This is a genomic window from Acinetobacter sp. ANC_7553, from assembly GCF_056779895.1.
Map to the genome: position 1 here is coordinate 115,343 of NZ_JBWYIV010000004.1, position 57,671 is coordinate 173,013.

The following is a 57,671-nucleotide window of genomic DNA, read 5'->3' on the forward strand; positions in this document are numbered from 1 at the left end:
ATCAATTCGGTTAATAAACTCTGGTCTAAAATGCTCAGAAACAGCAGCCATCACAACACTTCGTACATCTTGTTCCGTCGCCATGTCACCTAATTCGCGCACTTCATTTGAACCTAAGTTTGAAGTCATGACGATTACTGTATTTTTAAAATCCACCACACGCCCTTGCGAATCAGTCAAGCGACCATCGTCAAGTACCTGAAGCAGAATGTTAAATACATCTGGATGAGCCTTCTCTACTTCATCAAATAACACCACGCTATAAGGCTTACGGCGTACTGCTTCAGTTAGCACACCACCCTCTTCATAACCAACATAACCAGGAGGTGCTCCCACCAAACGACTAACAGAATGTTTCTCCATAAATTCAGACATATCGATACGGATCATGGCATCGTCACTGTCAAATAAGAAGTTTGCTAAAGCTTTAGTTAACTCAGTTTTCCCAACGCCAGTTGGACCTAAAAATAAGAATGAACCACTTGGGCGATTCGGATCTGAAAGTCCAGCACGTGAGCGTCGTACAGCATTAGAAACTGCAACTAACGCTTCATCTTGACCTACGACGCGGTTATGTAAAAATGTTTCCATACTGAGTAATTTTTCACGCTCACCCTGTAGCATTTTTGCTACAGGAATTCCTGTTGCTGCACTTACAACTTCGGCAATTTCATTGTCCGTCACTTTATTACGCAATAATTTAGGTTCAACTTTCTCTTCAGATGCTTCTTCACTGAGTCGTTTCTCCAAATCAGGAATAACACCGTATTGAAGCCGAGCCATTTCAGCTAGATCATTTTCACGTTGTGCCTTTTGCATCGCAATACGTGCTTGATCAAGCTCAGCCTGAGTTTGTTGATCGCCTTGGACCAAACGCTTTTCAGAAATCCACACTTCTTCAAGATCGCTGTATTCCTTCTCCACTTCAGCAATTTGTTTTTCTAAGTGTGAAACTTCAGCTTTACTTCCTGCATCTTCATCTTTTTTTACAGCCTCAAGCTGTAATTTCAGTTGAATAAGACGACGTTCTAATTTATCTAGAGACTCAGGTTTTGAATCAAGCTCCATCTTAATTCGAGATGCCGCTTCATCAATCAAATCAATCGCTTTATCTGGTAGTTGACGATCTGTAATGTATCGATGCGACATTTTAGCTGCAGCAATGATGGCAGAATCTAAGATTTTAACACCATGATGTACTTGATAGCGCTCTTTTAATCCACGTAAAATCGCAATCGTGTCTTCAACACTAGGCTCATCAACCAATACTTTTTGGAAACGACGTTCAAGTGCTGCATCTTTTTCAATGAATTGTCGATATTCATCTAATGTTGTAGCACCTACACAACGTAATTCTCCACGTGCTAAAGCAGGCTTCAACATGTTACCTGCATCCATTGCACCGTCGCCTTTACCTGCACCGACTAGAGTATGCAACTCATCGATAAAGAGGATAATTTCACCATCATGTTTAGCAAGATCTTTTAATACAGCTTTTAAGCGCTCTTCAAATTCACCACGATATTTTGCACCAGCTAAAAGCGATCCAAGATCAAGTGATAAGACACGTTTATTTTTTAAACTTTCAGGCACTTCTCCATTAACGATACGCTGTGCTAAACCCTCAACAATGGCAGTTTTACCGACACCCGGCTCACCAATCAAAACAGGATTATTTTTTGTACGGCGTGATAAAACTTGAACTGTTCGACGAATTTCATCATCTCGCCCAATCACTGGATCAAGCTTGCCAGAAAGTGCTCGCTCAGTGAGATCGATGGTGTATTTGTTTAATGAATCACGTTGATCTTCATGATTGTTACTCATGACTTTTTCATCACCTCGAACTTTAGTTATCGCCGCTTTTAAACCTGCGGATTGAACTCCAACCGCATTCAAAATAGTTTTGGTTGCACCCGTTTCCGCTAAACCAAGTAACACCCAATCTGTTGAAAGAAACTCATCACCCGATTTTTGTGCATAACTATCTGCCAAGTTAAGCGCTTTAACCACATCTGGACTGAGATTGATATCCCCAGTTGGATGGGCAAGTGTTGGTGCATCAGCAAGCGCCTGTTGCAACTTTGTGCTCAATTCTCGTAAATTCGCCCCTGCCTGCTGCAACAAACTCATATTTGATGGCTCTTCAAGCAGTGTCGATAGTATATGGATGCCTTCAATCGCTGTATGATCCTTGCCCATTGCTAAAGATTGCGCATCAGATAAGGCTTGCTGTAAGCGATTTGTAAATTTTTCAAAACGCATTATTATTTTCCTCACAACAAATTTGGTACTTGCTTAGTTAATGGGTGAGAAGCGTCATATTTCAAGTCGGTTTTTTAATTATTTTCTTAAATTTCAATTATTTAAAAAATAAAGATAGATTATAATTATAATATTTGTGCTGCTCATACATTTTTCAATACCACTTCACAATTTTTTCATGGTGATTATGATATTTATCTACTATTCACTAGATATGACAAAGAAAATATATTCCCCGTAAACGGTCATTATTGTTCTCAAATCATCACATAGGAGTACGCCGAACTTATATCGACCTAATCGGTACATGTTGTGCAAAATCATTCAATATGAATTTATAAGATAAACAATCAATTTTATATTTATTTAAAGAATATAGATAAAACTTATAATAATCACCGTTTTCCATAAACGGATGATTTAATCATTCAGGCATACTTACATGAATCATTTTATAAATCTCTCAGAAAATAAAGTCCATCAAGATAAAATTAAATTTATTTTATCTGAAGCAAAAAAAAATGTAGAAGATCATACACTCCTCTTTGCAGGCTCTTTAAAACCCCAAGATGCGTGGCTTTTGTTCCAATCCCAACAAGCGATCATTATTGATGTTAGAACACATGAAGAGCGAAAATTCGTAGGTTATGTCGAACATTCAGAACATATTCCTTGGCTGACAGGCATCTCACTTGAAAGAAACCCAGAATTTTTAGAAAAGTTACAATCTTTTGTTAATGCTTATGACATCATCTTACTCATGTGCCGTAGTGGTAAGCGCTCTGCAGCAGCGGCGAGTGTGGCGTACAATGCTGGTCTCACAAACGTATATAATATCGATCAAGGTTTTGAAGGTGATTTAGACCCCAACTCCCATCGTGGTACTTATAATGGCTGGCGATTTCACAATCTGCCATGGGTACAAGAGTAAAATTGATTTAATGACTTTACATAAAAAAAGCAACCTTAAGGTTGCTTTTTTCAACTCGATAAAATCAATCTTCAGCTTCAATGATTTCAAAATCATGTGTAATTTCAACACCGCCATCTGAAAGCATTTTACTTGCTGAACAATATTTTTCTGCAGATAATTCAACCGCTTTAGCGACTTGCTTTTCTTTGACTGCTTTTCCTGTAACCACAAAATGCAAATGTATCTTCGTGAAAACCGCAGGAACTGTGTCTGCCCTCTCGGCTTTCAACTGACATTGAACACCCATCACATCTTGTCTAGATTTCTTTAATATAGTCACAATATCAAACGAAGCACACCCACCAAGCCCCATTAATATAAGTTCCATCGGACGTGGACCACGGTTTTCACCACCGTAAGCTTCAGCACCATCCATGATAATTTGGTGACCGCTTTCAGATTTTGCTTCAAAAGCAACATTCTCTAACCAATGTACGCTAGTATGCATTGCAACTACCTAAAAAAAACTATAAATTTACTTAGGACTGTACACTAGCATATATTGAGCTGATAAGGAATTTCACCTCTTATGCTTCACGTGGCAAGTTTATTTAGGTCTAAAGATCTAGTTACTATCCAAATCGGAATTTAAAAAGCATGACTTCTAATTTTTCACAACTTAGTACAGATGCTTTGTCGCCAGGTCAATTACCTGAATCTGTCAAAGCTTTGCTCAAGCGTGCGCACATCAATAGATTTCCAAAACGAACTTCAATTATTGATGCGGGCTCAGAGTCGAAATCTCTGTATCTAATTTTAAAAGGGTCGGTTTCAATTATTTTACGTGAAGATGATGAACGTGAAATTGTTGTAGCCTATTTAAACCCAGGGGACTTTTTTGGAGAGATGGGATTATTTGAAAGTAATCCTCAGCGTACTGCAGAAGTACGTACACGTGATGTATGTGAGATTGCTGAAATTTCATATGCTAACTTCCATGAAGTAAGTAAGCAGTATCCAGATCTTAGCTATGCGGTGTTCGCACAGCTCGTTCGTCGCTTAAAAAATACAACTCGAAAAGTAACTGACCTAGCATTTATTGATGTATCGGGTCGTATTGCACGTTGTTTAATCGACTTGTCAGCTCAACCTGAAGCAATGATTCTTCCAAATGGACGCCAAATTCGTATTACTCGTCAAGAAATTGGTCGTATTGTAGGTTGTTCACGTGAAATGGTTGGTCGTGTTCTTAAAACACTTGAAGAACAAGGCATGATTGAAACTGATGGTAAAGCTATCTTAATTTTTGATTCATCATTAGAAGCAGTAAATTCTGTTGAAGAAGACTTTGACAGCAATGATGATGAATAAATTTTCATCTGATCTACATTCAAAAAAGCAAATCTGACGATTTGCTTTTTTATTGCCTTTTTTCTGAAAACTTTCGAATTTATTTTACATACGTTTTGAATCTTAGATTAGGTATGATTTCAATATATCAGCTTAAAAAATACAGCAAGGATGTTTAGCATGAAATTTAATCGACTTGGGCAAACAGATATACACGTTCCCGAAATTTGTTTAGGAACAATGACCTTTGGTGAGCAAAATAGCCAGTCCGAGGCTTTCCAACAACTGGAATATGCACTCGAGCGGGGGTTAAATTTTTGGGATACTGCAGAGATGTACCCAGTACCACCTAAAGTCAAAACTCAAGGCGCGACGGAAGAAATTATCGGCAATTGGATTCAACAGCGTGGCCAACGTGATCAACTTTTTCTTGCTTCAAAAATTGCAGGTCCAGGTCAAGGTGGTAGCAATATTAGAAGCGGTATAACTCGCTATAATGCCAGCGATATTAGCTCAGCCTTAGACTTAAATCTTAAACGCTTAAAAACTGACTATATTGATCTTTATCAGCTGCATTGGCCTCAACGCCCAACCAATATGTTTGGTCAATTGGGTTATACCAATCACCATGCTCACAGTACACTAGATATCACACCACTCGAGGAAACTTTAACTGCCCTTCAAGCGGAAATTAATAAAGGTAGAATTCGTTATATCGGACTCTCCAATGAGACACCATGGGGAACCATGAAATTTCTACACTTAGCTGAAAAGTTAGGGTTGTCTAAATTTGTTTCTGTACAAAATCCTTATAACTTATTAAATCGCACCTATGAAATCGGCATGTCGGAGATTGCTAAATTTGAAGGCATTGGTTTACTGGCCTATTCACCTCTTGCTTTTGGCTATTTAACAGGAAAATTTAGACATGGTGCGAGACCTGCACATGCCAGAGTCACCTTATACTCTAGATTTGTACGTTATAGTAATCCTGAAAGTGAATGGGCAACTGAACAATACGCCCTTTTAGCAGAAAAACATGGACTGACATTAACGCAATTGGCTTTAGCTTTCATTAAACAGCAGTTCTTCGTCACCAGCACAATCATTGGTGCAACTGATTTAAATCAACTTAAAGAAAATATTGATGCTTTTGATGTGTCATTGTCAGAAGAAATACTTCAGGAAATTGAGCTCATTCATAAACAACAGCCAAATCCAGCACCTTAAATGTCTAAGAAACCTGATTTAAATACATTTGAATCAAAGCCATACTGTGATAACAATTTTACTGAGTGGTGAATATAAAAAAGGATGCAAACGCATCCTTTTTTTGTTTTATTCTTTTAACGGCGACTTTGGTTATAAATCGCTTGAGCAGCAGGTAAATTTTTACGCATCGCTTCGATTCGTTGAGCATTTGAAGGATGTGTTGATAAGAAAGATGCATTACCACCATTACTTGCTTTCGCCATCTTTTCCCATAATGTAATCGCTGCTTGTGGGTTATAGCCAGCTCGAGCCATTAACATTAATCCACCCTGATCAGCACGGCTCTCCAAGTTACGTGAATAAGGCAAGCCTACACCCAATTGAGAACCAATTTGCGCAACTGCAGCGCCACCTTGACCCACACCAGCAGCACTTAAACCGACACCTAAAGCCAAGTCAGTTAAAGCTTGAGCACCCAATTTACTTTTCGCATGCTCTTCCAAAGCATGGATCATTTCATGTCCCATGATGGCCGCAATTTCAGCATCTGTTAAATTTAAACGTTCCACGATACCTGTATAAAAAACAACTTTACCACCTGGCATGACAGAAGCATTTAATTCACTTGATTTAATTACAGACACTTGCCATTGGAATGGCTGACCCGTTTGATTCATTTGATCAGCATATGGACGCAAACGATTGTAGACATTCGTAATACGCTTATAAGTATTTGAGCTTGTATCCAATAAGCCCTTACTGCGAGCTGTATCAATGGCTTGAGAGTAACTTTGTGCAGCAGCTGCATTTAATGTCGCTGAGTCCGCACCCGCCATATCCGCAAATGTTGTACACCCTGAAATCGAGATCACCGCAGACGCAGTAAGACCGAGCAATAATTTGTTCTTCATTATAATGTTCCAATCTACTTGAAAGTACTTGTTCTTAATTATAAACAAACTCAACTACGCTTAATATCTCATTTTTCTTCACTTTTTTATTTGTTATGTAATTTAGTAAACAAATTGATAGCTAATCCAAAAGACCAAACAAAAAATATTAAGCACGAGATAGGTTTGACTCCACGGTTTTAAACGAGTTTCGAGCTTCTTATCTTTACGCTTAAAAAATAAATAGGTGTTTTGAATTAAAATAATAGGGACCAATACGCAAGCGATCATAATCGACAGTCCAATAAAGACTTGGTATACCACATCTTCCGCTACAGTTTGAGATCGTATTATCATCATCGCAATCGTGGGTGCACCCCCCATTGCAAATAACAACGAATAAAACATTGTTCCAGAAATATTCTTATGCATCCTGCACACTCTATTATTTTATATATTCGATTTTAACAATCTCTAAGATTCAGCACAGCCAATTTTTATAAAACTTTGGTCGTTGTTTAGATCAAAAAAAGCCCTGTGATATCACAGGGCTTTTTTAAAACTTTTAATTAAGCTTCAAATGGGTGACGAAGAATAATCGTTTCATCACGGTCTGGACCAGTTGATACGATGTCGATTGGACATTCGATTAACTGTTCAAGTCGCTTAATATAGTTGATTGCTGCTTCTGGCAATTGGTCTAAAGATTTAGCACCAAAAGTAGACTCAGTCCAACCAGGCATTGTTTCGTAAATTGGTTTTAAAGTTTCAAATGCAAGTGCATCAGAAGAACCTACGCAGCCCGAATCTGCAGCTTCATAACCTACACAGATTTTGATTTCTTCTAAACCATCAAGAACGTCAAGTTTAGTCAAGCAAATCCCCGAAAGTGAGTTCACTTCTACTGAACGACGAAGGATTTCAGCATCGAACCAACCACAGCGACGTTGGCGACCAGTAGATGCGCCAAATTCTGAACCTACAGTACCAAGGTGCTTACCAATTGCATCACCAACATCGTTTGCAGCATCATAAACCAACTCAGTTGGGAATGGACCTGCACCTACGCGAGTTGTATAAGCTTTGGTAATACCCAATACATAGTCAAGGTGTAGTGGACCAAGACCAGAACCAGAACTCACACCACCAGCAGTCGTATTTGAAGATGTTACGTATGGATAAGTACCATGGTCAACATCAAGAAGTGAGCCTTGAGCACCTTCAAACATGATATTGTCACCGTTCTTACGATATTTATGCAATTCGCCAGTAACATCAACAACCAGTGGAGCAACAACTTCACGCCATTGATCACATAACGCAAGCACGTCTTCAAGCTTAACCGCTTCTACACCGTAGAACTGTGTTAATTGGAAGTTATGGTATTCAAGTAACTCTTCAAGCAATGCTTTAAGATGATCACCACCACGCACTAAATCAGCGACACGAACCGCACGACGTGCAACTTTATCCTCATACGCTGGACCAATACCACGACCTGTTGTACCAATCTTGGCATTCCCACGTTTTTTCTCACGTGCTTGGTCTAATGCAATATGGTTTGGCAAAATTAATGGACAGTTTGGAGAAATACGTAAACGTTCTTTAACTGGCACACCTTGCTCTTCAAGAATCGTCATCTCTTTGATTAACGCTTCAGGAGAAAGCACTACACCGTTACCAATTAAGCAAAGTACGTTTTCACGTAAAATACCAGATGGAATGAGGTGTAAAACAGTTTTCTTACCACCTACGACGAGAGTATGACCTGCATTGTGTCCACCTTGATAGCGAACAACTGCAGCCGCTTGATCTGTGAGCAGGTCAACGATTTTACCTTTACCTTCGTCGCCCCATTGGGTACCAAGTACCACAACATTCTTGCCCATAATAGCCTCATTGCATCATGCTGTTAAAATTGAAGAACATGATTTGAAATTTAGTATTCAAATCAGGTGATTAAATCTGTTCGAGTTTCCACTCACCCGCTTGATTCACCAACTGGTGAGTCGCGTTAGGTACTGAATTCAACTCATCTTGACCAAGCAACTGCACAACGCTTTTACCTTGATCACGTAATCCTTGAATTGCTTTGACTAGGTCAGCATTATTTCCCTTAGGTGCAACGATCACTTCCAATGCTTTAAATTGACCAGCGCTTAAAGCGTATAAGTCACATGAAAAGCCAGTTGCTGGACGTGCACGACCAAAATGCTCACCAATACCATCATAACGTCCACCTTGAGCTAATGGTGCAGCACGATTTGGTGCATACACTGCATACATTAAGCCAGTGTGATAGTGATATGAACGAAGCTCTACAACATCGATACCAATATGCAGATTTGGCCAACGTTGCTGAATCGCATCTTGTGTGCTTTGAACTGCATTAAATGCTTCTTGGAATGCCGAATCTTCTAAGATTTCTTGGCTTAAATGTGATTTTAAAGCGACTAAATCACTTGCATAACGACCAAGCACATAAAAATCAGAGCCGAATTTAAGTTGTTGCGTATATTCAGCAAGCTCTGGTAATGCTTTACGCTGATATAAATCAGATAGATGCGACTCTGTAGCTTTGTTCAATCCTGCATGTTTGACTAAGCTACGGAATAGACCAACGTGTCCAATATCTAAATGGATCGCCTCAGTTACACCTGTATTTTTTAATAATTCCAACATGACATCGATCATTTCGACGTCAGCATCGATACTGTCTGAACCAAACAACTCAGCACCGAGCTGTAAAGGCGCACGTGTGGTATTGAAACCTTGTGGTTTGGTATGAAGTACCGTTCCAGCGTAGCAATAGCGTGCAACACCTTCAACTGGATACACGTGTGCATCAATACGCGCCACCTGAGGCGTCATATCTGCACGCACACCAAGTAAACGACCAGAAAGTTGATCGATTACTTTAAATGTGGCTAAGTCTAAATCTTGATTCGATTCTGAAAGAGAAGATAGAGATTCGATGTATTCAATAAATGGCGTGTACACCAATTGATAACCTCGAGCTGCGAGGAAATCTAACGCGGTACGACGCAAAGTTTCAATAACTTGCGCTTGCTCTGGTAATACATCAGCTACACCATCAGGTAATAACCATGTCTCTGAAATGGGCATGTTGTAAACCTAAATTCTGTCAGCGCGGAACAAATCCGCATAAAAAAATCGGGAACACACCCGATTTCTCCTAGTCTATCACGATCAACCCCCATGTGCATCAGACTTTTAAATAATTAAATCGGAATTTTAGATTATTCATAAGCTTCTATTGGTAATTCTGAACGCACTAGCAGTTGATCTATGTTATAGACTTAAGCCTTTATAAAAGACACAGCATTTCAGTTTCATGACTGATCTGGAAATGAATGACATAAATCTAGTAAACGATTGGTATATCCCCATTCATTATCATACCAAGCATAGACTTTAGCTTGCTTCCCGACCACCATGGTTTGAGTTAAATCTACAATGAGTGAAAACGGAGAATGATTAAAGTCAGATGATACTAAAGGCTCATCTGTTACCGACATAATTTCCGAAAATCGCTCTCGTGCTGCTGAAATTAACGCTTCATTTAACTGATGGTCTGTAATTGGCTGTTGCGCTATAAATGTTAAATCAATAGCTGCCACATTAATGGTAGGAACACGAATTGAGTAACCGTCTATTCGCCCTTCCATTTTTGGCATGACACGTTTGATTGCACCAAGAGCAGATGAAGTCGTTGGAATAATGTTTTGCCCAGATGCCCTCGCACGACGTAAATCGCGGTGAACATGATCTAAAACGGATTGATCCGCTGTAACAGCATGAATTTCTGTCATTAACGCACTTTCTATACCAAAGGCATCGTCAATAATTTTGACCAGAGGAACCAATGCTTGTGTCGTACATGAAACACTCGAAATAATCTGATCCGTAGTTTTAACCTCTGTATGATTTACCCCGTAGACGATTGCAGCATCAACCGTATCAAAAGGTGCAGCCCCAATTATCACGCGTTGAGCGCCAGCATTGAGATGGCGTGTAGCTTCTGCTCGAGATCTAAATAAACCAGTACACTCTAAAACAACATCAACGTTTAAACGCTTCCATGGTAGTTGATCTGGTTCTGTTTGACAGTGGACTTCAATAGATAATTTTTTTTGATAGGCATAAATATTGAGAAATACCTGCTCTGCAACATAACTCAACTCCACTTCCCCATGAAATCTTCCATGTGTGGTGTCATATTTAAATAAATGAATTAAAGTTTCTACATCAGCCACATCATTAATCGCAACGATTTCAAAATTGAATTGTTTTGGATTTTCAAACCAAGCTCTTAAAACATTTCGCCCGATTCGTCCAAATCCGTTAATTGCGATACGTTGCATATGTAACCTTCAACTCTTTAATACAAGTTCTTGAAAGCTCTATGTTAAAGTATTTCTAAAATATACAGTAATAAATAATGGTCTTATGACTACTCAATATTTTTGATTGATCTTCGGGCGAGATACACAGCTTAAGCATTTAAGAATCGTCTCAACAACGTTAATGCTTAAAATTCCACCTAAAACCAGAATTAAAGAGAATTGTCATTAAAACACTTTAAAATCATTGGTACAGGTGGCAAATTCCGTTATAATTTGGCGTTTTTAAACTTTTAGCCCGGTATGCTGGGGTGAATTTTATTGTGAATTCGCACTTTATTTCCCAGACATATTATTTGCCAATACAGAATTAATGGAGTGACTTGGTTGTGAGTACTCGTTTTATGACATCAGCTGAAATTCGTGAAGCATTTTTGCGTTACTTTGAATCGCAAGGCCACACACGTGTCGCGTCGAGTTCTCTAGTTCCTGCCAACGACCCAACTTTGCTCTTTACAAATGCTGGTATGAACCAGTTCAAAGATTGCTTCTTAGGCCTAGAAAAACGAGATTATGTACGTGCAGTGTCATCACAAAAATGTGTTCGTGCTGGCGGTAAACATAACGACTTAGATAACGTGGGCTACACAGCTCGTCACCATACGTTTTTTGAAATGTTAGGTAACTTCTCTTTCGGAGATTACTTTAAACGTGACGCGATTAAATTCGCCTGGGATTTCTTAACCAATGAAAAATGGTTAGGCCTACCTAAAGACAAATTATATGCAACGGTTTATCACACTGATGATGAAGCATTCGACATCTGGAACAAAGAAATCGGTCTAGATGAGTCTCGCATTATTCGTATCGGCGACAACAAAGGCGGTCAATACGCTTCTGATAACTTCTGGGCAATGGGTGACACAGGTCCTTGTGGTCCATGCTCTGAAATCTTCTTTGACCATGGCGATCACATTTGGGGTGGTTTACCAGGTACACCAGAAGAAGATGGCGACCGTTTCATCGAAATTTGGAACAACGTATTCATGCAGTTTAACCGTACTGCTGATGGCGTACTTCACCCTCTTCCAGCACCTTCCGTTGATACAGGTATGGGCTTAGAGCGTATTTCTGCTGTTTTACAACACGTAAACTCAAACTACGAAATCGACCTATTCCAACATTTGCTTAAAGCTGCAGCTGAAATTATTGGTTTAGATACTGCTGAACTTGAAGCGAAAGCACAAGCTGAAGGCAAACCAGTTGAATACCCTGCGTCTTTAAAAGTAGTTGCAGATCATGCACGTTCATGTTCATTCTTGATTGCTGATGGTGTAAACCCTTCAAACGAAGGCCGTGGTTATGTACTACGTCGTATCATCCGTCGTGCAGTACGTCACGGTAACAAATTGGGTGCGACAGGTTCATTCTTCCACAAAATGTTGAAGCCTTTAATTGAGGTGATGGGCGCTGCCTATCCTGAACTTGAAGCACAACAAGCGCGTATTGAAGCTCAACTTTTAAAAGAAGAAGAGCAATTTGCTAAAACCTTAGAACAAGGTTTGAAATTGCTTGAAGGCGAACTTGCTAACTTAAAAGGTTCTGTAATTCCAGGCGAAGTGGTATTCAAACTTTACGACACGTACGGCTTCCCAACTGACTTAACGGCTGACATCGCACGTGAACGTGATTTAACGATTGACGAAGCTGGTTTTGAAAAAGAAATGGCTGCTCAACGTCAACGTGCACGTGATGCGGGTAAATTCGCAATCGACTACAACAGCGTTGTAAAAGTTGAAGGCGAAACTCAGTTTGACGGCTACGATGCAACTGCTGGTGAGGGTCAAATCATCGCAATCTATAAAGATGGCGAACAAGTTGATGAAGTCGTTGAAGGTGATGAAGCTTTAATCGTTCTAAACCAAACACCTTTCTATGCAGAAAGCGGTGGTCAAATCGGTGATACAGGTATCTTTAAAAACGATACAGGTATTTTCGAAGTTCAAGACACGAAAAAATCTGGTGGTGCGTTCGTTCACCAAGGTATCGTGACCATGGGTAACTTTAAAGTTACTCAAAATGTAGAAGCAACAGTTAAAGCAGACATCCGTGCAGCAACAGCACGTAACCACTCTGCGACTCACCTTCTACATGCTGCACTTCGTCAAATCTTGGGTTCACATGTTCAACAAAAAGGTTCATTGGTTGCTTCTGACGTGTTACGTTTCGACTTTGCCAATGATCAACCCGTGACATTTGAACAGATTCAAGAAATTGAACGTCTGGTAAATGCTGAAGTGATTGCCAATACGCCTGTAACAACCGAACTCCTTGACATCGAATCTGCAAAAGCTAAAGGCGCGATGATGTTGTTTGGTGAGAAATATGGCGAAGAAGTTCGCGTACTTTCTATGGGTTCAATCATTGAAGAGAAAAACTTCTCGATCGAACTTTGTGGTGGTATTCACGTTAAACGTACAGGTGACATTGGTCTGTTCAAAATCACTTCTGAAGGTGGTGTTGCTGCAGGTGTACGTCGTATTGAAGCAGTTACAGGTACGAAAGCAATTGAAGTGGCTCAGAAAGCTGATCGTGACATCAACACGATTAATGGCTTATTGAAAGCACAAAAAGATCAAACGATTGAGAAAGTTGAAGCCTTAGCGGACACAGCATCAAGCTTACAAAAGCAAATCGATCAATTGAATCAAAAACTTGCACATTTACAGGCGGGTGAGCTACTTAGCCAAGTTGAGGAAATTGCAGGTCGCAAAACGTTAATCACGACTGTTCAAGGTATGGATGCGAAATCACTTCGCAATCTACACGACGGCGTGAAATCAAAATTAGAAAATGCTGTGATTGTCCTTGCAGGTGTAGAGGGTGACAAAGTGAGCTTGATCGCATCTGTAGCTAAAGACTTCACAGCTTCTATAAAAGCAGGTGACATCATCAAACACTTAGCAACTGAGCTTGGTGGTAAAGGTGGTGGTAAGCCTGATTTGGCACAAGGTGGCGCGCCACTTAACGAGAAGTTTGCTTCCGTCATGGCAGAATTAACTGCTTGGCTAGCTGCAAAATAAAACTTCACCTTTTGTGTAACTGACCTTGAACAACTCTTCAAGGTCATGGTTTATATGGAACAACTATGGCATTAATCGTTCAAAAATATGGCGGTACTTCAATGGGTACTCCTGAGCGCATTTTAAATGTTGCTCGTCGTGTAAAGCGTTGGCATGATCACGGCCACAAGGTTGTGGTTGTTGTATCAGCAATGAGTGGTGAAACCAATCGCCTACTCGCTTTAGCGAAAGCCATTACCGACACCCCTGACCCACGAGAATTAGACCAAATGGTTTCTACGGGTGAACAGGTAACGATTTCAATGTTAGCAATGGCACTGAATTCTATCGGTGTGGAAGCTAAATCTTTGACTGGACGCCAAGTTGGTATTAAAACTGACAGCTCATTCACAAAAGCACGTATTGAATCAATTGATACAGATGTCATGACTGAACAATTAGATGCTGGTCGTGTCATCGTTGTTGCAGGTTTCCAAGGTTTTGATGCTAACGGCAACACAACAACTTTGGGTCGTGGTGGTTCTGATACCTCTGGCGTTGCATTAGCAGCTGCACTCAAAGCGGATGAATGCCAAATTTATACAGATGTGGATGGTGTATATACAACAGATCCACGTGTTGCACCAAAAGCGAAGAAAGTTGATCGTATTTCTTTTGAAGAAATGCTTGAAATGGCTTCTCTTGGTTCTAAAGTTTTACAGATCCGTTCTGTTGAGTTCGCGGGTAAATATCAAGTCCCTTTACGCGTACTCTCTAGCTTCGACAATGAAAATGATGGCGCATTTGACGAAGAATTTAAAAACAACGTCGGAACACTTATCACTACTGAATTGGAAGACAACATGGAACAGCCAATTATCTCTGGTATCGCATTTAACCGTGACGAAGCTAAATTAACTATCTTAGGTGTGCCTGATCTTCCTGGTATTGCATCTAAAATTTTAAAACCGATTGGTGATGCTAATATCGAAGTGGATATGATCATCCAAAACGTTGAAGAAGATGGTACAACTGACTTCACATTCACAGTCAATCGTGGCGAACTTGCTAAAGCAAAAAAAATTCTTGAAGAAACTGCTCAAGCAATCGGTGCCCGTGAAGTTGCAACACGTGATGATATTGTAAAAGTATCTATCGTAGGTGTTGGTATGCGCTCTCATGCTGGTGTTGCAAGCAAAATGTTTACAGCACTTGCTGATGAAGGCATCAATATCCTGATGATTTCAACTTCTGAAATCAAAATCTCTGTTATTATTGAAGAAAATTATTTAGAGCTTGCTGTTCGCTCACTTCACACTGCGTTTGGTCTTGACCGCGGACATGGCGAGTCTAGCGCACGTGCTTAATTTTCTGTCATGAGTTAGCAGAAACAATGCATACTTGATGAAGAAATATTCAGAGCCACTATAGTTTTTCCTATAGTGGCTCTGTTATATTAGGTCTAGAGGTTTATGGGATAATTTCAATAGTCCTGTGCGAATGGTTAAATTCGTCACATTTATCTATTAAAATATTTCGTGGTGCCGAGGTTGTTATTTTCACTTTTTGAAAAAACTATCGCAGGTTTAGCGTTTAAGCAAGGAGATAAACATGCTGATTCTCACCCGTCGTGTTGGTGAAACATTAATGATTGGGGATCAAGTCAGTGTCACTGTACTTGGTGTAAAAGGTAACCAAGTGCGAATTGGTGTGAATGCGCCTAAAGAAGTATCTGTACATCGTGAAGAAATCTATCAACGAATTCAGCATGAACGTGCGATGCATGAGCACTTGCAACATCTTGACCAAGATTACCAACCTTCTTACGAAGAAGAGAATTACACTCAAAATGATTTCAATCGTTGATTAGAAATGATTTTGTGACTAAAGCGGCTAAATTTAGCCGCTTTAAATTTTTGGTGTTTAAGCTGTTTAAAGTCCCAATGATTTGCGTACTGGACCAAAACTACGCCTGTGCTCTTCAACCACGCCAAACTGTGCAATAGCTTCAAAATGAGCTTTGGTCGGGTAGCCTTTATGTTTTGCAAAACCAAACTGAGGATATTTAGCATCAAGTTCTAACATTTGATGATCACGTGTCACCTTAGCCAGGATACTGGCAGCAGAAATTTCTGGATGTAATGCATCTCCTCCAACTACAGCATCACAACTCATACTCAATCCTTGGGGAATTTTATTACCATCAACCAATACATGTTGTGGTTGCACAGTCAATTGTTCAACGGCACGACGCATTGCCAACAACGAAGCATTCAATATATTGAGTTCATCAATTTCTTGATGACTCGCTTCAGCGATAGCCCAAGCTAGTGCTTTTTCTTTGATCTCTATAAATAATTTTTCACGTTTCTTTTCACTGAGTTTTTTAGAATCATTTAACCCAAGAATCGGATTGTTAGGATCCAAAATTACAGCAGCCGCAACGACCGATCCCACCAGTGGACCGCGCCCTGCTTCATCAGCACCAGCAATCAACATCATTTTCCTAATTTATCCTTAAAAAAATAGGCCGATCAAAATCAGCCCATTCATATATCTTTGAAATTAACGTACAGCTTCAGCTACACATTCATTGATGGTTTTAGTCACGATATTGCTAACGATTGTTGCTCGTGCAGCTGGATCAATCGCCGCTGTAGCCAAATCAACCGTAGTCACGCTTTGAGGAGCTTTTTCACTTACACATCCGCAGATTTCACCTTGGATATTTTCTTTTTGCTCTGCTGTCATTAATTTTGTAGCAGTTTTCCACGCAGAAATATTATTTAATTCAGTTGTACATTTTGCATTGATCGCAATTTTAAGCGCAGCCGAACCTAACTGTTGAGTTGTATTTGCTGTAGGTGATGATGTCCCTGTTGTACCAGTAGCACAAGCCCCAAGCACTAATGTCATTGGTGCGAGTAAAGCAATTAATTTTTTCACAGTGTTATCCTTATGATCTTACGAATTGAGCTATTTTGCCTAATGTCACCTCACGAAGAAATAGATTTTTTGAATTTCCCGACTATATGTTCAGTTATAAGTCGCATTTCGTTGCATATTTTCAACACTGTGTCTCATTTCAATACTTATAAATAACTTATCCCTAAATTATGATGTGAAAAATTCAATCATAAGTTTATATCATGAATAATAAATCCCAATATTACACACGCACAGCTCAAGTCTTGCATTGGGTTATGGCGATTATTTTTATTACGGCGTGGACGATCGGCTTTTATAGTGGCAATTTTTTAAGTTATGAGGTTGATGGTAGCTTCAAAGGTGACGTCATCACGCTTCACAAAAATATTGCAACCACCATTATTTTTCTGGTCGTGGTTCGTATCTTTTGGCGCTACACCCATCCTGCTCCCGAGCTACCAGAGACAATGTCTCCCCTCATGAAAAGACTCGCACATTTAGGTCATCTCGGGCTTTATTTTATGCTTCTGGCCTTACCAATTACGGGTTGCTTATGGAGCTGGAGTCTAGGCTACCCTGCACCAGTATTATTCTTATTTGATCTGCCTGCTTTAATTGGTGAGAATCCTCAAGTGACTGAAATTGTAAAACCACTACATATTTGGATTTCTTGGGCTGCAGGTTTACTTTTACTCGGACATATTGCTGCGGCATTAAAGCATCACTTTATAGATAAAGATCATGTCTTAGACAGCATGACCAAACAACCTAAAGATTGATTGAGTACCGCTCTAAATTTCTGAGTGAGATTTAGAGCTAATCACACATGCTTTTAGGCTATTCATCATGGCTTTTCGAACGACTTCTTGCTTCATATCTTCGTTAATTGTTGCTTTGGCAAGTTCCCGAGCAGGAATATCTTTTAAAGCATGATTTGATACACAATCACAGGTTTCTAATTTTAATTTCTTTTTGTTTTCTTCATTCATTAAATATGTCGTTATTTTCCATATTTTTGAATGATTGACTTCACGCTCACATTGATACTGGATGACAGGCTTTAATATACGCTGTGTCAATGTCGTATTTGCATTCGCGATAACTACGGGCAACATTAGCAGACTCAGGCAAAACAAAGACTTCAATTTCAACATCACATTCGGCTCTATTGTTTAAAGCATATTAAACCAAAGGTGGGATTTTGTCCCCACCTTCCAGTATTTTACATAAATAAGTTTAACTGTTTTAAATTGCGAGAATTTTATCTTTCCACTTTTGTTTTTGCACATCGGAAATAAACGATGCTTCAAATGAATTTATAGCGAGTTGCTTTAATTCATGATTTGTTAAATCTAAGGCCTCAGCAATCGCAATAAAATTATCATTCATATAACCACCGAAATAAGATGGATCATCTGAATTGACGGTTACATGCACACCCTGCTGTAACAAACGGCGAATATTATGATCTGCCATATCATCTACAACACAAAGCTTTAAATTTGATAATGGACAAACCGTTAAAGGCATTTTTTCAGCAATCAAACGCTCCAACAACTTTGGATCTTCTTCAGAGCGTACGCCGTGATCAATACGATTCACTTTAAGTACATCCAAAGCTTCCCAAACATATTCTGCTGGACCTTCTTCACCTGCATGAGCAACAACCAAAAATCCTTCATCACGTGCTTTTGCAAATACCCTTTCAAATTTAGAAGGTGGATGCCCAACTTCACTTGAATCTAACCCTACCCCAATAATTTGGTCTTTGTAAGGTAACGCTTGTTCAAGTGTTTCAAATGCGGCCTCTTCACTCAAATGGCGTAAGAAACACATAATCAAATGCGTTGTGATGCCTAATTTTTCCTCAGCATCGTGGCAAGCTCGTTTTAAGCCTTTAATTACCGTTTCAAATGACACACCACGATCCGTATGCGTTTGCGGATCAAAAAACATTTCAGTATGAACCACTCGATCTTCTGCACATTTTTCAAAATATGCCCATGCAAGATCATAAAAATCTTGCTCATTAATCAATACATTCGCACCTGCATAGTAAATATCTAGAAATGATTGCAGATTGTGAAAATTATAAGCCTGTTTGACTTCTTCAACTGATTGATATGGGATTGCAATTTCATTGCGCTGAGCAATGGCAAACATCAACTCAGGTTCAAATGTCCCTTCAATATGGACATGAAGCTCAGCTTTAGGTAAAGCTTTAATTAACTCAACACGGTTCATTGCTACTCCTCATGAAACCAAAAAATAAAAAGGGTGCAAACTGAGTTTACACCCTTTTAAAAACTGTTAAAAATTAGCCGCCAAACATTGCAAATTTTAGCGCCCATAATACTGCGATAATCCATACCATATATGGTACTGTAGATGCTTTACCTGTAAGTAACTTCACCAACGCATAACTGATAAAGCCCATGGCAATACCATCAGCGATTGAGTAAGTGAACGGCATAAACACGATCGTTAAGAAAGCAGGAACCGCTTCAGTAATATCATCCCAATCAATATGCGTAATACCCTGAATCATCAATACCCCTACAAAGAGTAAGGCTGGTGCAGTTGCAAACCCAGGAACAGATTGAGCCAACGGTGCTAAGAACAAACAAGCAATAAAAAGTAAACCAACTATTACCGCTGTAAGACCTGTACGCCCCCCTGCTGCTACACCCGCAGAAGACTCAATATATGGTGTCGTTGATGATGTACCTAATGCAGCACCAGCAACAATCGCGGAAGAGTCTGCAAACAGAGCTTTCTTCAAGCGTGGCAATTTACCATCTTTGAGTAAACCAGCACGATGTGAAACACCAACCAGCGTTCCTGTTGAATCAAAAAGATCAACTAAGAAGAACACAAAAATTACACCGATTAAACTTGCGGTAAATAAGCCTTCAAAATCCATTTGCATGAATGTTGGTGCAATTGAAGGAATTTGACCAACCACGCCTTTAAATTCACTTAATCCTAGGAATGTTGAGATTGCAGTCAGCACTAAAATACTAATGATAATCGCACCACGTATTTTGAAGTGATGCATAACAACAACCATCAAGAAACCCAATAAGGCTAAGAGAACGGTTGGTTGTTTTAAATCACCTAAACCCACTAGAGTCGCAGGATTATCCACAATGATGCCAGCATTTTTCAAAGCGATTAATGCTAGGAATAAACCAATACCACCACCAATAGCCAATTTTAAAGACATTGGAATGGCATTCACGATAGCTTCACGAATTTTAAACATACTGATCGCGATGAAGACCAGACCAGACACAAATACCGCAGCTAAAGCGGTTTGCCAAGGCACACCCATTCCTAAACATACCGAATAGGTAAAATATGCATTTAAGCCCATACCCGGAGCCAATGCGATTGGGTAATTGGCAATAATACCCATGACAAAACAACCGATTGCTGCTGCTAAACATGTCGCAACAAATACCGCACCATGATCCATTCCTGTTTCAGACAGAATCATTGGATTGACAATGATGATGTAGCACATTGTCAGGAATGTCGTCATACCTGCAATAATTTCAGTTCGAAAAGTTGTTTTGTTTTCGCTTAGTTTAAATAAGCGTTCAAGCAAACCCGCTGAAGAATTTGGATTTGTCATTGTCGAGCCCCTGCTTAAGATCGAGCGATTCGTAAAAATTATTTAGATCATTTATTCAATGATTCATTGGCAAATGTAGCTCAGATGACGCATTCAATAAACGTACCAAAATGACATTTCCGATAAATTGAAGCACAATTAAAAAAGCTGCAATAAAGCAGCTTTGATATGATGATCTATCAATTGAACAGTCGCTAGACAATTCGATCTATCGGGATATATTTTTAATTATAACATAGACTGAATTTGAAGGGCTGAATAAACAGTCATAGGTTATAAAACACTAAAATTTAATCTTTATTTAAATCACGTTAAAAAATATAAATTTAAATATACCCCTTAAAAAATCACTGATGATTTTTAGATCATTTAATTTTAAATGGTAGAGTAAATTAAGCTTGCTAACAGTGAATACTTTCTAAATTTGCAATCTTACCTATCAATATGAACATTATTTCATTTGGAGGTATTCCCAGATCAAGTAACCTAATCCAAACCCTAAACAGGAATACGCAGTAATAATAAAGAAAACGAAACTTGCTTTATTCTTTTTTTTCAAGAAATTCATAATGCTCGCCTTAAGTTAACTCGTCATGCACTATGATAATGCATTTAGCAAATAATACCAGTGAAATAGAATTATTTTCCTTAAATATCAACAAATTACTATTTTTAATAAATACAATCAGTACTTTTCATAACCACTTCATTTTATTATAAAAAATTGAGCACCCTAACTAGATGCATCGATTTGCTGATCTTTAAAATAAAAAGGCCACTATTCATAGTGGCCTTTCATTCGATCAGTTTTGTTGAGAAACAAAACGTGCTCTGGCAGCATGAAGCTTCTTATAGCTCTCAATAAGTTTTAAATGACGATCGAGACCTTCAAGTTGCATATTGGTTGGCGTCAATCCATAAAAACGCACATCACCTTCGATTGAGCCTATTGCAGCATCAACTCTCTCATCACCGAACATACGTCTAAAATTCGGTTCATAGTCTTCAATTTCCATTTCTTCATCTAACAACACTTCTAATACAACATCCATGCATTGATAGAATAAGCCTCGTTCTACAGTATTGGTGTTGTATTGTAAGAACTGTTCCACTTGGTCTTTCGCTTCTTCGAAATTTTCCAAAGCTAAGTTAATTAATAGTTTTAATTCAAGAATAGTTAACTGACCCCACACCGTATTATCGTCAAATTCAACACCAATCAAGGTAATAATATCGGTATAGTCATCCACTTCAACTTCTTCAAGTTTCTCTAGCAAAGCTTCGAGCTGTTCATTATCTAAACGATGTAAGTTAAGAATATCTTCTCTAAAGGCTAAAGCTTTATTGGTATTGTCCCAAACCAGATCTTCAACCAAATACACCTCAGAATATCCTGGCACCAGAATTCGGCATGCAGTTGCACCTAAATGTTGGTATACAGCCATGTAAACTTCTTTACCCATCTCTTTTAGGATATTGAACATCTTTTCAGCTTCTTCAGCGTTTGTATTTTCACCTTGACTGGTGAAATCCCACTCTACGAAATCATAATCAGATTTCGAACTGAAGAATCTCCAAGACACAACACCCGATGAATCAATAAAGTGTTCCACAAAGTTATTTGGTTCTGTCAGTGCATGGCTATTGAAAGTAGGACGTGGTAAGTCATTTAAACCTTCAAAACTACGACCTTGTAAAAGCTCTGTTAGGCTGCGTTCTAATGCAACTTCAAAGTTTGGATGAGCCCCGAATGATGCAAAAACGCCACCCGTTCTTGGATTCATTAATGTCACGCACATGACTGGGAATTTCCCACCTAATGAAGCATCTTTGACCAGCACTGGAAAACCTTGCTCCTCAAGCCCCTTAATACCCTCAACTATTTTTGGGTACTTTGCTAGAACATGTTCAGGTACATCTGGCAGGGTAATTTCACCCTCTAAAATTTCGCGCTTAACCGCACGCTCAAATATTTCAGATAAACATTGTACTTGTGCTTCAGCCAAGGTATTTCCTGCGCTCATACCATTTGACAGATACAAATTTTCAATCAAATTTGAAGGGAAATATACAATCTCACCGTCTGACTGGCGCACAAATGGTAACGAACAAATACCTCTCTCAGTATTGCCAGAATTTGTGTCGTACAGATGTGTGCCTAATAACTCATCTTCAGGATCGTAAATTTCAAGTGTATATTCATCTAAAATTTCTGATGGCAATTCACCATTTGGACCTGGTTGGAACCACTTTTCATCTGGGTAATGCACAAATTCAGCATTTGCGATTTCTTCACCCCAAAATTGGTCGTTATAGAAGAAATTACAATTCAAACGTTCAATAAACTCGCCTAATGCAGACGCTAAAGCACTCTCTTTCGTTGAACCTTTACCATTGGTAAAGCACATTGGCGCTTGTGCATCGCGAATATGTAAAGACCATACGTTTGGCACAATATTTCGCCAAGACGCAATTTCAATCTTCATTCCTAAGCCCGCCAAAATTGCAGACATATTGGCAATCGTTTCTTCAAGCGGTAAATCTTTACCCGGAATAACAGTCACATTTTCCTTGGCAATATTTGGCATAAGTAAAGCTTGAGCATCCGCATCAATGCTTTCAACTTCCTCAATAACAAATTCAGGACCTGTTTGAATGACTTTTTTTACAGTGCAACGGTCGATTGAACGTAAAATACCTTGTCGATCCTTCTCAGAGATATCTGAGGGTAATTCGACTTGAATTTTAAAAATTTGTTTATAACGGTTTTCTGGATCAACAATATTATTTTGGGATAATCGAATATTTTCTGTAGGAATATCTCGTGCAGCACAATACACCTTTACAAAATAAGCTGCACATAATGCTGAAGACGCAAGAAAATAGTCAAATGGGCCTGGTGCAGATCCATCACCTTTATAACGAATAGGTTGATCGGCAATAACCGTGAAATCGTCGAACTTTGCTTCCTGTCGAAGATTGTCGAGATAATTGACTTTGATTTCCATGCGGGCACCTACAGAACTTATCCAAACAGCTAGATAAGTTAAAAATAAATTAAAACGCATTGTAATCAGAAATGCATGCAAATTGAATGAAAGTTTTTTAAATCCTCCCCTTAAGCTCTCTCTAATTTGGCGTAATCAGTGTTTTATTTACAAAAATTTTAACAAAAAAAAGCTGGTACCGAAGTACCAGCTTTTTTAATCCGCCAAACTGAAATTCAGTTCAACTTAAGTGTTATTAGATGCTTGCAATAGCAGCATTTAAAGTTGCACTTGGACGCATAACTGCATTTACTTTCTCTTGATCGATTGCGTAGTAACCACCGATATCAACAGATTTACCTTGAACTTCTGCAAGTTCGGCAACGATCTTCTCTTCATTTTCAGCTAAAGTCTTCGCTAAAGTAGAGAATGTCGCTTTTAATTCAGCATCTTCGTCTTGAGCTGCTAATTCTTCAGCCCAGAACTTCGCTAAATAGAAATGGCTACCACGGTTGTCTAACTCACCTGTACGACGTGATGGAGATTTGTCGTTGTCAAGTAATTTACCAGTTGCAGCATCCAATGTTTTCGCAAGAAGTTTAGCTTTAGGGTTGTTTTCTTTAATACCAAGCTCTTCAAGTGAAACAGCGAGTGCAAGGAACTCACCTAAAGAATCCCAACGTAAGTGGTTTTCTTCAACAAGTTGTTGTACGTGTTTAGGTGCTGAACCACCTGCACCAGTTTCGTACATACCACCACCCGCCATTAAAGGCACGATAGACAGCATTTTCGCAGAAGTACCAAGCTCCATAATTGGGAACAAGTCAGTGAGGTAGTCACGTAGAATGTTACCCGTTACAGAGATTGTATCTAGACCACGAGCAACACGTTCAAGTGTGTAACGCATTGCACGTACTTGAGACATGATTTGGATGTCTAGACCATCTGTATCGTGATCTTTTAAGTATTTTTGAACTTTCTTGATCAATTCGTTTTCGTGTGGACGGTATGGGTCTAACCAGAAGATTGCTGGCATACCAGAGTTACGTGCACGTGTTACAGCTAGTTTTACCCAGTCGCGGATCGGTGCATCTTTCACCTGACACATACGCCAGATATCACCTTCTTCCACGTTTTGAGACATTAAAACTTCGCCAGTTTCGATATCTGTGATGTTAGCTACACCAGCTTGCGCGATTTCGAATGTTTTGTCGTGTGAACCGTATTCTTCAGCTTTTTGAGCCATTAGACCAACGTTAGGTACAGTACCCATTGTGCGTGGGTCGAAGTTACCATTCCACTTACAGAAGTTGATCATTTCTTGGTAAATACGCGCAAATGTAGATTCAGGCATTACTGCTTTACAGTCGTAAGGCTTACCGTCAGCACCCCACATTTTACCACCACCACGGATCATTGCAGGCATAGAAGCATCTACGATCACGTCGTTTGGAGAATGGAAATTAGTGATACCTTTTGCTGAATCCACCATTGCTAAAGCAGGACGGTGTTCTTGACATGCGTGTAGATCTTCGATGATCTCTTCACGTAAAGAAGTCGGTAAAGTTTCGATCTTCTCGTAAAGACCAGCCATACCGTTGTTTACGTTAATACCTAGTTCGTCGAACAGTTTACCGTGTTTTTCGAACGCTTCTTTGTAATAAATCTTCACACAGTGACCAAATACGATCGGGTGTGAAACTTTCATCATGGTTGCTTTAACGTGTAAAGAGAACAAGATGCCCGCTTCTTTACAATCATCTAATTCTTTTTCATAGAAGTCACAAAGCGCTTTCTTGCTCATGAACATTGAATCGATGATTTCGCCGTCTTGCAGTGCAACTTTGTCTTTAAGAACGATAGTTTCACCAGAATTCGTGATCAATTCCATTTTCACATTGCGAGGACGATCTAAAGTCATAGACTTTTCGCCGTGATAGAAGTCACCTTCATCCATGTGAGAAACGTGAGTTTGTGACCACTGTTTCCACTCACCCATAGAATGTGGGTGTTTTTTCGCATAGTTTTTAACAGCAGCAGGCGCACGACGGTCAGAGTTCCCTTCACGCAATACAGGGTTTACTGCTGAACCTAAGCATTTACCAAAACGTGCTTTGAGTGCTTTTTCTTCTTCAGTCGTAGGATTCTCAGGATAATCTGGAATTGCATAGCCTTTTGATTGAAGCTCTTTGATACATGCAGTCAACTGAGCTACAGATGCACTGATGTTTGGAAGTTTGATGATGTTTGTGTCTGGATCTTGTGTAAGACGACCTAATTCTGCAAGATTGTCTGATACTTTCTGCTCTTCGCTAAGGTATTCAGAGAATTCAGCGAGCACGCGTGCTGCAACTGAGATGTCAGTTTTTACAATCTCAACACCAGCAGGCTTAGTAAAGGTCTCAATGATCGGCAGTAGTGAGTAAGTCGCCAGTAATGGCGCCTCGTCGGTCAGTGTGTAGATGATAGTTGACTTTCCACCAGCCATATATAGCCCCTTGCTTTGGATTGAGTTACAGAGCACCGAACTTTTGGTCCAGTCTCTTAGAACCGATTTGCTTAAATTAAAACGTTGAGAGTATCGTTCTTCGTCGCATTTCAGTCAATGAAATAAGCTTTTAGTACGCTATTTTGATGAAATAACATACAAAATAGTATCCATCTTTAGTTTGATAATACTGTATGAATTTCATTACTTCTGAATGAAAAGTGAAGAACTGGTAATGAACGTTGATCTCAACTTCCCTGTAATATGAACATTATACGTGTCTCATATTTAAACAGGATGGCAAAAGCGTACATTTCGGGCGTTATTGTAAGTGTTAATGTACGGGTATATTAATAAATTACGGAAATACCCAATATTTAGATTAAAGCATTTTGGGTATTTATACTTAAAATATATAATTTAATATCAAATTTAGAGATTTTTTAAACGCAATTTTTCTTGATAGAGCAAGTGATAACGAATACTTTACTTTTAAAAAAAGAAGTAATGTCTTGATTACGAAAAAAGGGCTTAAGTAAAATACTTAAGCCCTTTTTTTTAAATCTTGGTAGGTATATCCAGACTCGAACTGGAGACCTCTACGATGTCAACGTAGCGCTCTAACCAACTGAGCTATACACCTAGAATGCTTCGCATCTTATGCAAAAATCACTTGGCTGACAAGCCTTTTTCATATTTAACCAAAAGATATGAACAAGTTTTAATCATTGACTTAAAATTTGCGAACTCTTGTTTAGAAATACTCGATTGTGAATAACTTAAGTGCTCGTACAGAATGATAATTTCGAGGAAAACAGCTCTATCATTTTGACTTAAAGGTGATGAAATTCTTTCTAACCATTGTCGAACCGTTTCGTAAGAATAACGGCGATTGTGAAGTCCTAATTTTCTATTAAAAACATGAAGTACCCAATCGATTTGTGAATAGTGTTTTCTTTTTTTCCTCAACATCCATAGTGCATAACATCCTAATATGCTCAGTGAGCCTACAAGGATAATCACAAACACTGAAGCAACTGAATGAATTCCAAATTTAGTCATCCAACTCTGTTGTTGATCAGCGTTATACCCAACAATTTTACTTTGCCATTGATAACTTGCGTAATCACTCCATACGCGAATTTTTGTCAAAAAAGGATATTTTGCAACTGACCAATTTGTATTCTCCGAATAGAGTGTTTGATTATTTTGAATTAAATTTTGCATTCCCTGATCAATACGTTCAGGAGCAATCATTGCAGTGGGATCAATCCTCTGCCATTGACCTCCAAAATATACTTCAGTCCAAGCATGTGCATCTAACTGCCTCACTTCCCAACTTTTTTGGTCTGGCGCAAATTGACCTCCTTGATAACCTGTCACGACTCGGGCTGGAATACCGACATAACGCATCATCATGACAAAACTAGAAGCAAAATGCTCACAAAATCCTTGTCGTGAATTAAACATAAATGCATCTATCCGATCACCACTCAAAACACCGGGAGATAAAGAATACTGAAAGCTATTTTGCTTAAACCAGTCTAAAACTTGCTGGATATAACGCTCTGGCTGCTCTCCACTTTTAATAAATAAGTCCCATGCTAAACTTTGACTTTTGATATCGCGCTGACGGAGATACTGGGTGTAATACTGAATTTGAAACTGACTAAGTTCATGATTTATTTTCGTCCCACGCCCCAACCAAACTAAGTTTATAGGTTGAGCCGTTTGAATAGGTCGTTGAGCTGAAATACCACCGTCATAACGGAGATAATAATTTCGTTGTTGAGGTACAGATTGCTCTAATCCCATGATCCATTCTACAGAAGGATCTTTAGCCAAATACTGATATTCAACTTTTTGATTTAAATTAGAAAGTTGATAAGAGTTTAACTCATTTAGCCCTCTATTAAATCCATGACTCGTCCATTTTTGACCATCATATTGATCTAAGACCAAAGCTCGCCAATACATTTCTGAACGCGTCGGTAATTTTGTGATATCACCAATAATACGAAATGCCAATTCATTTGACTGAGACAGCTCAGCAATGTCACCTGGGGACATAGAGTCACTGATTCCTGTCATCCCCTTATTTTGTTGAATGGGGATATGCCAGAGCGGAGGTAATCGCGGGAAAAAAATAAAGAACAATATAAAAAAAGGAATTGCCAATCCGATGAATTTACCGACATGAATGATATCGTGCTTTAAGCCATTTTTAGTTTCAGGAGTGGACAGAAACTCCGCGGTTTGAATTCTATAAAGTCCTACAAAACAGCTCACTAAGCACAGCACCACTCCCAAAGCAACATACAACGTTTGACTGTATAAAAACGTACTTGCCGCCACGAATAAGGCAAAATTAAAAACGATGATCAAATCACGTTTTTTTTGGGTTTCTAATGCTTTTGCAAATAGAAAAGTTGTCAGCGATGCTACCCCAGCCTCAACACCAACAAAGGTATGGTAATGCAGATAAATCGCGCCAAGTGCAATTGCTGTAAAACTAAATTTTATTGCTTTGGAGACATTTTTTTTACTTTTTTGAATATGCCATAAATACATGAGCTCAATACAGAGCACCAAAAATAAAGCATAAGGCAGATAAATAATCTGGATAAATAAAATGAGTGCCAAACTCACTAGCATGGATTGTGAAACTTTAGGATGTACCATATATCTAAACCTATTTTCTATTTCACACTTTATGCCTGAGCAAGCAGAATTTTAGCCTGCTTGATATGCTCAGTTCCAAACCCTTGATTCAGTTCGGCATGAGGTAACACCAGCTTAAAAGGGATTTGTAATTGCTCACACTGCTCCACCACACCCATCATATATTTGAGCTTTTCTTCATGCTCGATTGACGGCATATGATGATAATGAATATCAACACATCGATCCTGTTGATGCTCTTCAAAAACTTTAATATACAAACCTTGTCCACGAGCAGCCTGCTTCCAAGATACACTTTGTAATGAGTCGCCGACCTGAAAACTTCTTAATTCTTTAAACTCATCTTTTTCCTGATCCAATACAAATGCATTTGAAAAGCTTGTATTCGGATTTATTTTGGCTTGAGGCGCAATCCATGCATGTCGTCCATGAAAGATATAAGTCCAAGCTCGAACAAGACCAAATGGATACACTGAAGCAATGTGTATATCGGGATAGTTATACTGTCCTCGTTGATCAACCTGAATCTGAATAACACATTCAGACTGTTTTTGGTCAATGTGAATGTGCTGTGTCTCAGAATCGATGGAGATCGATAAATAACGTGAATATGAATAAGGTTGATTCAAGTAGATTTTAAATAAAATCGAGTGCCCTACCTGTCCGACTTCATCAGTAATGATGTCTATCTCAAGACCATGCAATTGTTTAAAGGTGATATAAAAACTAATGCATAAGATCGCACTAATTAAAAAGCAGAAACCTAATATCAAATTATTGGCATAGTTAATACCCGCAATAAATGTGATCAAAATCAACACAAGATATAAGAAACCTTGCTGATAAATAAAAATCAAAATATCGCGTTGACCAATTTTTTTACTCTGCTCAAACCGAAATCTTTTTTTTAACCATTGCTTCCAGATACTGGTCACCTGCATACCCTCAAATCAATTTAACCTGATTCATTAGGGAGACCGTCTCATCCTCACTCAAGTTTAATCGATGAGCGCATACTGCTGAAAATACAGCTTTTACATCATCAGGAATGACAAAAGCTCTGGCATGCACGATCGCTCTCGCTTGTGATGCTCGTTTTAAAGCCAATAATCCACGCGTCGATAAACCATGCGCACTTTTTCGTGTTACCGCAGCCAAATCCAATAAATAGTCTTGAATTGCATCACTTAAATGGACTTGATGAGTCAAGGATTGCAATCTTAGTATTTCAGTCTCATTAAATACATGGATCAACTGTGCGATTAATTTGGCACGTGATTCTTGTTGAAGAAGTATTTTTTCTGCATGGCGAGATGGATAACCAAGAGATAACCGCATGAGGAATCTGTCTAACTGAGACTCTGGTAGTGCATAAGTCCCGCTTTGAAAGAGTGGATTCTGAGTCGCTATCACCCAAAAAGGCTGAGGTAAAGCATATCGCTGTCCATCAATCGTGGCGTAGCCCTCTTCCATCGCTTCTAGCAATGCACTCTGTGTCTTTGGACTACAGCGATTAATTTCATCTGCCAAAAGCACTTGGGTAAAGATAGGTCCGTACTTAAATTCAAACTGATGCTCTTTTTGATTAAAAACATTCACGCCAATCACATCACTGGCGAGCATATCATTGGTAAATTGGATTCTTTGAAATGATAAACCTGATAAAGATGCCAAACTACTGGCCAATGTGGTCTTACCCAATCCAGGTAAGTCTTCAAATAGAATATGACCACCTGCAATTAAACTACATAAAGCCAATTCAGTTTGCGTATTTTTATCCAAAACAATTTGATTGATTTGTTCTAGAAATAATGAAATTTTGGGAATAAATGATTGAATCTGAGATTCTACCTCAGGCTGTATAATATCTTTTGATTGAACACTCTGCTTCATTCCCCAAATCATCATTTACACTTCCAAAACGGTATATTTCTACCATACAGGTTTTTTTTATTTTCTCAAATATTTCTAATAATCAGTGTATTAAAGAATGAGTTTTAAACTTAATGCTGAATAAGCTTCAACTGTTTGAGCATCTCTTCAGGTCCAATTTGAAGGCTTGAATTATTGTTTTCCGCCAGCTTGATCTGTTCAATAAAATAGCTGTTGATCGGTGCATTCACCCCGAGTGTATTGGCAAGTCTGACCACTTCACCATTAATCCAATCAACCTCCGTCGTGCGCCCTAAATTCAGATCATCCTGCATAGATGAACGAGCTAGTGGATCAATGGCTAACATTTTGCGACTAATCAACTTAAACAACCAGTTAGGAAGTTGAAGAATATGAGGAATGATGTTCGCTGGTACAGGCGTTAATTGTGCGGGTTGAATATTTGCCTGCTTTAAAATTCGAAGCGTCTCTAACTGTGCCTGAGCAAGGCACTTTCTATACATTCGATTAGTAAGTTGATTTCTTAAAGTTAGACCAGATAAAGCGTTAATCGAATTGTTCAAGTTGAATAAGACTTTAGCCCACTGTACCTCTAACATATCATCACGGAATTCAACTTGCAGTTTCGCCGCATCTAACACTATTTTTAGCTGATTACTTTCTACAAATTTTTTTATCATTAATGTTCCATCAGAACCTTGATGGAAATGAGACGGTTTGAGTTCTGCGACATTAAATGGAACCATTCCTTCCATAATCTCCCATTCTGGCAGCATTTTTTTTAACCGTGGAACATTACTCACCCCATTTTGAAAACTGATGAGACTCGGTTTATTGAGAGTGTCACAGCTTCGTATTTCAGATGCCACTTGCTCTGTCGCTGCTGATTTTACACAAATCATGACTAAGTCCGTGTCTAAGACTTCTGCTAGATTTGTTGTAAGTCTTAATTGATCTGGAGTGAGCTTATGATGGTAGCCGTTTAAATCACTGAGCTCCAATCCATTTTGGCTTAATTTTTGATAGCTTCTTTCCCTACAGTAAAATGTCACCTGATGGCCTGCTGCGACCATTCTTCCACCGATATAACAGCCAATCGATCCTGCACCATAAATTCCAATTTTCATGTTTTTATCCTTTGTTATTGATCAAGAGTATACGAGTTTCAGAACAATAAATTTGTCAGGTTTTATACAATTAAAACAAATAAAAAACGACACCTCAGTGCCGTTTTTTATTTAATATTAGAAAATTAACATGGACATTTTTTCATACCGCCTGCTGCACTTGGATAGCGTGCATCGACACAATAACGATGAAAAGTTTTTTCATCCATTGGCTCTAGGTCAGGGTGATGCTTTTTCATATGCTCTACATAGTTTTGGTAATCTGGGACACCCACCATTAAACGAAAACTTTGTTGTAGCCGCTGCCAAATCAGTTGAACTGTTTTGATTCCATTCAACATTAAAAACTTCTTCGGCTGAGCCAAAATCGTGAATTTAATGATTTTACCCAATGCCAGCTTTTGACGAATTTGTTCTTTCAAACTCATTTGGTCTCTCCTGCAGGGACTTGATCAGTATAAATTGCTTCAGCTTCCTGAGCCGTTGGCTGCGGATTTGCTAAAGCACGACGAATCACTTTAATGGCAGCAAACAACATCACCACAGCAACAATCATAAAGAATGCACATAACGCAGCATTAATCTGATTAGATAAAGCAACAGTTTGCATTTCCGCAATGGATTTCGCAGGCGCTAAAATTTCGTTTCGCTCAATAGCCGCATTGAAACGATCTGCTTGTGCCAAGAATCCAATTTTTGGATTTTCATGGAAGATTTTTTGCCAACCAGCAGTCATCGCTGTAATGAAGAGGAAAATCGTTGGAACAATGGTGACCCACACATATTTTTCTTTCTTCATTTTGAACAAAATGACAGTACCCAGCATCAGCGCCATCGCAGCTAAAATTTGGTTACCAATACCAAATAATGGCCACAAACTATTGATACCGCCCAGTGGATCAACTACACCTTGATATACAAAGAAACCCCAGCCTGCCACTGCAACGGCAGTACCAATCAAGTTGCCCACAAACGACTTAGAGTTTTTAACCGCAGGGACAACAATACCCACAGTATCTTGAACCATAAAACGGCAAGCACGTGTTCCTGCATCAACAGCAGTTAGAATAAATAGCGCTTCAAACAAGATCGCAAAGTGATACCAAAATGCCATCATTTCACGACTATTAAAAATTTCAGTGATGATGTGCGCCATACCAATCGCAAACGTCGGTGCACCACCAGTACGAGAAAGAATTGTGCTTTCACCAACCTCTTGAGCAAGTAGTGTTAAAGCTTCAGGTGTAACCACAAATCCTAAATTACGTACCGCCTCTGCGGCACTTTCAACCGTCGTTCCTATCACCGCAGCTGGAGAGTTAATGGCAAAATAAACGCCTGGATCCAAGATCGTTGCACAGATCATCGCCATGATTGCGACAAATGATTCCATCAACATACCGCCGTATCCGATCATCCGGATATCGCGTTCATTATTTACGAGCTTAGGTGTAGTTCCTGATGAAACCAATGCATGGAAACCTGAAATTGCACCACAGGCAATGGTAATAAATAAGAATGGGAAAAGTGATCCAGAGAATACAGGTCCCGTACCATCTACGAAGTGGGTAATTGCAGGCATTTTTAATTCAGGCATCGCAAATACGATACCCAATGCTAAACCTGCAATCACGCCAATTTTCAAGAAAGTCGATAAATAATCACGTGGAGCCAATAACAACCATACTGGTAATACAGAAGCGATGAAACCGTAGATAATCAATGCCCATGTTAACTCTGTACCAGATAAAGTGAATAATTGCCCCCAATAAGGATGTTGAGCAATATTTTCACCGTAGATGATACCTAGCATCATCAGTACAAAGCCAATGATTGAAACTTCGGCAATCTTTCCTGGACGGATATATCGCATATATACGCCCATAAATAATGCAATTGGAATGGTGGCAGCAATACTAAACACACCCCATGGACTATTGGTTAATGCTTTAACCACCACGAGTGCAAGCACAGCTAGGATAATGATCATTACCCCTAATGCGCCAAGCATCACAATAATTCCTGCAAATGAACCCAGTTCTTGTTTTGCCATTTCACCCAGTGAACGTCCGTCACGGCGTGTAGAAATAAATAAAACTAGAAAATCTTGGACTGCACCTGCCAGTACAACACCGACTAACAGCCAAATCGTTCCTGGTAAATAACCCATTTGCGCAGCAAGAATAGGCCCAACTAACGGACCAGCACCTGCAATCGCAGCAAAGTGATGACCAAACAGAACACTTTTATTTGTAGGCACATAATCTAGACCATCCGCTAGACGGTGCGCAGGTGTTAAACGCCGAGCATTTAACTCGAATACTTTATTAGCAATAAATAAACTATAAAAACGATATGCAATACTGTAAACACAGACTGCAGCGAGTACGAGCCAAACTGCGTTGACATGTTCTCCACGACTAACCGCTAATATTCCAAAGGACACTGCGCCAATTATGGCCACAATAATCCAAATCAATTTCGAAGCCATGGATGACTTCGGTTGTATTTGATCCATATCAAACCCTCATTATTTCGTATTTGCAATCAGCTCAATTTTATTATTCGTGTTACTGCTGTTTTCCCTTGCGACTATACTCCTCAATAATTCTTCTTTACCTTAGACCTTGGCATTAAAAAAGGGATGATTGTCATCATCCCTTTCGATAATAGTATAAATTTACACCATTATGCACGTTCTAAGTATTCACCAGTACGTGTGTCAACACGAACGCTTTCTTCTTGTTGAACGAATAATGGAACACGTACTACAGCACCTGTTTCAAGTTTCGCTGGTTTACCACCACCGCCAGAAGTATCACCACGTACACCTGGATCAGTTTCAACAATTTTTAATACCACGAAGTTAGGTGCATTCACTGTTAAAGGAACACCATTCCATAACATGATTGTGCATTTTTCGTTTGAATCGTCTTTCAACCATTTCGCAGCATCACCCATTGCAACTTTATCAGCCGCAATTTGCTCGAAAGTTACAGGATCCATGAAATTCCATAGTTCGCCGTCGTTGTATAAGTAGTCCATTTCTACTTCTACGATATCTGCAGCTTCTAAAGAATCACCAGATTTGAATGTTTTTTCTAATACTTTACCTGATTTAAGGTTACGTAATTTAACACGGTTGAACGCTTGGCCTTTACCTGGTTTAACGTATTCGTTTTCCATGATTGAGCATGGGTTACCATCAAGCATTACCTTAAGGCCAGACTTGAAATCGTTCGTAGAATAATAGGCCATGAGAGGCTCACTCCAAACTTACTAACTTTAATCTATTAATGCGATGGGCTGCTACACTGTCATTTAGCAAGTCTGACAGGTGCATGATATGCCACATGCACATGCATTTATGTTGCGTATTCTAAATGACCAACCTACTCTGCCGCAATGATAAATTCCGAAATACAATGTTTAAGCTGTCTAAGTTCCATGCAGAACTACTGTTGTAGACTTAATTTGATCATCTTTAGGCTTGAGTATTTTCATCCCGACATTCAATAAAGAAGGCTTAATCAGGACACAACTGAGTTTTTCAATGGGATTTGATTTAAAATGAAGCCTTTCATCTCCCTCTAAATTTAAACTGTATGACCCACTATTTGTATCAAGAGCAACATTGGCAAAATCAACTCAGCGATTTAATCACTGACCCACATGAGCTCATTGAACTCTTGGAATTGCAACCTGAAGATTTAATACATGGTGCAATTTTGGCATCAGCCCAATTTAAATTAAGAGTCCCTCGCGCCTTCGTCGCGAAGATGCAAAAATCTAATCCTGATGATCCACTGTTACTTCAAGTACTCCCTCATCATCTGGAGCTAAATGAACATCCTGATTTTGTAACAGACCCCCTTGATGAGGAGGCTGCCAATTTAATCCCAGGTGTATTGCATAAGTATCAGTCACGTTTTTTACTGACTTTAACGGGTGCCTGTGCTGTTCATTGTCGTTATTGTTTTAGACGTCATTTTCCATATCAAGAAAATTTACCTAAAAATGACGACTGGGAAAAAATACAAGACTACTTACTCGCTCATCCAGAAATCAATGAAGTGATCTTAAGCGGAGGTGATCCCCTAACACTTTCAAATCGTAAACTTGCCATTTGGATCGACAGATTAAGTTCAATTCCACATCTTAAAATTTTGCGTATTCACTCTCGAGTTCCAATCGTTCTTCCAAATCGGCTTGATGATGAACTTATTTCTCTCTTAAAAAACAGTAGGCTACGTATTATTCTGGTGGTACACTCAAACCATGCTGCTGAAATTGATAACTTTACCGCTTCGAAATTAATGCAAATTTCACAACAAAATATTTTGGTGTTGAATCAAGCTGTGTTATTAAAAGGTATTAATGATCATCCTGATATTTTGGTTGATCTAAGTCATCGATTATTTGATGCGCGTGTGATGCCTTATTATTTACATGTGTTGGATAAAGTAAAAGGTGCTCAGCATTTTGATTTACCAAGTGAATCTATTGATTCAATCTATAAAGAGGTTTTGGCAAGGTTGCCTGGATACTTGGTTCCAAAGCTGGTTAGAGAAATTGCGGGAGAACAGAATAAAACACCGCTTTATGGAGTTGCCACTTTTTAGAGACTCATTTACATGCTTCAGGCTCAGATTTCAGAAATTTTTCACTATCCTACTGCCTTGACTCGAGATCAACTGAGTTTTGCAAATGCAAATGTTCAGGACTTGGGTTTTTGGGCATCTCAACTTTCAATTATGCAATTAGGTGACACCTCTGAAGCGGTGTTGAAAGCCCTCTATGAAATCGCTGAACTCAAATGTTCGGAAACATTGCGCTTTGATCTTATTCAAGCACTACACCCTTTGATCGAAAATATTTTAGAGAGACTTGAAAAAAACTTTTTAAATCAAGGTCTTTTTCTATCTGACCGTAACAAAGATATTATAGAGTTAACCACCCGTCTAAGAACATTATTTGCTGATATCTATATAGATATTGCACAGCGCAGTGAAATGCAGCTAAAACAACAAAAGTTTTCTATTTTGAAGTTTGCTCAAAAGCGTAATGTGAAAACTGCACGACTCCTTTCCAGTTATTACGCTCTTCAACAATTGGGTTTATTGTTAGTACAACAACAGATGCTTTATCGTTCTGCCTTGTCTAAGCAATGGTTAATGACCCATTATCTGTATGATTTAGCATTAAAAAACCAAGAACACACGGTTAACATTAATTTATTACAAGGCACTCATCACGCTTTAAAAAATATTCAACAGTGCTATGCCCAAGTCTTATTATTAGAAATATTTAATACTCACCAAATTCGTCCTTCTGAGATCTACGCGCTCTATCAATGCACAGTGGATTGGGCGCAACTAGTGCAAGTTTTACCACGTGAAACCACTTTATCTCGTTACGTCATTGATACCACTAAAGATCATCCGCCAGTTTACAACCGTAAACACCATGAAAGTTTTAAACCAAACATTTTTGTGGCAACCCAATCGTTGCTTGAGCATGTCAACTTAACCATTCAAAAGGACAATGAATATTTATCTAAGAAAGAGAAAGCTTATTTAACTGCACCTCTTAAATTTCATGTTCAAAATGTTTTAGGCTCGACCATTGAACGTAGACATGAGCGTTATGAACATTCCGCTCAGTTACAACTCTGCTTCAGTTTACTTACAGCACATTATTATCTCTCTAAAACCAAAACTTTTAGCGAAACCTTGCGACTAACACCGCCTAAATCAAAATCAGAAGACGAGTTTGCGTTTACATATTTAAATGACTACCCAGATGCCTATACAGACAAATCAAACAAAGTTCTAGATAAACAGGCACGTCAAATCCATGCGGCTCAAGTTTTAGATATCAGTTTAAATGGCTATCGCGTACGTTGGTTAGAAGAAGAAGCACCACCAAATTTAAGAACAGGTGAATTTATCCTAATCAATGAGGGGGTGAACAGCAAATGGAAAGGTGGTGTAATTCGTTGGATCAAACAATCTGTTAAAAAAAGCTATGAACTTGGGCTTGAAGTGATTGGACCCGACATCCACCCTTGCGCCGCTAAAGTTTATACAGATCGAAGTTCTTTTAATTATCATCCATGTTTATTTGTACATACCTTGAAGATTGATGCTCCACAGCATTCTCTTATTTTGCCAAATTTACAGTTTTTCAAAGAACAACAATCTATTTATTTACGCTTAACTGATCAAGATATCAAAGTAGAATTGATAAAGACCATGCTCATCACACAAAGTTTTGTTCAATTTGAATTTGAATTATTTAATGATGAGCAGCAATTTCTGATTGATGAATTTTTACAACATCAAAACCTTGAATCAAATCGTTTTCAAGACGTATGGGAAGCATTGAAGTGAAAAACCTACTTCTATCAACACAATTAAAGCAATCTGGAATGCGCTTACTCATTGTCGATGATAATCAGATTCGTTATAACCATATTATCTCTTTACTCGAAAAACGCGAGTACAAGGTAGAAGCAGTGCTACTCGATGATCAAGTGAGTCTTGAAAAGCAACTTCATTTAGATTGGGATTTAATTCTGTTTGGTCGTGCCTATGAACTGACCTTAACTCATTTTCTTCGACTGCTTGCAGATTCTGATAAAGCTTTTACCCCAACACTTTATCTAGCTCCAGAAGCTCTAGAAATGTCTGAAGTAAAACTCATTTCGATGGGCATCTATGATGTTTTAAATATTGATCAACCTGAACAATGTTTACTTAAAATTATTCGAGCATTGGCTTTTAGTCGCTTACAAAAAAATCAGATGCAATTAACGGATGAACTGAAACACAATGTTCAAATTAAACAAAATTGGATCGAAGAGCATAAAAAAGCAGTTGCAATCATAGAAGAAGGAATTATCGTTGAATGCAACCATGAGTTTACGCATTTATTTGGCTTCAACACGTGTGATGACGTTATTGGATCCCCGCTCATTGATTTAATACAACCTGAGGATATTCAATCTTTTAAAGCACGATTTAAAAAATTAGCTTTCGGTAAATTTGAGTACGGTCCTTTTGAACTGATTTCTCTTAATCCACAGTTAACACTTCAAAATCCAGTCCAAATTGAATGTAATCCTACAGATCAAAATCAAATCATTGAAATTACGATTTCAACGCATTTTCAACAGGATGATCAACCATTTAGTCCTCAACTTGAGACTGCACCTCACCAAGACAGTAGAATTGCACCACACACAACATTGGCAAAAATTTTACAACATCTTGAAGAACACCCTGCTCAAGAAAATGCTTTGGTCATCTTCAGCCTAGCCAGTTGTCCAGACTATATCTTGAGTTCTGATTGGGATACTTTTAAAGGCTATTTCGGCAAACTTTCAGACTTTATTCTCGAACAGACCAATGGCGCTGTATTTAAAATTGAAACAGCCCTGTATGCCACTATCATTCAAGCTGAAACGATTGAAGTTCTAAAATCAAGACTCTCTGCGCTACATGCGCTTGAAAAACCTAGACTCGTCAATCTGGGAGATCAAACCTATCAACAGCATGTCAAAATTGGTTATAGCCTCTTCAAACTGTCAGATTTAAATGTAGATAATTTTGAACAGCTCATTGCAAATGCTTATAACACTGCCCTACCCAATTTATTGAGCAATGATGCTGCTTTAGAGACAACGCTTGAAGAAATTGAAGAGATTCATTTTGAAGTTACTCAAGCAGATGAGCCGACCGCTATTCAGTTGAATACACCTTCTTCTGAAGTAGAACCTGATCATTCAACAGAATTTGTATTTCAAGCAATTGAAGAATTTGTACAGTCAGACGAAGTTCACGGCGATATCCTAGTACATCTTCGTAAAGTTCTTGAACGTGATCAAATTACGCTAAAGTTCCAACAAATCTATGATAAAGAAGACACTAGTCTTAATACCTATGAAGTAAGCAGCGGGTTTATTTTTGAAAATCAATGGATTCAATTGGACGATATTGAAGAATTGGTGGATGACCCTGAGTTGTCTATTAAAATTGACCGATGGATTTTGGTTGAGGCAGCAAAGCAACTGCACAATTTTTTAACACAATATCCTGAAGCTAAACTGATTATTAATTTACGACACCATGTTCTTTTAAAGCATCATCAACTGGCAGAATTAATTTCAAAACTGCTCATGATTGTAGGAGCAAAAGCACCTCAACCACTGATTTTACAGTTTAAAGAAAAATACATTGCTCAACATTTAAATGAAATTCTGCCTGCGATTGAGGTATTGAGAGCGCAAGGCGCAGATATTGCCGTTTGTGAGTTTGGATTAAGTAAATGTAGCGATCTCATTCTCAAAGTTGCCAATATTCAGAATTTCACGCTGCATGAAGAATTCACAGATAATTTAAATACTGAAGAAGGTATTGAACGTTTTAAACAGGCGATTGAATACTTCAATAGTCATCGATCAGTCAATTTATTACTCAAAAATCTCAATGATATGAATAGCTTTGCCAACGCGTGGAATGTCGACGTGAGATTTTTACAAGGTGATTATTACCAGCGTAAATTGGATCAGCTCATGAATGTTCAAGATCAAAGTTAATTCCAAATTTTGGACATAAAAAAACAGGCTGAACGCCTGTTTTTTTTATTTTGGGTATTAACGTTTGATAGAACGTGACATACCAGCAAAACGTTGTTTGAACTTGTCGATACGACCGCCAGTGTCAACGTTCTTTTGCTTACCAGTATAGAATGGGTGGCAAGCTGAGCATACGTCTAGGTAAAGTGTTTCTTTACCAACAGCTGAACGAGTTTCGATTACGTTACCGCAAGAGCAAGTAGCAACTAATTTTTCGTATTTTGGGTGAATATCGGCGCGCATGGTCGATTCTCCATAGAGTTAAGAAGGCTTTAGCTGTCATCGCAATTGATCACTCTCTTCATCCATTACAACAGATGCAGAGGAAAGGCTGAAATACAGCAGATCAACACCATAACAGACCATTCTTTTGGCCCACCGAGACGGCTTCCGTCAGAGCTAAGCACAACAAGTGGACGACATTATACTCCACTTTATTTTAGATAGCGAATTTTTCCTTTAAGACTTTTCAATTTGCTTGGACCAATGATTCGCAATAATTCCGCACACCATTAATTGGATCTGATGGAAAATCATAATTGGCAATATGATCATCCCCATAGGTTGTCCAATGAAAAGAATTTGCGCCATAGGCACTCCACTTGCGAGTGTTTTCTTAGAACCACAAAAAAATACAGCGATTTGATCGGCACGATTAAATCCAAACCACTTTGGGGCGTGATAGGCTAAAAGCATAATCAAAGTCAGAAGCACAGAGCATGCAATAATTAACCACATTAAGGTCACCCCACTGACTTCATTCCATAGACCTGCTACGACTGCACTACTGAATGCGCCATACACCACCAAAAGAATTGAGCCTTGATCAAAAGTTTTGACAATACTCGGGGCTTTTTGAATCAGTGGAAAGACGATAGGACGCAATAATTGTCCCAAAATAAATGGAACCAATAACAGCAGAATAATTTTGACGATCGCACTGGTTGGATCAAACCCATGATCAGACTGGCCTAAAATAAATAAGGTCACTAATATAGGTGTGATAAACATACCAATAATATTAGAGAATGAAGCACTACACACAGCACTTGCGACATTACCACCTGCTACAGAAGTAAATGCAATAGAAGACTGAACTGTTGAGGGTAAGAAGCACATAAACAAGAAGCCCCAATACAGTTCTTGTCCAAGTAGCGGTAGCAATACAGGTTCAGCCATTAATCCTAGAATTGGGAAAACTGCAAACGTCAGTGCAAAGACCAAACTGTGTAATTGCCAATGTTTAATGCCTTGAATCACCGCTTCACGTGATAACTTTGCACCATGTAAAAAAAATAGGATTGCAATTGCAATCGTGGTGAAATAAGAAAAATAGTGAGCAGCAACACCTGAAATTGGCATCACTGACGCTAAAATCACCATAACAAACAGCAATATCGTGAAACGATCTAACGCTAAGAGCTTTAGCACCCCATATCCCTCTTTTTATTCTATCTGAATTGAAAATAAGCCCAATACACATTGATTGGGCTTATCTTTAAAATTTTACTCACAAATCAGCGAGTGAAATTTAATTATTTCTCGCGTTACTGTCTTGTTGAATAAGTTCAATCTTGTAACCATCTGGATCTTCCACAAAAGCGATTACGGTTACGCCGCCTTTCATTGGTCCAGCTTCACGGACAACGTTACCACCACGTGCTTTGATTTCTTCACACGCTTTATACGCATCATCCACTGCGATCGCAATATGACCATACGCATTACCCAGCTCATAGCTGTCTGTATCCCAGTTATGCGTTAGCTCAAGAACAGTATTGTTTTCTTCATCACCATAACCCACAAAGGCTAAAGTGAATCGACCTTCTTCATAATCGCGTTTACGAAGCAAAGTCATACCGAGTACTTCAGTATAGAACGCCAATGAACGCTCTAAATTGCCTACACGTAACATGGTATGTAACATTCGCATAAAATTTACCTATTGATTGAAAGATGTACTTTTCAACTGATTTAACAATTTCGCCACCCAAATAACAAGTAACAAAATAGGTAAACCCATTAAAAAAGTCATAAAGAAGAATGATGAATAACCGAAGTTTGTCACTATTGTACCTGAATAGCCACCAATCATCTTTGGAAGTAATAACATCAATGAACTAAAAATTGCATATTGCATTGCTGTAAATGAAACGCTAGTCAAACTCGATAGGAATGCAATAAATACTGCACCAGCAAGTCCTGATGCGAGATTGTCAAATACAATGCCCATCACCAGCCACACCTTGCTATAAGGGACAACCACTTTACCTTTGAGTTCGACTATTTGATCACTATCAACTTGAACAGCTGGAAGATCAGATAAAGTCATACGTGACTTCGGTTGGATCGCTGAAACTGTTTTATAAATATGATCTTGGGTTAATTCATGCGCCTGACCTGCATGCTGCACGACCGCTTGCACCGTAAATTTAGTGTGGTCTTTTAGACTGTCTCCGGGGACGACCACGCTCCAATTATTTTGATCCAACTTCGCAGGTATCACTTGCTGATTTGAAATACGAATATTCAGTGTTTGTAGTGTGCTGTCAGCTTTTAAGTTCGAGAGTTGACCGCGAATAATGACATCCTTGCTTAACTCATCTTGGTAGAGAATATCGTCCCCTCCAATGGCTTGGATGAAAATCTGAGAATCATCTTGACTCAAGTAGCGTTGAAGCGGGATTTCAACATTCAGGGCTTTATCATAACCATTAGGGGTGGATAACACTTGAATAATATTATGTTCAGCAAAATTAGATGCAGGGAGCTTTAAAGACCAGTTCCCAACTTCATCGGGAGTCACTTGATGCTGTTGACCTCCCATTTTTACCAAGACTTGATTCATCGCTGGTCCAGATTTCACGAGCCCCACAAAGATGAGATTGGTCGTGCTGGCAACAATAGCGCCCACCAACATCATTTTCATAATGTTATAACGCTGAGCTAATAAGCCTCCAAGGAAGCCACCTAAAATTACAAAAAAAATGGCGAAAAACTTGTTAAACCAAGCGATTTCTTCTTTATCAAAATTCAAATCAAGATAAAAAAGATTGGCGACCACCCCAGCGACAATATCTGAAATTCGATAAAAACCAATGAGTAATAAAATAGCTAAAGCAACTTTCAAACCATAACGTTTGAAGAAATCTAAAATCGGTGATAGCCATGTCTCGACGACTATTTTTTCATCAATGAGTTTTGCTCGGGTTAATCCAAATACGACCAACACAGCCAACGCCACACTCGCGAAGAAACGTAAAACTTGTCCAATAAATGACAAAAAATTACCATCAATATTTAACTGTGAAATCCAAGCACCAAATTGGAGAAACCCACAAACGAAGACTACTGTTGAAATCACAAAGACGATAAATAACTGAAAATAATCCTTTGCTTGATATTGATGAGGTTCTTGATTTACTACCGGTTCATGAATCACTAAGGTCGTCACAATCCCGATCATCATCAATCCAGCCATGAGTAAATAGGTAGACTGCCACGCCTCATAAATATAGTTACCCATGGCTGTACCAAGTGATGCAGCGAAGAGTAATGCACCGAGCTGAGTTACGATGGTCGCAATTCGATAACCTGCGTTATAGGTCGAAGCCATAACCGTCTGAACACTCGTATCTTGTGTCAACTCAATACGATAAGCATCCACGATAATATCTTGTGTCGCTGATGAGAATCCTAGAAAGATTGCGGATATCGCCATGAACGTTAAACTTGAAAATGGCCCTACACTTCCTCCATGAATACTCGGATCAGTAAATGCCATTGAACAAATAGCAATTGCGACCAAAATCTGTGAAACCAACAACCACCCTCGTCGTTTACCCAATTTCCTTGTTAAATAAGGTAATGGTAATCGGTCAATCAAAGGTGCCCAAATGAACTTGAAGGCATAAGCTAAGGCTGCCCATGAAAACATGGTAATGGTACTACGCTGAATACCGGCTTCACTCAACCAGAAAGATAGAGTTGAAAAAATCAGAAAAATTGGGATACCTGATGAGAAACCCAAAAAAAGCATAATGATCGCGCGTCGATCAAGAAAGGCTTTAAATGCCGAAGTCCATCCAGCTGATTCTGGTGACGAAGATTGTGATGTCATTGCGTTGTTATTTTCAGTGAAAAGTACTCTCGCTATTCAACTCTGTAATGCGCTTGGTTTCAATATAATTTACGCAAACTTCACCGAGTATTTCATCAATTTGATCTATCTCAACTTGATATTTTTGGCTAAACCTGTATACCTTAAACTATCAAATGTAAATTATAGTTTTGGATTTCACCTGTGACCCAGAGACACGATCAAATTAGTTCCACCGCAGTAGCTTTAACCACGACATCCACAAACTTAGAACAAAACTCGCAAAACAAGCTCCTATCCGTATTTGAACTTGAAGCCACGCAAAACACCTTGAATGCAACAGCACTCAAACCAGAACAACTGACGCATATTCCAAATTATGACAATATTCCTGCGTCTACAAAACGTATCAAGCCTCTTAATAATTTTTTAGGACAAGATCGTGCTAAAGCATCTGTAGAAGCAGGCATTGCCCTTCCATACTCAGGCTATAACATATTTGCTGTGGGTACGGCAGGGTTGGGTAAACGCACCATGATCAAGCGCTTACTCCAACAACATGCCAAAGATATGCCTACACCGGATGATTGGGTTTATGTATACAACTTCAAAAATGCACGCAACCCAATTGCGCTTAACTTTCCTGCTGGACAAGGTGCAAAGTTTCAAAGTACGCTACATCAAACATGGCAAACCATTTTCAAACAGCTCGAACGTCGTTTTAGTGCTGAAACGTATCACAATCGGATTGAAAAAATTCGTTTAACGACAGGTCATGAACAACAACAAGCTTTGATTGAGCTCACCAAAGAAGGTGAAGAGCTTGATTTAAAGTTGATCAGTCGTAATGAAGAACACTGCTTTATTCCTGTTCATCTTAAAGACAATAAAATTCAAGAGATGTCTCAAGATGACATCAATGCACTGAGTAGCAAAGAACGTTCTGAAATTGCGTCCAATATCCGTTATATGGATAAAAAGCTTGAGCGTTTAGGTTTACAGATTGGTGATCTCGAAGATGAAGCCCGAGATATGGTGTCTGAGTTGAATCGTGACATTGCCAAACAAGTCATTATTCCTCGCATGGAACATATTTTAAATAAATTTCCAGATATCAAACATCTTGAACAATATTTAAAATTATATGCTCAAGATATTATCGACAATGTGGAAACCGTACTAGAACAGGAAGAAAGTGATTTTTCACCTGCATTATTTAACCGTGTCCCTGCGCGTTATCAAGCAAATTTAGTCATTAGCAACAAGCCAAATTCTGGGGCACCAGTCATCTTTGAAGATTTCCCCACACATTACAACTTACTTGGCCATGTTGAACAATTAACGCAAAATGGCACTATCAGCACTGATTTTACTTTAATACGACCTGGTGCACTGCATCGTGCCAATGGTGGTTTTTTAATGCTTGAGGCTGAGCAGCTTTTAGAACAACCTTATGCATGGCAAGGACTCAAACGAGCGATTAAGTCTGGTCAAATTAAACTCTCATCTCTAGAGCACATGCTAACGCTGACGGGCAGCATTTCAATTGAGCCAGCATCGATTCCATTACAATTGAAAGTCATTTTAATGGCTGAACCAGAAATCTATTATGAGATTCTGGAGGTGGAGCCTGAGTTAGGAAGTATCTTTAAAATTCGAGCTGATTTTACTGACACATTACAACGTAATGACGAAAATGAACAAGCTTATATGCATTTGATTGCAGACTATGTTCAATCCTCTAAACTGCTTCCATTTGATCGCTCTGCCTTGGCTGCTTTACTGACCGACTCAAGTCGTCAAGCAGAGGATCAGAGTTCGTTGTCACTACATGCCTTAACTTTAGGTGATCTGATTCATGAATCTCATCACCATGCATCCAAATCTAATGCAACTATGGTGACAGCAGAACATATCGGCACTGCGCTCAAACACCGCCAATATCGTCTAGGTTATTTACGAGAGTTGTACTGGCAAGATTTATCTCGTGGTACACAGCTTATCGAAACGCGTGGTCATCGACTCGGTCAGATAAATGCTTTGTCCGTAATTCACTACGCCGATGTCGAATTTGGCCTACCATCACGCTTGACTGCATCAGTGTATCAGGGTGGCGGCGATATTTTAGATATCGAACGTAGCGTGGAGTTAGGCGGTTCACTTCATGCTAAAGGTGTACTATTAATGTCGTCTTTCTTAAAGGCACATTTCGGACGTGAACAAACCTTGCACTTCTCTGCCGCTTTGGCTTTTGAACAAAGTTATGGTCAAGTCGATGGTGATAGTGCAACCGTTGCAGAACTCTCCGCTTTAATTTCTGCGATCAGCCAACTGCCGATTGATCAGTCATGGGCGATTACGGGTTCAATGAATCAACTGGGTCAAGTACAACCGATTGGTGGCGTCAATGCCAAAATCGAAGGTTTCTTTGATGCATGTAAACTTCAAGGTTTAACAGGCAAACAAGGTGTCATTATTCCACGTCAAAACATGCAGCATCTAATGTTACGTCAAGATGTGATTGATGCTGTCGAAGCCGGTCAATTCCATATTCATGCCATCAACACAATTGATCAAGCACTTGAGATTCTCATGGCGCGTCCTGTCGGAGAATTAAATAAAAAAGGTCGCTATACCAAAGGTTCAATTTATGCTGCTGTCATGGAGCAGCTAGAATATTGGCAAGCCATTGAAGATGGCGCTGAAATTGAAGAAGAGCCAAAGAAAAAGAAAAAAAAGAAGAAAAAAGACAAAGCTAAAAAAGATAAAGCGATCAATGTTGAAGGACAACCTTCTCAACTCGCTGATGAAACTTCAAACTAGTTTGAAATTTTCAAAAATAAAAAAAGCACCCATCGGTGCTTTTTTTATTGCGCTCGAATTAAGCTTCAGGCGCTGGGCTATATTGCTCCACGAGCGTTTTTAATTCGCCTGTTTGGAACATTTCTAGCATAATATCACTACCACCGATCAACTCACCATTGATCCATAATTGTGGGAATGTTGGCCAGTTTGCAATTTGTGGCAAAGTCGCACGAATGTCTTGGTTTTCAAGAATATTTACATAAGCAAATGGGCGACCAATTTGGCTCAATGCTTCAACTGCACGTGCAGAGAAACCACATTGTGGGAACTGTGGTGTGCCTTTCATATAAAGAAGAACTGCATGTTTTGCAATTTGATCACGAATTAACGCTTCTGTATCACGCACTTGTTCAGTCATTGATTAAATCCTCAACTATTCTGCCTGCATTATACCTAAAACCGCCGTAAAGAGTATGGATTGCTAAATTTTTCCAGTTTAATTTGCAATTAGGCTTTTAATCTTAAGCAGATTTTGCTTAGATAAACTTTTATTTTCCACCTAACAAATACGAGTTAGACATGAACAATATCACCCTCGCTCCAGTTCAAACTGATCAACCATCTCATTTGATGCCTGTATTCAGCCGTCAACCGATCAGCTTTGTGCGTGGCCGAGGTTCGTATCTTTATACAGCTGAAGGTACAGAATATTTAGATGCGCTGACTGGCATTGCAGTATGTGGTCTAGGTCATGCACATCCAGTTTTGGCAGAAGCAATTGCAGAACAAGCAGCGACGCTTATTCACACCAGTAATATTTATGAAGTACCTTGGCAGACTGCAGCTGCGCAAAAGTTAGCTGAAGTGTCTGGTATGGAAGAAATTTTCTTCTCGAATAGTGGTGCTGAATCAAATGAAGGTGCAATTAAAATTGCGCGTAAATACGGTCATATGCAAGGTATTGCTTTACCGAAAATCATTGTCGCTGATCATTCTTTCCATGGTCGTACAATGGCAACACTTTCTGCGACAGGCAATAAAAAAGTACAAGAAGGATTTGGCCCGCTCGTTGAAGGTTTTATCCGTGTACCTTTTGGCGACATTGAAGCAATTGAAGAAGCAGCAATCAACCATCCAGATATCGTCGCGATTCTCGTTGAACCGATCCAAGGTGAAGGTGGTGTAAATACAGCACCTCAAGGTTTTAGTTATCTTGAAGAAATTCGTCAAATCTGTAATCAACATAATTGGTTGATGATGCTAGATGAAGTTCAAACAGGTAACGGTCGTACAGGAAAATATTTTGCGTATCAACATACCAATATTATTCCTGATGTCATGACGACAGCTAAAGGCTTGGGTAATGGTTTCCCAATTGGTGCAGTGATGACTCAAGGTAAAGGTGTAGGTATTCTTACTCCAGGTAACCACGGATCAACTTATAGTGGTACTGCATTAGGTTCGCGCATTGTCTACACGATTATCGATTTGATGCAAAAAGAAAATATTGTTGAAAACGCAGCAACAATTGGCCAATACTTAGTTGATCAATTCCGTACACAACTTGCAGATCAAAACGTTATTGTTCGCGGCTTTGGTATGATGATTGGTATTGAATTACCCAAACCATGCGCAGAGTTGGTGGATATTGCACGCATAGAACACAATCTAATTATTAATGTCACCGCAGGTAATGTCGTTCGTTTGTTGCCAGCGTTGAATATGAATCAAGAACAAGCTGATGATTTATTAAAACGCTTAGTTCCAGCGATTAAAAACTTCTTGGCTTAAGCCAAGATCAATAAAAAAGCCGCATATTGCGGCTTTTTTATTAAGAAGAACACTTAAGATGCTTCTTGAAATACTCGACCACCAGGCAACTGGCTGAAATATTGTTTTAAAGCATCTAGGCAGCGATGAATTTTCATTGGTTGTTGTTCACGTTTTAATGTCATTGCATTCAAAGTGTATGCAGGTAACTTCCATTCAGGTAAAACTTCAACCAATGTGCCATTCATTAATTCTTTTTGCACATCTAGATATAATAATCGCGCAATGCCGTGACCATTTTGGCACAGTGATTTAGCGACATAAACATTGTTTGTCTGTAAACGATTTTCCATGGACACATTCACCAATTCACGCGATGTACTGTGTTCAAATGTCATCATTTGCTGATTTTTTACAATATTTACTGGAATCAAATCATGCTGTGCTAAATCTTCAGGTCTTGAAATAACTGCATTTTGATTCAAATAACTTGGTGAAGCCACCAAGACTTGATCCACACGTGCAAGCGGCAGACAAGATAAGTGATTAGACTCATCTACGCGAGAACACATTCTCACTGCAATATCGATTCTTTCTTGAATCAAATCGACAAACTGATTTTCAACTTCAAAGTGAACGGTTAAACCACGATGTGCCGAAATCCAATGCGACAACGCAGGAACTACATGGGTTGCACCGAGTTCTGGCGTTGTTGCAATACGTAAATCACCAACTAAATCGTCTCGTAACTCATTAATTCGAATTTTACCGCGCTCTGCTGCAGCGAGCATTTCTTGACAGCTATGAAAAAAGGCCTGCCCTGCTTCCGTTAAACTTAGTTTTCTTGTGGAACGGTGCAGAAGTGTTACTTCCATTTCTTGTTCTAGTGAACGAATTTGCTGACTAACTGCACTCGTCGTAATGCCTAAATCTCGAGCAGCACCACTGAAAGAGCTTTTTTCAACAACACATGCAAATACGCCCATCGAGCGAAGTTGATCTAACATAAATTTCCCTCTGAAATTATGAGATGCTTCTCTAATTAACAAAAATTAACAAAAGCAACTCATTGTATTATACGAAGAAATTGTTAAATTGCACTAAATATCTTCAGTTGATTGGCAAAATATTTGCTGGATTGATTGGCTTACCATCTAAACGAACTTGAAACTCAAGCATCGTACGGGTTGCACCACTCGAGCCCATTTCTGCAATTTGTTGCCCTGCACTTACGTTTTGCCCACTCTTCACTAACATCCGGTTATTGTGCGCATACGCAGTGATATAACCATCAATATGTTTAATGAGCACCAAATTACCATATTCTTTTAAACCATCAGCTGCGTAAACCACTTGACCATCAGCTGCTGCAAAAATTGGATCACCAACATTGCCACCAAAACGTAATCCCTTGACATTACTTGCCACATTGAAGTTTTCAATGACTGGACCATTCGATGGTTTTACCCAGCGTAATGAAGTTGCTTTAGTCGAAGTCGTCGGTACTGCGGCAGTTACCGCTGGTACTGGTGTAGTTTGTGGTGGTGGCGTAACCACAGTTGGTTTTATTGGTAACTGAATGGTTTGACGTTGAATCTGAGTTTCAGTCGCTGTCAAAGGACGCGTGGTCGAACGTGTCACTTGTCGATTGCCAGAGGGTTTTAATCTTAAAGATTGATTTACATAGATGCGATAAGGCGGTGCAATATCATTCATCTCCGCAATGCTCAAATAGCTCAATCCATAACGTGCCGCAATTTTACTTAAAGTATCGCCAGAACGAACTGTATAGAAGTCAGGAGCAACCGCATAACGAGCAGAATTGTGGATTTGGGGTTTCGATGCACAGCCCGACAAACCAAGAAAAGAAGCGACAGCAACCGCGATCAATGCTGAGTGAATAGATGGTTTAGACAACTTCAAAACTGTTTTGGGTCTGGCCAAAAGCATGATTTCCCTCTCTGACAAAAGATTAAAAAGACTGAATTCGGCTTAAGAGTAGCAAAATTAATGCTAAATTCACCGTTTCAAATATATTTTTCACAAAGTTATAACACATCCTACCTGTGGTCGTTCAATTAAAGCCCTAGCTGAGATTCAAGTGAAGCCAACACCTGATAATTGGTAGCATCCATTTGGATCGGTGTCACACTGACATATCCATTTGCAATGGCATAAAAGTCTGACTGATAACCCAGTTGGCTTTTTTCGGGATCTGTTACGGCCTCTCCAGCCAAACCAATCCAAACAACTTGACGGCCTCTCGGGTCAACTTGTGTGGTAATCGGTTTCGTTTGTTTTCTTCTTCCTTGATAAGTCACTAATGTCCCTTTTATTTCAGCCGTATCCGGAATATTAATATTGAAAATATGACGCGGTGGTAACTCAGGCAAACCATTTTTAATAAACTCATATACCCAATTTGCAGCTTGTGCATAATCTTGAGCATCTTGATACGAACGAACATTTGGACCAGCCAATGAAACTGCGATTGCAGGTTGTTTCATGAGTCGGCCTTCAAACGCGGCCCCAACTGTACCTGAATACAACACATCATCACCTAAATTCGCTCCACTGTTGATCCCGCTTACAACTAGATCAAATTCAAAATCAAATAGACCATTCATGGACAGATAAACACAGTCCGCTGGCGTGCCATTAATTGCCCATACATCCTCTGAAATTTGCACGGGTCGCAATGGACGATCAAGCGTTAATGCACTTGAAAAACCACTCCGCTCACTTTCAGGAGCAACCACTACGACTCGACCCAAAGGTTTTAATGCTTGTGCCAATGCTTGTATTCCTGGTGCGAACACACCGTCATCGTTGGCAATCAAAATATTCAAAACAATTCACTCAATTCATGTAATCCCATCTGTTCGATAGCCTAATCAAAATCCCCCCACACAACAATGAGCACACGCATGGATGTTGAGGTTTTAAACGCCTTTAATCTTGATAATCTGCTTATCCTTTAATCTTGAGAACTACACAAGTAGTCATCCCCCCTGTTCAAACCTGAACTTTTCGTCATTAGTTTCTGAGTTCCAACAGCATTAATACACTTTCTGTATTTTTTAAACACGAAAAAAGATTATTCTATTCTTATAACTAACTTACTAATTTTTGAGTCATTTATGCAAAAACGTTTTTTACAATTGATTTCAACCGCATTTATTAGCAGTTCAATGTTGTTTTCAAGTTTCACTTTCGCCAATGCCCAAGACTTAAAAGAAAATATCGAAGTTACTCAACAAAAAGTGACTAAAGATGAACTCGCTGCAATCTATGTCTTTTCAGAATCATGCCCAAGTTTAGTGGAAGAAGATGCAGCGTTTAAAGCAGGCTATCAAAAGCTATTAAAAGACTATTTACCTAATGAAAATTCACCTCAAACCACGTTGAACAATCTAATTAAACAACAGGATTATCAGCAAGCATTAGCTCAAGCCAGACAAGATGCGAAAAACGCTGGAGATAAAGCAAATCAACAAGTGTGCGAGGATATAAAAAAATATCAGTCTTCAGTTAAATAGAGCACGAAATAGTTACAATTCGATTGAAATAAGCCGACTCCACTGCTAGAAGTCGGCTTTGCTTTGTCCTAGAATGCAAAGCTGATTTTTGCGTTCATACAAGATTGGAACTACATAGAATGACCCGAAAAAGCGCCATTGCTGCATTATTACTATTACCTTCATTTACTTATGCAGCAACTGTTTTATCTTCACCACCAGAGCTCAATAACAAGTCTTACGTTTTGATGGATTATGAAACAGGTCAAATTCTCGCAAGTAAAAATGAAAATGAAAAACTTGCGCCTGCTTCAATGACCAAAATGATGACCAGTTTCATTATTGAACAAAAGTTGTTGAATGGTGAACTCACGGAAGATGAAAAAGTTCGTATGAACGAGTCTGCTTGGTGTCGTGGTAGTAGTACAGAATCTTGTATGTATGTACCTCTCAATGGCACAGCAACCGTATTGGAAATGCTACGCGGGATTATCATTCAATCTGGTAATGACGCATCTAAGGCGATGGCTGAGCATATTTCTGGGAATGAAGGTACATTTGTACACAGCATGAACCAAGAAGCAAAGCGTATTGGCATGACCAACACGAACTTTATGAACTCAACTGGTATGCCTGCTGAAGGTCATTATTCTACTGCAAAAGATATGGCTACTCTTGCGAAGCACATCATTCATGACAGTTCAAAGTATTACCCTATCTACTCTGAAAAAGAGTTTACTTTTAACGGGATCAAGCAAGGCAACCGTAACGCGTTGCTATATACAGATCCGAGTGTAGATGGTCTTAAAACAGGTCATACTTCTGAAGCTGGTTATTGTTTAACGACTTCAGCTAAACGTGGGCCGATGCGTTTAATTTCAGTGATTTTTGGCGCTCCATCAATGCAAGCACGTGCAACGCAAACACGTGATTTGTTATCTTGGGGTTATGCAAACTTTGAAACTGTCAGTGTTCAACCCGCTCACAAAGAGTTAACCACCTCTAAAGTTTGGTTTGGTCAATCCAATCAAGTGAGTGTAGGTCTTGCTGAAAACTTCAACGTGACTATGCCAAAAGGTCAAGCAAATGCCATTCAAACTCAAATCGCGGTTCAACCGAACTTAAATGCCCCTCTTCAACAAGGGCAAGTTGTAGGTAAATTAACAGCGATACTTGACGGCAAAGTTATTGCGGAGAAGCCGCTTGTTGCTTTACAAGCGGTTGAAGAAGCTGGTTTCTTCTCACGTATGATCGATCATATCAAACAGTTCTTTAGTAATTTGTTTTAAGTCGCAGCTTGACTAAAGATATAAAGGCACTCAAATTCTTTTGGGTGCTTTTTTGTTTATAATGAATAAAAACAGGCAATTTTTTATGACTGAAAATATCCGCAAATACTTAGAGACTTACCCACAATTTGATACAACGAATTATATTGATCCAACTGCGTTAGTGATTGGTGATGTTGCCTTGGCTGAGAATGTTTCAGTCTGGCCTTATGCTGTGATCCGCGGTGATGTTAATTTTATTCGGATTGGTAAAAATTCCAATATCCAAGATCATTCCATGTTGCATGTTAGTCATAAGAAAGCGGATAAACCTGAAGGCTCACCGCTCATTATTGGTGAGGACGTCACCGTGGGTCATCATGTGAAATTACATGGTTGTACTATTGGTAATCGTGTTTTAGTCGGTATTGGAACGATTATTTTGGATGATGTTGTTGTTGAAGATGATGTGATGATTGGCGCGGGTTCGCTTGTTCCACCCAATAAAGTTTTGGAAAGTGGTTATTTATATGTGGGTAGTCCTGTAAAAAAAGTACGTCCACTGACTGAAAAGGAAATGGCGTTCTTGCCGTATTCAGCACAAAATTATGTTAAAGTTTCGGGGAATTACAAATAAAATTCGATTTCGCATAAGAGATTTAATGTTAAATGAGGCGGATTTATTTAATCCGCTTACCATTTTTATCGATGATTATTTCACCATCTTCTTTAGTAAAAGCTCCTAATTGAGGTGCAGATAAAATATCTAAAACGAGTTCAGATGGTCTACAAAGTTTTACACCGATCTCAGTTACTACGAATGGACGATTAATCAAAATTGGATACTCAAGCATAAAATTAATGAGCTGTTCATCTGTCCAGTGTGGCTGATCCAATTTATGAGTTTCAAAAGGTTCTACATTTTTACGAATAGCTTCATGTACAGAAAGACCTGATTTTTCAATTAAATTAATCAGTTCTCTCTTGCTCGGAGGATTGAGAAGATACTCAATAATTTCAGGTTCCTCTCCGGTATTTCGAATTAAAGCCAGTGTATTTCTTGATGTTCCGCAAGCAGGGTTGTGATAGATCTTAACTTTTGATGACATTGGATTAACTCAAAGCTTAGTAATATTGCATTTATATATGGATATGCGTATATTCGCAATAGCATATATTGGAGTGTAGATGATGGATCAAGCAGATTTCTTTAAATGCCTATCTGACCCGACACGTCTAGATATTTTAAAAATTATTTTAGTAAGACAAAATGTATGTGTTTGTGAAATCACAGAGATATTACAACTGAGCCAACCCAAAATTTCTCGTCACTTGGCTTTACTCCGTAACCTCTCAATTTTGCTAGATGAGCGCAAGGGACAATGGGTGTATTACCGATTAAATCCTGATTTACCAGAATGGGTAAATGCAGTGCTCAATGTCTTAAATGATGAAATACTGAATAAACCTGCAAGCAACTTATCTATCTCTATGCAATGCGAGTAATTCAATGTCCGGATCAAAGCTCTCATTCTTAGATCGAAATCTAACGCTATGGATTTTCATTGCCATGGCATTAGGAGTAGGTATTGGTGTATTTTTTCCTCAAGCATCTGTGGTACTCGATCAATTAAGCATTAATTCAGTGAATATCCCTATCGCAATAGGGCTTATTTTGATGATGTATCCACCACTTGCCAAAGTAGACTATGCGACTTTGCCTAAAGTCTTTGAGGACAAGCGAACCCTTACATTATCTCTCGTTCAAAACTGGCTAATAGCACCTTGCTTAATGTTTGGTTTGGCAATCATTTTTTTGCACTCCTATCCTGAATATATGACTGGTCTCATTCTGATTGGTTTGGCCAGATGTATTGCTATGGTCTTGGTTTGGAATGGCTTGGCATGTGGTGACAATCAGTATGTCGCTGCCTTAGTCGCGTTTAACAGTATCTTCCAGATCTTATTCTTTAGTACTTATGCCTGGTTATTCTTAACCTTCTTACCACCATTCTTTGGGGTAGAAGCACAAATCATTAATGTGAGCTTTTGGACAATTACCTATGCTGTTCTTATTTATCTAGGTATTCCGTTCTTACTTGGGTTTTTAACCCGACTGATTTTGGTTAAAAAGAATGGTTTGGCTTGGTATCAGGATAAATTTATCCCAAAGATTAGCCCAATCAGCCTTATTGCGCTTTTATTCACGATTATAGCCATGTTTAGCCTTAAAGGTGGTGAAGTGGTTAGCCTTCCTCTAGATGTACTTAGGATCGCTATTCCTTTGACAATTTACTTTGTTGCGATGTTCTTCATCAGCTTCTTTATGAGTAAGTGGATGGGTAACGATTATCCTAAAACAACTGCTATTTCCTTTACTGCGGCAGGCAACAATTTTGAATTAGCACTTGCTGTAGCGATTGCCACTTTTGGATTAGCTTCACCTGTGGCTTTCACAACAGTGATTGGACCGCTTGTTGAAGTGCCTGTATTGATTGCCTTAGTGACTGTTTCGCTATGGCTGAGAAAAAAAGTTTTTAAAGAGGCATGAAGCTAATGAACTTACCAAATATTGATCTTAGTCTTTTGGAAAAACCGACTTTAGAAAAAGTTCAGGCAAAAAACCTTGAACATCCTCCAAGAATACTGCTTCTGTATGGCTCAAATCGTGATCGATCATATAGTCGTTTAGCTATTCAGGAAGCTGGTCGAATTCTTGAATATTTTGGTGCGGAAGTTAAAATTTTCCATCCAAAAGGGCTACCTCTGCCTGAAGATGGTGATATGCAACATCCAAAGGTCAAAGAATTACATGAGCTGTTAGCATGGTCAGAGGGCATGGTATGGTGTTCTCCTGAGCGTCATGGTTCAATGAGTTCAATATTGAAAGCTCAAATTGATTGGATTCCATTAGCAGCGGGTGCAATCCGTGCAACGCAAGGTAAAACCTTAGCTGTAATGCAAGTTTGTGGAGGTTCGCAATCCTTTAATGCTGTAAATCAATTACGTATTTTAGGGCGTTGGATGCGTATGATCACGATACCAAATCAGTCCTCAGTCCCTAAAGCATTTCTAGAGTTTGAAGAGGATGGTCGTATGAAGCCTTCTTCTTATTACATGAGGATTGTCGATGTGATGGAAGAACTTTATAAATTTACGCTTTTAACCAGGGGACAGTCCTTATATCTCACTGACCGTTACTCTGAACGTGTAGAAAGTGCAGAAGAGCTTTCAAAGCGTGTGAATCAAAAGAGTATTTAGATTTCCTAAAATTAACATAATACACCTTATGCGAAATTATCTTTTTTATTTCATATAAATCATAATCTTAAATTACATTCAAAAGCCCAATTTACTTAAATTGGGCTTTTTTGTTGATTCTTCATGTTCCACGCCCTTTATTAAATTATTGATCCAAAGAACTTCTTAGTTAAACTTAAGATAGAACGCTTTCAAAGAAATCCCCTCCCATCATAGCCACACACCTCAAAATTTTATACAATATGCCTTCCCTTCATCTGGTGCTTTTTTATGACCGCTTGGACTGCTCACGTCACTGTTGCAACAGTGGTTGAAAAAGATGGTAAATATCTGTTTGTAGAAGAACAAACAGAAGGTGTCATGCACACCGTTTTTAATCAACCTGCAGGTCATGTTGAAGCTGGTGAAACCCTTATTCAAGCCGCGGTTCGTGAAACCCTGGAAGAAACAGGTCACCAAGTTGAAGTCACAGATTTATTGGGTATATACACCTATACCCCACCTATGTTTCCAG

50 protein-coding genes and 1 tRNA gene (2 of these 51 running past the window's edge) are annotated in these 57,671 nt (G+C 39.0%); 19 read left to right on the forward strand and 32 right to left on the reverse strand.

Annotated features, from left to right (window positions below):
• Positions 1 to 2,265: the 5' portion of an ATP-dependent chaperone ClpB gene (clpB, locus tag AC1M9I_RS04750; protein WP_481610744.1), read on the reverse strand. The gene continues 312 nt to the left of window position 1, outside the view; only the first 2,265 of its 2,577 coding nucleotides appear in the window; the start codon lies at positions 2,263 to 2,265; its stop codon lies off the left edge, out of view.
• Between the two features lie 442 nt (positions 2,266 to 2,707).
• Here clpB and AC1M9I_RS04755 point away from each other — a divergent pair, with 442 nt between their 5' ends.
• On the forward strand, positions 2,708 to 3,196 hold the full coding sequence (locus tag AC1M9I_RS04755; RefSeq protein ID WP_481594262.1) for a rhodanese-like domain-containing protein: 489 nt from the start codon (positions 2,708 to 2,710) through the stop codon (positions 3,194 to 3,196).
• A 64-nt stretch (positions 3,197 to 3,260) separates the two neighbouring features.
• On the opposite strand, the gene AC1M9I_RS04760 is transcribed toward AC1M9I_RS04755, so the two are convergent.
• Complete coding sequence (locus AC1M9I_RS04760; protein ID WP_481594261.1) at positions 3,261 to 3,686, reverse strand: OsmC family protein; 426 nt, start codon at positions 3,684 to 3,686, stop codon at positions 3,261 to 3,263.
• Between the two features lie 149 nt (positions 3,687 to 3,835).
• Between AC1M9I_RS04760 and crp the strand changes: the two genes are divergently transcribed.
• Both crp and AC1M9I_RS04770 read left to right on the forward strand, forming a co-directional pair.
• Positions 3,836 to 4,549: a cAMP-activated global transcriptional regulator CRP gene (gene crp / locus AC1M9I_RS04765; protein ID WP_481594260.1), complete on the forward strand. Its 714-nt coding sequence runs from the start codon at positions 3,836 to 3,838 to the stop codon at positions 4,547 to 4,549.
• 159 nt (positions 4,550 to 4,708) lie between these two features.
• Complete coding sequence (locus tag AC1M9I_RS04770) at positions 4,709 to 5,758, forward strand: NADP(H)-dependent aldo-keto reductase (RefSeq protein WP_481594259.1); 1,050 nt, start codon at positions 4,709 to 4,711, stop codon at positions 5,756 to 5,758.
• Positions 5,759 to 5,874: 116 nt separating this feature from the next.
• Here the strand turns inward: AC1M9I_RS04770 and AC1M9I_RS04775 are convergent, their stop codons facing one another.
• The 5 genes from AC1M9I_RS04775 to gap all read right to left on the reverse strand — a co-directional run bounded on the left by AC1M9I_RS04775 (position 5,875) and on the right by gap (position 11,015).
• A complete protein-coding gene (locus AC1M9I_RS04775; RefSeq protein ID WP_035265878.1) occupies positions 5,875 to 6,651 on the reverse strand; it encodes a M48 family metallopeptidase in 777 nt (258 codons plus the stop codon).
• A 102-nt stretch (positions 6,652 to 6,753) separates the two neighbouring features.
• Positions 6,754 to 7,062, reverse strand: coding sequence for a hypothetical protein (locus tag AC1M9I_RS04780; RefSeq protein WP_481594258.1), 309 nt, complete (start codon positions 7,060 to 7,062; stop codon positions 6,754 to 6,756).
• Between the two features lie 137 nt (positions 7,063 to 7,199).
• A complete protein-coding gene (locus AC1M9I_RS04785) occupies positions 7,200 to 8,519 on the reverse strand; it encodes an adenylosuccinate synthase (protein WP_035265875.1) in 1,320 nt (439 codons plus the stop codon).
• Positions 8,520 to 8,589: 70 nt separating this feature from the next.
• Entirely contained in the window at positions 8,590 to 9,756 is a 1,167-nt protein-coding gene (locus AC1M9I_RS04790) for an ATP phosphoribosyltransferase regulatory subunit (protein ID WP_481594257.1), read from the reverse strand.
• A 227-nt stretch (positions 9,757 to 9,983) separates the two neighbouring features.
• Positions 9,984 to 11,015 (reverse strand): type I glyceraldehyde-3-phosphate dehydrogenase, encoded by a 1,032-nt coding sequence (gap, locus tag AC1M9I_RS04795; protein ID WP_481594256.1) that lies wholly within the window; start codon positions 11,013 to 11,015, stop codon positions 9,984 to 9,986.
• Positions 11,016 to 11,383: 368 nt separating this feature from the next.
• Between gap and alaS the strand changes: the two genes are divergently transcribed.
• From alaS to csrA, 3 genes are all read left to right on the forward strand, one after another.
• Positions 11,384 to 14,077, forward strand: a complete 2,694-nt coding sequence (gene alaS / locus AC1M9I_RS04800; protein ID WP_481594255.1) for an alanine--tRNA ligase — start codon at positions 11,384 to 11,386, stop codon at positions 14,075 to 14,077.
• Between the two features lie 65 nt (positions 14,078 to 14,142).
• Complete coding sequence (locus AC1M9I_RS04805; protein ID WP_481592925.1) at positions 14,143 to 15,423, forward strand: aspartate kinase; 1,281 nt, start codon at positions 14,143 to 14,145, stop codon at positions 15,421 to 15,423.
• Between the two features lie 244 nt (positions 15,424 to 15,667).
• The gene (gene csrA / locus AC1M9I_RS04810; RefSeq protein WP_035265869.1) at positions 15,668 to 15,922 is read left to right on the forward strand and encodes a carbon storage regulator CsrA; all 255 of its coding nucleotides are present in this window, start codon (positions 15,668 to 15,670) and stop codon (positions 15,920 to 15,922) included.
• A 66-nt stretch (positions 15,923 to 15,988) separates the two neighbouring features.
• Here csrA and rnhB read toward each other — a convergent pair whose 3' ends face one another.
• Together rnhB and AC1M9I_RS04820 are read right to left on the reverse strand one after the other, a co-directional pair.
• Positions 15,989 to 16,555, reverse strand: a complete 567-nt coding sequence (gene rnhB / locus AC1M9I_RS04815) for a ribonuclease HII (protein WP_180027870.1) — start codon at positions 16,553 to 16,555, stop codon at positions 15,989 to 15,991.
• A 66-nt stretch (positions 16,556 to 16,621) separates the two neighbouring features.
• Entirely contained in the window at positions 16,622 to 17,002 is a 381-nt protein-coding gene (locus tag AC1M9I_RS04820; protein WP_092766111.1) for a hypothetical protein, read from the reverse strand.
• A 203-nt stretch (positions 17,003 to 17,205) separates the two neighbouring features.
• On the opposite strand from AC1M9I_RS04820, the gene AC1M9I_RS04825 reads away from it, so the two are divergent.
• Positions 17,206 to 17,763, forward strand: coding sequence for a cytochrome b (locus AC1M9I_RS04825; RefSeq protein WP_481594253.1), 558 nt, complete (start codon positions 17,206 to 17,208; stop codon positions 17,761 to 17,763).
• 12 nt (positions 17,764 to 17,775) lie between these two features.
• Here AC1M9I_RS04825 and AC1M9I_RS04830 read toward each other — a convergent pair whose 3' ends face one another.
• The 14 genes from AC1M9I_RS04830 to efp form a co-directional block, all read right to left on the reverse strand.
• Positions 17,776 to 18,099, reverse strand: a complete 324-nt coding sequence (locus AC1M9I_RS04830; RefSeq protein ID WP_481594252.1) for a hypothetical protein — start codon at positions 18,097 to 18,099, stop codon at positions 17,776 to 17,778.
• Positions 18,100 to 18,229: 130 nt separating this feature from the next.
• Positions 18,230 to 19,228: an adenosine deaminase gene (locus AC1M9I_RS04835; protein WP_180027578.1), complete on the reverse strand. Its 999-nt coding sequence runs from the start codon at positions 19,226 to 19,228 to the stop codon at positions 18,230 to 18,232.
• A 73-nt stretch (positions 19,229 to 19,301) separates the two neighbouring features.
• A complete protein-coding gene (locus AC1M9I_RS04840; protein ID WP_481594251.1) occupies positions 19,302 to 20,621 on the reverse strand; it encodes an NCS2 family permease in 1,320 nt (439 codons plus the stop codon).
• Positions 20,622 to 21,072: 451 nt separating this feature from the next.
• Complete coding sequence (locus tag AC1M9I_RS04845) at positions 21,073 to 21,189, reverse strand: hypothetical protein (protein WP_092766106.1); 117 nt, start codon at positions 21,187 to 21,189, stop codon at positions 21,073 to 21,075.
• A 235-nt stretch (positions 21,190 to 21,424) separates the two neighbouring features.
• Positions 21,425 to 23,629: an OsmC domain/YcaO domain-containing protein gene (locus AC1M9I_RS04850; protein ID WP_481594250.1), complete on the reverse strand. Its 2,205-nt coding sequence runs from the start codon at positions 23,627 to 23,629 to the stop codon at positions 21,425 to 21,427.
• Positions 23,630 to 23,864: 235 nt separating this feature from the next.
• Positions 23,865 to 26,096 carry an NADP-dependent isocitrate dehydrogenase gene (locus AC1M9I_RS04855; RefSeq protein WP_092766105.1) on the reverse strand — a complete coding sequence of 744 codons (2,232 nt, stop codon included), beginning with the start codon at positions 26,094 to 26,096 and terminating at the stop codon, positions 23,865 to 23,867.
• Between the two features lie 566 nt (positions 26,097 to 26,662).
• Positions 26,663 to 26,739 (reverse strand) — tRNA-Val (locus tag AC1M9I_RS04860).
• 26 nt (positions 26,740 to 26,765) lie between these two features.
• The gene (locus AC1M9I_RS04865) at positions 26,766 to 28,778 is read right to left on the reverse strand and encodes a transglutaminase TgpA family protein (RefSeq protein WP_481610745.1); all 2,013 of its coding nucleotides are present in this window, start codon (positions 28,776 to 28,778) and stop codon (positions 26,766 to 26,768) included.
• Positions 28,779 to 28,807: 29 nt separating this feature from the next.
• Entirely contained in the window at positions 28,808 to 29,713 is a 906-nt protein-coding gene (locus tag AC1M9I_RS04870; protein WP_481592920.1) for a DUF58 domain-containing protein, read from the reverse strand.
• A 10-nt stretch (positions 29,714 to 29,723) separates the two neighbouring features.
• Positions 29,724 to 30,683: an AAA family ATPase gene (locus AC1M9I_RS04875; protein WP_481610778.1), complete on the reverse strand. Its 960-nt coding sequence runs from the start codon at positions 30,681 to 30,683 to the stop codon at positions 29,724 to 29,726.
• A 98-nt stretch (positions 30,684 to 30,781) separates the two neighbouring features.
• Positions 30,782 to 31,798: a 2-dehydropantoate 2-reductase gene (locus AC1M9I_RS04880; protein WP_481592919.1), complete on the reverse strand. Its 1,017-nt coding sequence runs from the start codon at positions 31,796 to 31,798 to the stop codon at positions 30,782 to 30,784.
• Between the two features lie 125 nt (positions 31,799 to 31,923).
• On the reverse strand, positions 31,924 to 32,226 hold the full coding sequence (locus tag AC1M9I_RS04885) for a YbdD/YjiX family protein (protein ID WP_481588442.1): 303 nt from the start codon (positions 32,224 to 32,226) through the stop codon (positions 31,924 to 31,926).
• Positions 32,223 to 34,316, reverse strand: coding sequence for a carbon starvation CstA family protein (locus AC1M9I_RS04890; protein ID WP_481610746.1), 2,094 nt, complete (start codon positions 34,314 to 34,316; stop codon positions 32,223 to 32,225). Before AC1M9I_RS04890 ends, AC1M9I_RS04885 begins: the two co-directional genes overlap by 4 nt.
• A 170-nt stretch (positions 34,317 to 34,486) precedes the next feature.
• Positions 34,487 to 35,056, reverse strand: coding sequence for an elongation factor P (efp, locus tag AC1M9I_RS04895; RefSeq protein ID WP_035265851.1), 570 nt, complete (start codon positions 35,054 to 35,056; stop codon positions 34,487 to 34,489).
• A gap of 347 nt (positions 35,057 to 35,403) precedes the next feature.
• Here efp and epmB point away from each other — a divergent pair, with 347 nt between their 5' ends.
• The 3 genes from epmB to AC1M9I_RS04910 are packed head-to-tail and all read left to right on the forward strand — an operon-like array spanning position 35,404 to position 40,397.
• Entirely contained in the window at positions 35,404 to 36,420 is a 1,017-nt protein-coding gene (gene epmB, locus AC1M9I_RS04900; protein ID WP_481610747.1) for an EF-P beta-lysylation protein EpmB, read from the forward strand.
• A 12-nt stretch (positions 36,421 to 36,432) separates the two neighbouring features.
• Positions 36,433 to 38,190, forward strand: coding sequence for a GTPase (locus AC1M9I_RS04905; RefSeq protein WP_481610748.1), 1,758 nt, complete (start codon positions 36,433 to 36,435; stop codon positions 38,188 to 38,190).
• A complete protein-coding gene (locus AC1M9I_RS04910) occupies positions 38,187 to 40,397 on the forward strand; it encodes an EAL domain-containing protein (RefSeq protein WP_481610749.1) in 2,211 nt (736 codons plus the stop codon). Before AC1M9I_RS04905 ends, AC1M9I_RS04910 begins: the two co-directional genes overlap by 4 nt.
• 57 nt (positions 40,398 to 40,454) lie before the next feature.
• Here AC1M9I_RS04910 and rpmE read toward each other — a convergent pair whose 3' ends face one another.
• From rpmE to AC1M9I_RS04930, 4 genes are all read right to left on the reverse strand, one after another.
• Positions 40,455 to 40,679, reverse strand: a complete 225-nt coding sequence (gene rpmE, locus AC1M9I_RS04915) for a 50S ribosomal protein L31 (RefSeq protein ID WP_004971624.1) — start codon at positions 40,677 to 40,679, stop codon at positions 40,455 to 40,457.
• 216 nt (positions 40,680 to 40,895) lie between these two features.
• On the reverse strand, positions 40,896 to 41,867 hold the full coding sequence (locus AC1M9I_RS04920) for a bile acid:sodium symporter family protein (RefSeq protein WP_481592914.1): 972 nt from the start codon (positions 41,865 to 41,867) through the stop codon (positions 40,896 to 40,898).
• A 100-nt stretch (positions 41,868 to 41,967) separates the two neighbouring features.
• A complete protein-coding gene (gene gloA, locus AC1M9I_RS04925; protein WP_481588447.1) occupies positions 41,968 to 42,369 on the reverse strand; it encodes a lactoylglutathione lyase in 402 nt (133 codons plus the stop codon).
• Between the two features lie 9 nt (positions 42,370 to 42,378).
• Entirely contained in the window at positions 42,379 to 44,556 is a 2,178-nt protein-coding gene (locus AC1M9I_RS04930; RefSeq protein ID WP_481610750.1) for an AmpG family muropeptide MFS transporter, read from the reverse strand.
• Between the two features lie 183 nt (positions 44,557 to 44,739).
• On the opposite strand from AC1M9I_RS04930, the gene AC1M9I_RS04935 reads away from it, so the two are divergent.
• Positions 44,740 to 47,358: a Lon protease family protein gene (locus AC1M9I_RS04935; RefSeq protein ID WP_481610751.1), complete on the forward strand. Its 2,619-nt coding sequence runs from the start codon at positions 44,740 to 44,742 to the stop codon at positions 47,356 to 47,358.
• 58 nt (positions 47,359 to 47,416) lie between these two features.
• Here AC1M9I_RS04935 and grxD read toward each other — a convergent pair whose 3' ends face one another.
• The gene (grxD, locus tag AC1M9I_RS04940; RefSeq protein WP_092766094.1) at positions 47,417 to 47,758 is read right to left on the reverse strand and encodes a Grx4 family monothiol glutaredoxin; all 342 of its coding nucleotides are present in this window, start codon (positions 47,756 to 47,758) and stop codon (positions 47,417 to 47,419) included.
• A gap of 161 nt (positions 47,759 to 47,919) precedes the next feature.
• Between grxD and AC1M9I_RS04945 the strand changes: the two genes are divergently transcribed.
• Complete coding sequence (locus AC1M9I_RS04945; protein ID WP_481610752.1) at positions 47,920 to 49,131, forward strand: acetylornithine/succinylornithine family transaminase; 1,212 nt, start codon at positions 47,920 to 47,922, stop codon at positions 49,129 to 49,131.
• Between the two features lie 53 nt (positions 49,132 to 49,184).
• On the opposite strand, the gene AC1M9I_RS04950 is transcribed toward AC1M9I_RS04945, so the two are convergent.
• The 3 genes from AC1M9I_RS04950 to surE form a co-directional block, all read right to left on the reverse strand.
• Positions 49,185 to 50,117, reverse strand: coding sequence for a LysR family transcriptional regulator (locus AC1M9I_RS04950; RefSeq protein ID WP_179998372.1), 933 nt, complete (start codon positions 50,115 to 50,117; stop codon positions 49,185 to 49,187).
• 103 nt (positions 50,118 to 50,220) lie between these two features.
• Positions 50,221 to 51,060: a peptidoglycan DD-metalloendopeptidase family protein gene (locus AC1M9I_RS04955; protein WP_481610753.1), complete on the reverse strand. Its 840-nt coding sequence runs from the start codon at positions 51,058 to 51,060 to the stop codon at positions 50,221 to 50,223.
• 128 nt (positions 51,061 to 51,188) lie between these two features.
• Positions 51,189 to 51,959 (reverse strand): 5'/3'-nucleotidase SurE, encoded by a 771-nt coding sequence (gene surE / locus AC1M9I_RS04960; protein ID WP_481610754.1) that lies wholly within the window; start codon positions 51,957 to 51,959, stop codon positions 51,189 to 51,191.
• A 291-nt stretch (positions 51,960 to 52,250) separates the two neighbouring features.
• Here surE and AC1M9I_RS04965 point away from each other — a divergent pair, with 291 nt between their 5' ends.
• From AC1M9I_RS04965 to AC1M9I_RS04975, 3 genes are all read left to right on the forward strand, one after another.
• Positions 52,251 to 52,649 carry an MCR_0457 family protein gene (locus AC1M9I_RS04965; protein ID WP_035270480.1) on the forward strand — a complete coding sequence of 133 codons (399 nt, stop codon included), beginning with the start codon at positions 52,251 to 52,253 and terminating at the stop codon, positions 52,647 to 52,649.
• Between the two features lie 119 nt (positions 52,650 to 52,768).
• The gene (gene dacC / locus AC1M9I_RS04970) at positions 52,769 to 53,917 is read left to right on the forward strand and encodes a D-alanyl-D-alanine carboxypeptidase PBP5/6 (RefSeq protein ID WP_481610755.1); all 1,149 of its coding nucleotides are present in this window, start codon (positions 52,769 to 52,771) and stop codon (positions 53,915 to 53,917) included.
• An 85-nt stretch (positions 53,918 to 54,002) separates the two neighbouring features.
• Positions 54,003 to 54,533, forward strand: a complete 531-nt coding sequence (locus AC1M9I_RS04975) for a gamma carbonic anhydrase family protein (RefSeq protein WP_481610756.1) — start codon at positions 54,003 to 54,005, stop codon at positions 54,531 to 54,533.
• A 43-nt stretch (positions 54,534 to 54,576) separates the two neighbouring features.
• Here the strand turns inward: AC1M9I_RS04975 and arsC are convergent, their stop codons facing one another.
• Positions 54,577 to 55,005: an arsenate reductase (glutaredoxin) gene (gene arsC, locus AC1M9I_RS04980; protein WP_481610757.1), complete on the reverse strand. Its 429-nt coding sequence runs from the start codon at positions 55,003 to 55,005 to the stop codon at positions 54,577 to 54,579.
• An 82-nt stretch (positions 55,006 to 55,087) separates the two neighbouring features.
• Here arsC and AC1M9I_RS04985 point away from each other — a divergent pair, with 82 nt between their 5' ends.
• The 4 genes from AC1M9I_RS04985 to AC1M9I_RS05000 all read left to right on the forward strand — a co-directional run.
• Entirely contained in the window at positions 55,088 to 55,402 is a 315-nt protein-coding gene (locus tag AC1M9I_RS04985) for an ArsR/SmtB family transcription factor (RefSeq protein ID WP_481610779.1), read from the forward strand.
• A 4-nt stretch (positions 55,403 to 55,406) separates the two neighbouring features.
• The gene (arsB, locus tag AC1M9I_RS04990; protein ID WP_481610758.1) at positions 55,407 to 56,447 is read left to right on the forward strand and encodes an ACR3 family arsenite efflux transporter; all 1,041 of its coding nucleotides are present in this window, start codon (positions 55,407 to 55,409) and stop codon (positions 56,445 to 56,447) included.
• A 5-nt stretch (positions 56,448 to 56,452) separates the two neighbouring features.
• Positions 56,453 to 57,157, forward strand: a complete 705-nt coding sequence (gene arsH / locus AC1M9I_RS04995; protein ID WP_481610759.1) for an arsenical resistance protein ArsH — start codon at positions 56,453 to 56,455, stop codon at positions 57,155 to 57,157.
• 270 nt (positions 57,158 to 57,427) lie between these two features.
• On the forward strand, positions 57,428 to 57,671 hold the 5' portion of the coding sequence (locus tag AC1M9I_RS05000; RefSeq protein ID WP_481610760.1) for an NUDIX hydrolase. 242 nt of this gene lie beyond the right edge of the window; only the first 244 of its 486 coding nucleotides appear in the window; it begins with the start codon at positions 57,428 to 57,430; its stop codon lies off the right edge, out of view.

Coding starts and splice junctions, on each gene's coding strand:
- AC1M9I_RS04965 (WP_035270480.1), top strand. CDS start 52,251: ATGCAAAAACGTTTTTTACAATTGATTTCAACCGCATTTATTAGCAGT.
- grxD (WP_092766094.1), bottom strand. CDS start 47,758: ATGACTGAACAAGTGCGTGATACAGAAGCGTTAATTCGTGATCAAATT.
- arsB (WP_481610758.1), top strand. CDS start 55,407: ATGTCCGGATCAAAGCTCTCATTCTTAGATCGAAATCTAACGCTATGG.
- AC1M9I_RS04830 (WP_481594252.1), bottom strand. CDS start 18,099: ATGTTGCCCGTAGTTATCGCGAATGCAAATACGACATTGACACAGCGT.
- AC1M9I_RS04755 (WP_481594262.1), top strand. CDS start 2,708: ATGAATCATTTTATAAATCTCTCAGAAAATAAAGTCCATCAAGATAAA.
- AC1M9I_RS04975 (WP_481610756.1), top strand. CDS start 54,003: ATGACTGAAAATATCCGCAAATACTTAGAGACTTACCCACAATTTGAT.
- gloA (WP_481588447.1), bottom strand. CDS start 42,369: ATGCGAATGTTACATACCATGTTACGTGTAGGCAATTTAGAGCGTTCA.
- efp (WP_035265851.1), bottom strand. CDS start 35,056: ATGGCCTATTATTCTACGAACGATTTCAAGTCTGGCCTTAAGGTAATG.
- AC1M9I_RS04880 (WP_481592919.1), bottom strand. CDS start 31,798: ATGAAAATTGGAATTTATGGTGCAGGATCGATTGGCTGTTATATCGGT.
- AC1M9I_RS04945 (WP_481610752.1), top strand. CDS start 47,920: ATGAACAATATCACCCTCGCTCCAGTTCAAACTGATCAACCATCTCAT.
- AC1M9I_RS04950 (WP_179998372.1), bottom strand. CDS start 50,117: ATGTTAGATCAACTTCGCTCGATGGGCGTATTTGCATGTGTTGTTGAA.
- AC1M9I_RS04825 (WP_481594253.1), top strand. CDS start 17,206: ATGAATAATAAATCCCAATATTACACACGCACAGCTCAAGTCTTGCAT.
- AC1M9I_RS04770 (WP_481594259.1), top strand. CDS start 4,709: ATGAAATTTAATCGACTTGGGCAAACAGATATACACGTTCCCGAAATT.
- AC1M9I_RS04930 (WP_481610750.1), bottom strand. CDS start 44,556: ATGACATCACAATCTTCGTCACCAGAATCAGCTGGATGGACTTCGGCA.
- AC1M9I_RS04865 (WP_481610745.1), bottom strand. CDS start 28,778: ATGGTACATCCTAAAGTTTCACAATCCATGCTAGTGAGTTTGGCACTC.
- AC1M9I_RS04855 (WP_092766105.1), bottom strand. CDS start 26,096: ATGGCTGGTGGAAAGTCAACTATCATCTACACACTGACCGACGAGGCG.
- AC1M9I_RS04875 (WP_481610778.1), bottom strand. CDS start 30,683: ATGATTTGGGGAATGAAGCAGAGTGTTCAATCAAAAGATATTATACAG.
- arsC (WP_481610757.1), bottom strand. CDS start 55,005: ATGTCATCAAAAGTTAAGATCTATCACAACCCTGCTTGCGGAACATCA.
- AC1M9I_RS04780 (WP_481594258.1), bottom strand. CDS start 7,062: ATGCATAAGAATATTTCTGGAACAATGTTTTATTCGTTGTTATTTGCA.
- csrA (WP_035265869.1), top strand. CDS start 15,668: ATGCTGATTCTCACCCGTCGTGTTGGTGAAACATTAATGATTGGGGAT.
- AC1M9I_RS04955 (WP_481610753.1), bottom strand. CDS start 51,060: ATGCTTTTGGCCAGACCCAAAACAGTTTTGAAGTTGTCTAAACCATCT.
- epmB (WP_481610747.1), top strand. CDS start 35,404: ATGACCCACTATTTGTATCAAGAGCAACATTGGCAAAATCAACTCAGC.
- AC1M9I_RS04985 (WP_481610779.1), top strand. CDS start 55,088: ATGGATCAAGCAGATTTCTTTAAATGCCTATCTGACCCGACACGTCTA.
- AC1M9I_RS04840 (WP_481594251.1), bottom strand. CDS start 20,621: ATGACAAATCCAAATTCTTCAGCGGGTTTGCTTGAACGCTTATTTAAA.
- rpmE (WP_004971624.1), bottom strand. CDS start 40,679: ATGCGCGCCGATATTCACCCAAAATACGAAAAATTAGTTGCTACTTGC.
- AC1M9I_RS04805 (WP_481592925.1), top strand. CDS start 14,143: ATGGCATTAATCGTTCAAAAATATGGCGGTACTTCAATGGGTACTCCT.
- rnhB (WP_180027870.1), bottom strand. CDS start 16,555: ATGTTGATTGCTGGTGCTGATGAAGCAGGGCGCGGTCCACTGGTGGGA.
- AC1M9I_RS04850 (WP_481594250.1), bottom strand. CDS start 23,629: ATGGAAATCAAAGTCAATTATCTCGACAATCTTCGACAGGAAGCAAAG.
- AC1M9I_RS04885 (WP_481588442.1), bottom strand. CDS start 32,226: ATGAGTTTGAAAGAACAAATTCGTCAAAAGCTGGCATTGGGTAAAATC.
- AC1M9I_RS04760 (WP_481594261.1), bottom strand. CDS start 3,686: ATGCATACTAGCGTACATTGGTTAGAGAATGTTGCTTTTGAAGCAAAA.
- AC1M9I_RS04775 (WP_035265878.1), bottom strand. CDS start 6,651: ATGAAGAACAAATTATTGCTCGGTCTTACTGCGTCTGCGGTGATCTCG.
- AC1M9I_RS04890 (WP_481610746.1), bottom strand. CDS start 34,316: ATGGATCAAATACAACCGAAGTCATCCATGGCTTCGAAATTGATTTGG.
- AC1M9I_RS04905 (WP_481610748.1), top strand. CDS start 36,433: ATGCTTCAGGCTCAGATTTCAGAAATTTTTCACTATCCTACTGCCTTG.
- AC1M9I_RS04835 (WP_180027578.1), bottom strand. CDS start 19,228: ATGAACCGTGTTGAGTTAATTAAAGCTTTACCTAAAGCTGAGCTTCAT.
- AC1M9I_RS04845 (WP_092766106.1), bottom strand. CDS start 21,189: ATGAATTTCTTGAAAAAAAAGAATAAAGCAAGTTTCGTTTTCTTTATT.
- dacC (WP_481610755.1), top strand. CDS start 52,769: ATGACCCGAAAAAGCGCCATTGCTGCATTATTACTATTACCTTCATTT.
- arsH (WP_481610759.1), top strand. CDS start 56,453: ATGAACTTACCAAATATTGATCTTAGTCTTTTGGAAAAACCGACTTTA.
- AC1M9I_RS04790 (WP_481594257.1), bottom strand. CDS start 9,756: ATGCCCATTTCAGAGACATGGTTATTACCTGATGGTGTAGCTGATGTA.
- AC1M9I_RS04785 (WP_035265875.1), bottom strand. CDS start 8,519: ATGGGCAAGAATGTTGTGGTACTTGGTACCCAATGGGGCGACGAAGGT.
- gap (WP_481594256.1), bottom strand. CDS start 11,015: ATGCAACGTATCGCAATTAACGGATTTGGACGAATCGGGCGAAATGTT.
- crp (WP_481594260.1), top strand. CDS start 3,836: ATGACTTCTAATTTTTCACAACTTAGTACAGATGCTTTGTCGCCAGGT.